This is a genomic window from Streptomyces sp. NPDC002845 (genome assembly GCF_053591955.1).
This window is the reverse complement of sequence record NZ_JBSFUU010000078.1, coordinates 1-44,559: the sequence shown is the minus strand read 5'-3', so window position 1 is coordinate 44,559 and position 44,559 is coordinate 1. Positions and strand designations below refer to the sequence as shown.

Sequence of the window (44,559 nt, the reverse complement as noted above, 5' to 3'; positions counted from 1 at the left end):
GACCGGCTGAGCCCCGGATCGTCCTGCAGCTCCCAGGGAGTAATCAGGCTACTTCTTGCCACTCCCAGAGGTTCCTCCATGCCGGAACTCCACCACGTCCCCGTTCGGCATGATGCACCCCTTGCCTTGCATTTAGTCCCGCCTTTTGTGCGGGCCCGCCACAAGCCACTCTCAACCAATTCTGTGGATATGACGGAACGTACCCGACTCACAGCGATCACGCAGTGCGCTTACGGCAGTGATGGCTGCCGTCAGCCCACGTCCAGTGGCGGCGGTTCCCCCTGGGGAGAATTCGGGGAGTATCAGCGCTACTGGAGAGCACAAAGGAGGATCGACTGCACAACACCACACGCCCCCGAAAGGCTCACCTGCGCAGATCAGCCACACATGGAGAGCGATCGCCGCAGGTCCACGCCACTCCATGGACACCAACGCACCCAGCCACTGAAACCGACCGCCCCGAACCGGCCGACCCAGGCAAATGGAAAGCGGTCCATCAGAAACCGCCTCGCCAAACCCACCAGTTCGGCGACTGCGAACAGGGCGGCCGCCAGACCTCGCTCCACCGCCTGCAACTCGACACCCTCCCCGCCCAGCACAGAACCAGCACGGGACAGGTCACCAGGGATGACGAGGAGTGCCCACAGGTCAGCACCAAACCAGCACCGGCACCACCGACAAGCTTCTCCTGGGCGGACCCGCACCATCCTGACCTGCACCTTTGCTAAATCAGCGCCCTTATGGTAGGCAGCGCCTGGAAAATTTGTGCAGCAGTCTCATGATCCCCGAAGACTAACGGCCGGGTCTGACATCACGGGCGGATACTCCCGTTCCGGCCCCCGGCACACTGCACGGCACACCCTCCACACGCGCGTGCCCCACGTTTCGCGGTCCCCCGCTCACGCGTCCCCGTACGCCTCTCCGCCGAGCTCGAACCCGGCCGTCCCCGCCGTGGCGTCGGCGAGCCATGCCCGGAAGGCCTCCACGTCGGCGTCCGGCAGGCCGATCTCGATCGTGACCGCCTCCCCGTAGTGCACGTCACGCACCTCGCGCCCGGTGGAGCGCAGATCGTTCTGCACCTTGCCCGCGCGCTGGTGGTCGACCGTCACGGTGGCCAGACGAAAACGTTTACGTGTGATCGTGCCGAGCGTGTCCAGCGCCTCCCCCACGGCACCCCCGTACGCCCTGATGAGCCCGCCCGCGCCGAGCTTCACGCCCCCGTAGTAGCGGGTGACGACGGCGACGACGTACCGCATGTCCCGCCGCATCAGCATCTGGAGCATGGGCACGCCCGCGGTGCCGCCCGGTTCGCCGTCGTCACTCGCCTTCTGGATCGCCGCGTCGGCGCCGATGACGTACGCGTAGCAGTTGTGCGTGGCGTCGGCGTGCTCCTTGCGGATGCCGGCGACGAAGTCCTGGGCCTCCCGCTCGGTGGCGGCCGGGGCGAGCGCGCACAGGAAGCGCGAGCGGTTGACCTCGGTCTCGTGGACGCCCGCGCGGGCGACGGTGCGGTACTCGTCCTGCATCACGCCAGCGTATGCGGTGCGCATCGGGCCCCGGACGGCGGGCGCCCCGGTCAGCCGCCCTTCTTGCCCCTCGGCACGATCAGGTCCGTCAGGAGGGCCGTGCCGGGGGCGAGGGACGCCCAGGTGGTGCCGTACCAGGCGAGTACGGCGATCGCGGAGGTCGGGAACTTCGTCCGCACCTCGTCCAGGGTGTTGTCGAAGCCGTCCCCGGCCAGTTCCAGCACCAGTTCCTCCAGGCCGGGGTTGTGCCCGATCAGCAGGAGCGTCCCGACCTCGTCGGACACCTCCCGCACGACCTCCAGCAGCTCCGCCACATCGGCCGCGTACACCCGCGGATCGTGCCGTACGGCGGGCGGGGTGCCCCACTGCGCGGCGGCCAGTTCCCAGGTCTGCCGGGCGCGTACGGCCGTGGAGCACAGGGCCAGGTCGGGCAGGCAGTCGGCCGAGGCGAGGGCCCGTCCGGCGGCGGGGGCGTCGCGGCGGCCGCGCGGTGCCAGGGGCCGGTCGTGGTCGGGCACGCCCGTGGGCCAGGCCGACTTCGCGTGGCGCAGAACGACCAGTCTGCGCAGAGGGCCGCCGCCCGTTCCGGTCGTAGGCGCGTTCACGTCACGGTTCCGATGTCGCGGGTGAGGTCGAGGCCGAGGAGGCGGTCCGCGTAGGCGTACGTCTCGAAGCGGGCGCCGTCGGGCAGGTCCCCGGCGCTCTCCACCCGCCTCAGGACGGCCAGGACGGCGGGGATGTCGAGGTCGTCCTCCCAGGCGGCGCGCAGGTCCTGGTGTACGGCTTCGGGGATGGGCCTGGACGGGCGGGTGGCCCAGGTCGCCACGGCCTTGCGCCAGCGTGCGAGGGTCTCCTCGGCTTCGGCCAGAGCCGGGGCGTCGAGGTCGACAGGGCTGTGACGGGGGTGCGCGAGGAGGGCGAGGCGCAGGGGCGTCGCGGGGCCGGCCGGGGCACTCGCCGGGGCGACCTCGACGTGGATGCCGCTCGGTGACGGTACGTCCGGTCCGGTCACGTGCAGGACCTGGCCCCCGCCGGTCGCGGTGGGCTCGGCCGGGTGGATGCCGAGGGCGTCCGCGCGTTCGCGCAGCTCCGGTGGCGGGGCCGCGACGGTGAACACCGGGGTACCGCTCAGTTCCAGGGCGCGGGCGAGCACGTCGGCGACCAGGAGCACGCGCAGGGATGTGGTGTCGGAGCCGGGGACCTGCGCCTGGACACGGGTCAGGCCCCTGCGGACCTCGATGGGCCCGCCGGTTCGGGCGTCGGTGATACGGAGCACGGGGCGAGCGTAGGCGGGTGGCCGGTCCGGCGCAGGGAGGACGGAGGGATTCCGGACACGTGGGCACACGTCGGGCGCAACGGCGCAAGGATGCGACCCCGCGGGCCAGCGCGCCGGACGAGGCGGGCACAACGGCCCGAAAGCCTGTGCCGTCAGCCGAGCGTCCCCAAGTACCGCACATGCGGCCGGTCCCCGGGACAGCTGACGTCCGCCCGCACCCCGTACACCTCGGCGATCAGCTCCTCGGTCAGTACGTCCCGCGGCGTCCCCCTCGCAACGACACGCCCCTCCCGGAGCACGACCAGCGCGTCGCAGTACAGCGCCGCGAGGTTGAGGTCGTGGAGCGCGATCACGCTGGTGACCGGGAGGCCGGTGACAAGGTTGAGCAGGTCCAGCTGGTGCTGGATGTCGAGGTGGTTGGTCGGCTCGTCTAGGAGGAGTTCGCGCGGCTCCTGGGCGAGGGCGCGGGCGATCTGCACGCGCTGACGCTCGCCGCCCGACAGGGTGTGCCAGGACTGTCCGGCCCGGTCGGCGAGACCGGTGCGCTCCAGGGCTTCGCGTACGGCCTCCTCGTCCCGTACGGAGGCGGGGGTCCACGCGCGGCGATGTGGGGTGCGGCCCAGTCGTACGACATCATGGACGGTCAACTCGACCTGGGTGTCCGCCTGTTGTTCGACCACGGCGACCCGGCGGGCGATGTCGCGGCGGTGGAGGTCCGCGAGCGGGCTGCCGTCGAGGGTCACCACGCCGGAGGCCGGGGCGAGCACCCCGGCGAGCAGCCGCAGCAGCGTCGACTTGCCGGAGCCGTTGGGGCCGAGGAGGCCGACGGTCGAGCCGGGGGACGGGGCCAGGCTGACGCCGTCCAGGATGAGGCGGCCGTCGGCGGCGCGGGAGACGCGGTCGGCGCGCAGGCCCTCGGTCGTGCGCCCGTCCCCGGCTTCCGTTCCGGCCGTAGGGCCCTTCCCGGCCGTCTCGGTCGTGCGGCCCTCCCCGGCCGTTCCGGTCATGCGGCCCTCCTCGTCCGGTACAGCACCGCCACGAACACCGGCACCCCGATCAGCGAGGTCACCACGCCCACCGGCACCTCCTGCGGATCGAGCGCCGTACGGGCCAGCGTGTCCACCCACACCAGGAACACCGCCCCGGACAGCGCGGCGACCGGCAGCAGCCGTACGTGCCCCGGCCCGACCAGCGCGCGGGCGGCGTGCGGCAGGACCAGGCCGACGAAGCCGATGGAGCCGGCGGAACTCACCAGCGCCGCCGTCAGCAGAGCGGTGACGCAGAGCAGCACCAGGCGGGTACGGGCGACGGACACGCCCAGCGAGGCGGCCGCGTCCTGCCCGAAGGCGAAGGCGTCGAGCGTACGGGCGTACCCCAGGCACACCAGCAGCGCGGCCACGAGCACCCCCGCCCCCACCCACACGTCCGTCCAGCCCGCCCCGCCGAGCGAGCCGAGCAGCCAGAACAGCACGCCGCGGGTGGTCTCGGCGTCGGCCGCGGTCATCACGATGAACGAGGTGAGCGCGGAGAAGAGCTGCATCGCGGCGACCCCGGAGAGGACCACGCGGTCGGTGGTGCCGCCGAGCGTGTGGCTGAGCAGCAGCACCAACGCGAACGAGACCAGCGCGCCCAGGAACGCGCCCGCCGACAGCGACACCGCCCCGCCGCCGATCCCCAGCACGACCACGGCGACCGCGCCCGTCGAGGCCCCGGACGAGACCCCGAGCACGAACGGATCGGCGAGCGGATTGCGCAGCAGCGACTGCATGACGGCACCGCACACGGCGAGCCCGGCACCGCACACGGCCGCCAGCAGCGTGCGCGGCAGCCTCAGCTGCCACACGATCCCGTCCCGCACGGGGCTCAAGTCCGTGCTCCCCCAGCCGAGATGGGCCGCGACCACGGACCACACGTCGCCGACGCGGATGTCGGCCGGTCCGATGGTGATCGCGACGGCGAGCGAGCCGCACAGCAGGGCCACTCCGGTCGCGCCGAGCAGAAGCCCCCGGACAGTCACCCGGCGAGCCCGAACGCGCGCAGCCCGGCGGCGACCCGCTCCACGCCCTCCACGGTGCGGATGGTCGGGTTCATGGCCTGTCCGCTGAGCAGCACGTACCGCTTGTTCTTCACGGCGGTCATGTTCTTGGTGACCGGGTCGGACTCCAGGAACGCGATCTTCTTCTCGGCGGACTCGGCGGTCTGCGACTTGCGGACCAGGTCGCCGATGACGAGGACGTCCGGGTCGCGGTCGGCGACGGTCTCCCAGTTGATCTGGGGCCACTCCTCGTGCGTGTCGTCGAAGACGTTCTGGGCGCCGAGGGTCCGGGTGATGGTGCCGGGGGCTCCGCAACAGCCCGCCATGTAGGGGGACTCGGAGTTGGCGAACCAGTACAGGAGGGTGGCGTCGGAGGCGTCGATCCCCGAAGTGGCCGTCGCTGTCCTCTTCTTGAGCGAGGCGACGAGCTTCTCGCCCCGCTCCTCCACCCCGAACACCTCGGCGAGGTCGCGGACTTCGCCGTACACGGTGTCCATGGTCAGCGGCTTCGCCCGCGAGCCGTCCCCGTCGCCGGAGTTGTCCTTGCCCTCGCAGTCGGACGGCGAGACATAGGTGGGCACGCCGAGCTTCTCGAACTGCTCGCGGGTGGCCACGCCGCCCTTGCCGAGGGTGGAGACGAAGGACGCGGCGACGAAGTCCGGCTCGGCGTCCAGGACCCGTTCGAAGGAGGGGGCGTTGTCGGCGATGCGCTCCACCTTGGCGTTCGCCTTCTCCAGGCCCTTCAGCACGGGGTCGGTCCAGGTGGCGGTGCCCGCCATCCGGTCGGCGAGGCCGAGGGAGAGCATGATCTCGGTGGTGCCCTGGTTGAGGGAGACGGCCCGCTTCGGCGGGGAGTCGACGCGTACGGTGCGGCCGCAGTTGTCGAGGGTGACCGCGGCCTCGGCGGTCGTCGTGGAACCGCTCGTTCCGCAGCCGGTGAGGAGCAGCGCTCCGCAGGCGAGCAGGGCGGCGGGACGGGCAAGGCGCGCGAACGGCACGGGAGTCGGTCCTCGTCGTCGAGGGCTCGTACGCGGAGCCCGGTCGTACGGTGCTCCCCCGCCGTCGTCCGACCGCGGGGGCCGCCAGCAGGTCTTCGGACTCGGGATCACCCGGACGTGGCGCCTTCCCGGACCGTCCTGGTCCAGTGGCCGATGCCCCGCCCGTCCCCCTCACCGCTGCGCGTCAGTTCCGGATTCGCACCGGATTCCCTGACCCACGCACGTGGGTTCGACTGGCCTCGGCAAGCTATCACGCCGGGATGCGGGAATCGCCGGGCGCCCTGCGCTGTTGCCGACCGGTGAACCCCTACTTCGGACACGGGAGACAGGACATGTACGGCGATCCGGCCACGATCCGCAGAATCCTGACGGAACTCGGCGACACCTGGGCCGTCGTCGGCCTGTCCATGAACGAGCGCCGCGCGGCGTACGGCGTCGCGGACGTCCTGCAGCGCTACGGCAAGCGCATCGTCCCGGTGCACCCCAAGGCGGAGACGGTCCATGGCGAGCAGGGCTACGCGTCCCTGTCCGACATCCCCTTCCCGGTCGACGTGGTCGACGTCTTCGTCAACAGCGCACTCGCCGGGCCGGTCGCCGACGAGGCCGCGGCCATCGGCGCCAAGGCGGTCTGGTTCCAGCTGGGTGTGATCGACGAGGAGGCGTACCAGCACACCCGCGCGGCCGGCCTGGACATGGTGATGGACCGCTGCCCGGCCATCGAGATCCCCCGCCTGGGCTGAGAGCCTGTGTCACATCCCCGGTCGGATCAGCGCACGTCGTCATGGGGTCCCCCCCCCCCGCTAGAGCGCAGCCGAGAGTGGGGGAGCGTGCGATCGCAAGGCGCCGGAAGGTCCTCGATGGGGGTGCCCCCGCGCGAGCCGAGCGAAGCCGGTTCGAGCGTGGGGGAGGAGCCACGTGGGCGTTTCGGCAACGCGGCTGGGGGTCCCCCCACGCCCTTAAGGCAGTGGGGGAGTGCGTGCCAGGCGGCGGGCGCCCGGCCGGGGACATGACACAGGCTCTGAGCTCTCACTCGTGGGGTACGACGGCGACGGGCGCCGTGGCGTGGTGCAGTACCGCGTGGGTGACCGGGCCGATGTGGGGGCCGACGGGCGCGTGGCGGATGCGGCGGCCGACGACGAGCAGAGAGGCCTCGCGGGAGGCGTCCACCAGGTGGTCGGCTGCCCTGCCGAGCCGTGACTCCTCGGCGACCTCGACGACCGGGAACTTCTGCCGCCAGGGGCGCAGGACCTCGGTCAGAGCGGCGGCGTCCCGCTGCCCCAGTTCGGCGCTCGGTTCGACGGGCATGGGAGGGCCGTACGCGAAGTGGGGTGGCAGGTTCCAGCCGTGGACGACCCGGAGGAGGGTCTCGCGCCGGACGGCCGCCTCGAACGCGAACCCGATGAGCGTGTCGTCGGGGTCGGACGTGTCGATGCCGAGGGCGACGGGGCGGAACGGTGCCGCGGCGGACGGGATTCCGGACGGGTCCTTCCCATGCTCGTCGACCGCCTGCTCCCCGGCCCGGACGAGGACGACGGGCCGCTCGGCGTGCGCGACGACGGCCTGGCCGACCGAGCCGAGCAGGAACCCGGCGATCCCGCTGAGCCCACAGGACCCCAGGGCGAGCAGTTCGGACTCCCGCGCGACCCCGGTCAGCACCTCGCTCGCCCGGCCGAAGAGCCGCTCCGCGCTCACGTCGAGGCCGGGGTGCCGGGCCCGGAGGCCGTCGGCCGTGTCCTGGGGGAACCGGTCGCCCCAGTCCTGCCGGGTCTCGGCTTCCAGGAACGGCTCGTGCCCCATGACCTCGGGCACCACTTCCAATACGTTGACGAGGCGCAACGGCAGTCCCCTCAGCTCGGCCTCGCGCGCCGCCCACTCGGCGGCGGCCACGCTCTCGGGCGAGCCGTCGAGGCCCGCGGTGACCGTGCGGGACATGATGCGCACCTCCTGTGGCAGGTGGACCGCTCTGGAATAGCGGGTACCCGTTCCAGGACCTGACAGCCCATGGCGGCCACGGCGGCGCGGGGGCGACGCTGGAAGCGGCAGATTCGTACGCCCCTTCGTACACCCTTGATGGAGGTACGGCCATGAACGCTCCCCCCAGCACCCCGATGCTCCGTTCGCTGCCCGTCGAGTACCGCGAGCGGCTGCTGAGCGTCGCCCGCGAGGTGTCGTTCCCGCAGGGAACGCGGCTCTTCGAGGAGGGCGAGCGGGCGGACAAGTTCTGGATCGTGCGCACCGGCACGGTCGACCTCGACATGCGGGTGCCGGGCCGTCGCCCGGCCGTCATCGAGACGCTGGGGCACAACGAACTCGTCGGCTGGTCCTGGCTGTTCGCACCGCGCACCTGGCATCTGGGCGCCGAGGCGGCGACGCCGGTGCGGGCGTACGAGTTCGACGCCGTGTCCGTACGCTCCATGTGCCAGGACGATCCGGCACTCGGCCTGGCCGTCGCCCAGTGGGTCGGCGACATCCTCGCCCATCGTCTGCGCTCGTCCCGCACCCGGATGCTGGACCTGTACGCCCCGCACGGCAGCGGAAGCGTCTGACCTCGGACGGGCAGCAGTGCACCAGGCGTGTCACCAGTTCGCCGAGGCGGCGGGCGTTGCCTGTGGTGGGACAGCGCCCCGTACGCAAGTCACCGAGCGGTCGCTTCGTGCACCGGGAATATCACGGAGCCGCGGCCACGAAGCGCCCCACCAGGTCTCCCCAGCCGGCCTCCAGCCGCTCCAGGGACATGCCCCGCCGGGTGACGAGGTGGTCGACGAGAGTGGTCTCCAGGTAGGCGAGCAGCGTCTGCGCGGCGACCTCGATGTCCGCGTCCAGCCGCGCCCGGCGCAGGAGCATGCAGACGTGGCTGAGGCGGAGGAGGTTCGCGGGACTGGTGTGACGGCGATCGGCCTCCGCGTGCGCGGCCAGGTACAGGTCGCGGTGGGCCCGCTCGTGCCGGATGACGGCCACCCCGAAGGCCCGCAGGCGCTCATCGGCGGGCGCGTCCGGGCCCAGCGGCGGCGGGCCGGTGAGGAACGCGGCCTGGAGCTGCCGCTCGTGGTGGTCGAGGAGCGCCAGCATCAGGCCGTGGCGGTCACCGAAGCGCCGGAAGACGGTGCCCTTGCCGACCTCGGCGGCCGCGGCGACGGCTTCCATGGTCACGTTGGCCGCCCCGCGCTCTTCGGCCAGCCGGGCGGCGACCTCCAGCAGACGGGTGCGGTTGCGCGCCGCGTCCGCGCGCAGCCGTGGCTGCTCGTCGGCGGGCGGGGTCAGCGCGAGGTCCGTCGGCCCGTACTGGCCGTACCCGGCGTCGCGTCCTCGGGGCTCGGTTGAGATCTGGAACGGCTCGGTCATGGGCCGAGCGTAGCGCTCGTCACAGACAAGTGGACCACGGTCCGAATAGGTGGTACAACTTTTATCGGACCCCGGTCCGCTTATCCCCGAACCACGGGCCCGCACTGCTTCTCGCCCCTTCTCACCGCTTCTCACCGCTTCTTGCTAGGAGTCAGCTCATGTCCGTACGCATCCTCGCGCTCGTCGGCAGCCTCCGCGCCGGTTCACACAACCGCCAGCTCGCCGAGGCCGCGGTCAAGCACGCCCCCGAGGGCGTCGCGATCGAGCTGTTCGAGGGTCTCGCCGACGTCCCGTTCTACAACGAGGACATCGACGTCGAGGGCAGCGTCCCCGCCGCCGCGGCCCGCCTGCGCGAGGCCGCCGGCCAGGCCGACGGCTTCCTGCTCTTCTCGCCCGAGTACAACGGCACCATCCCGGCCGTCCTGAAGAACGCCATCGACTGGCTGTCCCGCCCGTACGGCGTCGGCGCGCTGACCGGCAAGCCGACCGCCGTCGTCGGCACCGCGTTCGGCCAGTACGGCGGCGTATGGGCGCAGGACGAGGCCCGCAAGGCCGTGGGCATCGCCGGCGGCACGGTCCTCGATGACGCCAAGCTCTCCATCCCCGGTTCCGTGACCCGCTTCGCCGAGACGCACCCCGCCGACGACACCGAGGTCGTCGAGGGTCTGACCCAGGTGATCGGGCAGCTCACGAGCCGGTCCGGCGTCGCGGCAGCCTGACCTGCGGTATCCCCTGTCGGTTCCGGGCGGAGGCGAACGGCCTCCACCCGGAACCGTTTTTCTTCGCCGTACGGCCCTCAACGGCCCTCAGTCGTGCACGGGCCGGTCGCTGAGCCGGTGATCGGCCAGGTTCAGGGCCTCGTCCACGACCCGGCGCAGATGGCCGTCGCGCAGGGAGTAGATCACGCGCCGGCCCTCCTTGCGGGTGTTCACCAGCCCCGCCAGCCGGAGCCGGGCAAGGTGCTGGCTGACCGCGGGCCGGGCCGCCCCGCAGGCCTCCGTGAGCGTCGTGACATCGGCTTCCCCTCCGGTCAGCGCGTGCAGCAGGGCCAGCCGGGTCCGGTCGCCGAGCAGGGCGAGGAGCTCGGCGGCCAGGGCGAACTGCTCCTCGCCGGGCACGGCCGGATGTCCGCCGGACCCGCCCCCGGTACGCGGCTGCACATCGTGTGCAGGTGACAGGTGCATGCGTGCGCTCATACGCACATAATGGCGCCATGGACACCAGGGCGTCCACTCCCGCGCACCGGAAGGGGAACGACGTGAGCGACCGGCACGACGGACACGAGCACGAGCACGAACACAGGCGCGGCCACGAACACGGGCACGGGCGTGAGCACGGACACGGGCACGGGCACCGGAATGACCACGGCCACGCCCTCTCCCGCATCCGCCACCTCCTCACCCCCCACTCCCACGAGACCGCCGACAAGGTGGACCCCGCCCTGGAGTCCTCCGCGCGGGGCCTGCGGGCGTTGTGGGTCTCGCTGGCCGTGCTCGGGGTGACCGCCGTGGCGCAGGCCGTCGTGGTGGCGGTCTCGGGGTCGGTCGCGCTGCTCGGCGACACGGTGCACAACGCGGCCGACGCGCTGACGGCCGTACCCCTGGGCATCGCCTTCATCCTCGGCCGCCGTGCGGCGACGCGCCGGTTCACGTACGGCTACGGGCGGGCGGAGGACCTGGCGGGGATCGCGATCGTGCTGACGATCGCCGCGTCGGCGGCCTTCGCCGGCTGGACTGCGGTCGACCGGCTGCTCAACCCCCGCCCCATGGACCACGTTCCGGTCGTGGCCGCGGCGGCGGTCATCGGCTTCGTCGGCAACGAGTGGGTCGCCCGCTACCGCATCCGGGTCGGCCGCTCCATCGGCTCCGCCGCGCTGGTCGCGGACGGGCTCCACGCGCGGACGGACGGCTACACCTCACTGGCGGTTCTGTTGAGCGCGGGCGGCGCGGCCGTCGGCTTCCAGCTCGCCGATCCGCTGGTCGGGCTGGCGATCACGGCCGCCATCCTGCTGGTGCTGCGCGACGCCGCCCGCGAGGTGTTCCGGCGTGTGCTGGACGCCGTGGACCCGGCGCTGGTGGACCGTGCCGAGCGGGCGTTGCGCGAGGTGCCGGGCGTGCGGGACGTGGGCGAGCTGCGGCTGCGCTGGATCGGGCACCGGCTGCGGGCCGAGGTGGCCGTGGTCGTCGACGGTGAAGTGAGCGTCCGCCGGGCCCACGACATCGCCGTGGCGGCCGAACACGCCCTTCTGCACGCCGTCCCGAGGCTCACCGCGGCCCTGGTCCACGCGGACCCGGCCACGGCACCGGGCGAGACGGACCCGCACATGGCACTGGCTCACCACACCACGCGGTAGGCGGGTCGGGCCACCCCGAGCCGCTCCAGGACCACCGCGTCCGGGTCAGACCACCCCGAGCCCTTCCAGGACCACCGCGTTCGGCAGTTCCGCGAAGGCCTTCCCCGGCACCAGCAGCTTGCCCCGCCGCCGGCCGCTGCCCACCAGCACGTACGGCAGGTCGACGACGGCCGAGTCGACCAGCACGGGCCACTGATCCGGCAGACCGACGGGCGTGATGCCCCCGTACTCCATCCCCGTCTCCCCGGTCGCCGTGTCCATCGAGGCGAACGAGGCCTTCCGGGCGCCGAGTTGTCGTCGTACGACACCGTTGACGTCGACCCGGGCGGCCGACAGGACGACACACGCGGCCAGGGTCGTCCCGCCGCCCCGCTTGCCCGCGACGACCACGCAGTTGGCGGACTGTTCGAGGAGTTCCTGCCCATAGTGCTGGACGAACACCGCGGTGTCGGCCCACTCCGGGTCCGTGTCGACGTACACGATCTGGTCGGCGGGGACGCTGCCGCTCCAGTGGCGTACGGCGTCGGCGACGGGGCGGGTGAGCTCGTCGAGGCAGTCGGGAGCGGGTGTGGCCCGGTCGAAGTGTCCGATGGGTGCGTGCATGCCCGCACGCTAACAGCCCCGGCCCGGAAGGGAACTCGGCTTCTCAGCGCACGGGCGGGACCGACACCGCGAGCACCAGCTCCGTCGGGCCCTCACCCTGATTCGCGTACGAGTGCGCCGCGTTGGCCTCGAACGTCACGCTCGCGCCGGCCGGTACGCGGTGCTCCATGCCCTCGACGGTGAGGGTCAGCTCGCCCGCCGTGACGTGGATGATCTCGACGGTGCCGACGGGGTGCGGGTCGGAGGAACTGCTCTCGCCCGGCATCAGCCGCCACTCCCACATCTCCAGCGGGCCGGGGGCCTCGGTGCCCGCGAGCAGCCGGCTGTAGCTGCCCGCGTCGGTGTGCCACAGCCGTACCACCTGGTCGGCCGGGACGACCCGGACCTTCGGGCCCTGTTCGTAGTCGAGCAGGGTGGTGATACTGACGCCGAGCGCGTCGCCGATCTTGATGACCGTGCCGAGGCTGGGGTTGGTCCGGGCCTGCTCGATCTGGATGAGCATGCCGCGGCTGACTCCCGCGCGGGCGGCGAGCGCGTCCAGGGTGAAGCCGCGTTCGGTACGCCAGCGCTTGACGTTCCGCGCCAGGGACTGGGTCAGCAGGTCGAGGTCCGACACATTCCGTCCAATATTCTGAATGACACAGTTCAATGAAATGAACTATGGTGTGGTGCACCTGATCGTTCACCGCACTGTACTGCGAGGCAGCCGACCCATGACAGCACTCTTCGCCCTGGCCACGAGCCTGCTGTGGGGTCTGGCCGACTTCGGCGGCGGGCTGCTGACCCGCCGGACGCCCGCGCTCACCGTGGTGGTCGTCTCGCAGGTGATCGCGACCGTCGTGCTCGGCGCGATCGTGGTCGCGACCGGCGCCTGGAGCGAGGCGAGCGCCCAGCTGTGGTTCGCCGTGGGCGCCGGTCTCGTGGGCCCGGTCGCGATGCTCGCCTTCTACAAGGCGCTCGCCCTGGGCCCGATGGGTGTCGTCTCCCCGCTCGGCTCCCTGGGCGTGGCGGTCCCGGTCGGCGTGGGCCTGGTGCTGGGCGAGCGCCCCGGGCTGCTGCAGTTCGCGGGCATCCTGGTGGCCGTCGCCGGTGTCGTGCTGGCGGGCGGCCCGCAATTTCGGGGCGCCCCCGTGCAACGGCAGGCGGTCCTGCTCACACTGCTCGCGGCCGTCGGCTTCGGCGCGGTGATGGCCCTGATCGCCGAGGCCTCGACGACGCTTACCGGCCTCTTCCTCGCCCTGTTCGTGCAACGCGTCACGAACGTCGTGGCGGGCGGCGCGGCCCTCTGCGCCTCGGCGCGGCGCGGTTCCCCGGCCCTCCCCTCCGACGGCTTCCCGTACCGCTCCCTCCCCGCCCTCGCCTTCGTCGGACTCGCGGATGTCGCGGCCAACGGCACGTACGCGATCGCCGCCCAGCACGGTCCGGTCACCGTCGCCGCCGTCCTCGCCTCGCTCTACCCGGTCGTCACGGCCCTCGCCGCCCGTGGCCTTCTCCACGAACGCCTGCGCGGCATCCAGGCGGCGGGGGCTGGGCTGGCCCTGATGGGGACGGTGCTTCTGGCGACAGGGTAGGACGGTCCCACCGCGATGTTCCTCGCCCCCGCCGCCCCTACCCGCCCCATCCCCAGGGGCTCCGCCCCTTCGACCCCGGCTCCTAGGGGTGTCCGGGGTAGGTGGGTTCTCTGCGGGTGGGTGGGGGTTGCTGTGGATCGGCCTGAACGGCCTCGTCCTCAAACGCCGGACGGGCTGATGGAGGCCGGCCTGGGCTGAAAAGGCTTGGCGCGGAGACTGAGGGGGTTGGCGCAGAACCGGTGAGGCTTGGCGCGGAGACGGAGGGGGTTGACGCGGAACCGGTGAAGGTTGACGCGGAGACGGAGGAGGTTGGCGCGCAACCGGTGAAGGTTGACACGGAGACTGAGGGAGTTGGCGCGCAACCGGTGAAGGTTGACACGGAGACTGAGGGGGTTGACGCGCAACCGGTGAGGTGTGTGGTGTGGAGACGGTGAGGTGTGGCGAGGGGTTGGAGGAGCTTGGCGGGGGGCTGGTGAAGTGTCGTGCGGGACTGGAGCAGCTTGGCGCAGTCCGGTGAGGTGTGGCGCGGCCGGTCTGGTGTGGCAGTTGGTGAGGTGGGCGCGGGCTGATGGGTGCTGCTCCGGCCTGGAGCCGCGCCCCGTCAGGGGCGCGGGGAACTGCGCGACCAGCCACACACAACCCGCGCCCACCCCACAACCCACACCACCCGCCCCCTCCCAACACCCACCCACCCGAAGTGCCCCACCCGCTCCAGACACTCCCACCCGTCCCCGCTCCCACCCACCTGCTCACTGCCCACCCACCCCACACCCCCAGCAGGGGCCTGGGGACGGCAGCCCCCAAGCGGGGTCGAAGGGGCGGCAGCCCCTGGAGGATGGGACGGGTAGGGGCGGCGGGGGCGAGAAACGTCCTGGGAGCCGACCTAAGTCGACGGTGCCTCCGACTCGTCCAGCTCCGCCAGCGCGAGCAACTGCTCCGGCGTCACCCCGTCGGGAATCGGCACCGGCGCCGGCGTCCGCAACGGCGGCTGCCACCCCTGCGCGGCATCCCAACTGCGTACGACCCGCGCAGGCGCCCCGGCCACCACGGAGTGGTCGGGCACCACCCCTCGTACGACCGCCCCGGCGGCCACCACCACGTTCCGCCCGATCCGCGCCCCCGGCAGGATCACCGCCCCGGTCCCGATCCAGCAGCCCGCCCCGATCGAGACCGGCTCCATCCGCGGCCACTGCTTGCCGATGGGCTCGTGGGGGTCGTCGTACGAGTGGTTCGTGGACGTCACATACACGTACGGCCCGAAGTAGCAGTCACTGCCGATGGTCACCGTGGTGTCGGCGATGACATGGCTGCCCCGGCCGAGGACGACACCGTCGCCGATCCGCAGGATGGGCTCCGGGCCGAGGTCGAGATCGGGCATCAGCCCGGCGGTCAGCGTGACCTGCTCGGCGATGATGCAGTGCGCACCGAGGTGGATCCAGGACTCACCGAAGACCGTGCCGAGCGGAAAGGCGAGCCTGGTGCCTGTTCCCATGGCGCCGAACCGCAGCCTCCCCGGGCGCTCGGCCGTCACCGCCCCCGTGCGCTGCACCCAGGCCCAGCCCGCGTGGACGGCACGCTGCGCGAGGCGGCGCCGCCATGACGAGAACGTGTTCCTGCTCCTGGGCACCCGCTCACGGTACTCAGCACGGGCCGCGCCCATGAGGCCGTACGGCTGTGATCTTCGCCCCACACGAAGCGTCACCCATGCCTTACGGTGCCGTGGAACGCGTACCGACGACGAGGAGACGGCCATGGCGCAGCGGGCGCTGATCACGGGGTTCGGCGGCAAGGAACCGGAGGTGGACGCGGCGGCCTTCACCGCCCCGACCTCCGTGGTGATCGGGGAGGTCACGCTGCGCGCGGGGGCGAGCGTGTGGTACGGCGCCGTGCTGCGCGCCGACTGCGGGCCGATCGTCATCGGCGCCGGCAGCAACGTCCAGGACAACTGCACGCTCCACGTCGACCCGGGTTTCCCGATCAGCGTCGGCGAGCGCGTCTCGATCGGTCACAACGCCGTCGTCCACGGCGCGACCGTCGAGGACGACTGCCTGATCGGGATGGGCGCGACGGTCCTCAACGGCGCGGTGATCGGCGCCGGTTCCCTGGTCGCCGCCCAGGCCCTGGTCCCCCAGGGCATGCGGGTGCCTCCGGGCTCGCTCGTCGCGGGCGTTCCCGCCAAGGTCAGGCGACCGCTGACGGACGAGGAACGCGAGGGCATCTCGCTGAACGGAACGATGTACGCGGAGCTGGCCAAGGCCCACCGCGAGACACACGACTCGTAGGCGTCCCGGCCTGTCGCGGCCCACTTGGCGGAGTCGCGGATGTCACAGCACCCGCGTCCCTCAATGGCTGGATCACTGAGCGGGTCAGGCAGAGTCCGGTGCGGTTCGGGAGCGCCACGAAGGGGCGCGAGGCGGCGTCAACATGCGGCTCCGCCGCGTGGGCGCGGCCAGCCACGACGGACCCGCGGATGAAGCACCGGACTTCCAGCGGAGCGCTCAGTCGGCGACCGCCACCGGCTCCGGCTTGGTCTCGGGCGCCGGGGCGGCCGTCCCCCCGGCCTTCTTCGCCTTCCGCCTGACCACCAGGAACGATGTGAGCCCGAACAGCACCGCCAGCACCAGCCCCAGCCACGAGAAGCGCTTGAGCCAGGCCTCGGCCACCACACCCACGTAGTAGATGACCGCGGTGGTGCCGCCCGCCCAGAGGATGCCGCCGCAGACGTTGGCGATCAGGAACTTCCAGTACGGCATCCGCAGCACACCGGCGAGAGGGCCCGCGAAGATACGGAGCAGGGCGACGAAGCGGCCGAAGAAGACGGCCCACATGCCCCACTTCTCGAAGGACCGCTCGGCGGTGGCGATATGGCCTTCGCCGAAGTGTTTGGGGAACTTGCCGCCGAGCCAGGCCAGCAGCGGGCGTCCGCCCTTGCGGCCGATGGCGTAGCCGATGGAGTCACCGATGATGGCGCCCGCGATGGCACAGCCGCCGAGGATGACCGGGTTGATCTCACCGTGCTGCGAGGCGAGCAGCGCCGAGGAGACCAGGATGATCTCGCCGGGCAGCGGAATGCCCAGGCTCTCCAGGCCGATGACCACGCCCACCAGCAGATAAATGCTGAGCGGGGGCACCGTTTCGAGCCATTCCTGGACGTGCAACGCCGCTTCCTCCCATGTCCCTGGACCCTGCGTTCCCGGCGCGCCCTCCCCCAGGAGCCCGCGCCGGGGCAGCCTACCTGCTCCCCGAGACGGCAGCGGCGTCCCACAGGTTGCACTGATGCTCACTGTGCACAGTCGTACTCGGACCGGGAACCCCGGCGACCGCGCCCTCGGCGAACACCTCGGCCGGCGGCACCGGTGGCGCGGCGGACGATCGTGTGCGTCCCGCGACCCGCCCTCCTCCCATCCGCTGGCGCTCCTTCGACTCCCGGACACCGTGACGTCATCCGGGACGGGGACGCTCCTGGCGTCCCGCTCGCTCCCCCTCCTCGCATCAACCCGCTCACTCCCCCTCCTCGTATCAACCCCGCTCGCGCCTCCCCGACCGCGCGGGCGCGATGCAGAAGGACGACGTGCCCTGTGTCCACGCTCCAGCCCGACGCGCTCGCGCGCACGCCGCTCACTCCCCCCGCCTCCTCCGCCTCCTCCGTTTCCCCGAGCGCGGTCCGCCGCGTCCGTCAAGCGCTGTGCCTGCTTCCCCTCCTGCTGATCGGGATCTGGGCGGCGGTCAACTGGCCCGTGATGTACGAGGGTGCCGCCCGGCTGACCTCGGCCGATCCCGGGTGGCTGTTGATCGGGCTCGTCTTCACCTGCCTGTGCTGCGCCGCCGCCTCGTGCACCCGGCAGGGTGCCATCGCGGAACGCCTCCCGGCGGGGCTGCTGTTCGCGTCGCAGTTCGCCGCCGGTGCCGCGAATCACGTGCTTCCGGCCGGTATCGGCGCCCATGCCGTCACGCTGCGCTTCCTGCGGGGCCGCGGCATACCGCTGGCGCGGGCCACCTCCTCCCTCGCCCTGTACTCGCTGGTCAAGCCGATCGTGGGCGTGCTGCTGATCCTCGTGCTGCTGGTGGCCTCCCCCGGAACCGTGCGGGCGGACGAACTGGCCCCGCGGGCAACGACGTTGACCCTGATCATCGGGGCGGTGGCCATGGGGCTCGCCGCCGTGGCACTGCTCCTGACGTTCGTACGTCCGCTGCGGCGCCTGGTCCTCGGGTTCCTGCGCACCGCGCTGACCGACGCGCGGCATCTGCACACCCGGCCCGGCCGGGTGCTCCTGCTGTGGGGCGGAGCGGCCGCCTTTCCGCTGCTCCAGGCGAGCGTGCTGGCCTCGGTCGGGGCCTCGCTGGGCCTGCCGTTGTCGTGGCCTCACGTGGTCCTCGCGTACCTCACGGCCAGCGCCGCGGTGGGGGCCGTACCCACGCCGGGCGGGATCGGTTCGGTGGACGCGGCGCTGGTGATCACGCTCTCGGCGTTCGGCGCGCCGGTCGCCCTGGCCACCGCGACCGTCATCGGCTACCGCGTCCTGAACGTCTGGCTGCCGTTGCTCCCGGGCGCGCTCGTCCTCTCGGCCCTGGTGCGCGCCAAGGTGCTGTGATCCCGGGAGCCGTTGACGGCGCCTCAGCCGTTGGGGCGCAGCGTCCAGACGACGGTCATCTCGCCGGTCACGGCGCCGTCGGCGCGCTGGATGGCGATGGAGACGGGGAACTCGGGCCGCTGACCGGCGTCGAGTTCGGCGACGACCTCGGCGGCGGGACGGCCGAGTGTTGCGGTGGCCGTGACGGGGCCCACGGCGAGCTTCCGGTACGCGATCTCGGCGCTGACGGCGAGCGGTACGGCGCGGGAGAGCTGCTCCCCGAACGCGGCGAGCACGATCGCCCCGCTGGCCGACTCACCGAGGGTGAACATCACTCCGGCGTGCGGCCCGCCGACGTGGTTGTGGTAGTCGCTCTGGTCGGGCAGCACCACCACGGCCTTCTCCGGCGTGGTTTCAAGGAACTCCAGCTTCAGGGTCCTGACCGTCGGCACTGTGGCGGCGAGCATCTCGCCGATCGACATCTGGTCTTCGCTCATGCACGGATGTTACCCACGAGTAGACAGCGTTGGCCAGGGCCGACGGGTGAGTGCCGGATCACCGTCCCCGGCTGACCGGTACATGCCTGACGAAGGGCGGTGACCGAAACGTGTCATGGGCGGCACTAGGGTTACTGCCCATGTGGCCAGGACAGCAGCAGCCGCCCGGGGGCGAGCAGAATCCGCAGGACCAGAACCCGTACCAGCAGCCGGGGTACCAACAGCCGAATCCCTATCAGCAGGGCGGGTACCAGCAGCCGAACCCGTACCAGCAGCCGCAGTGGGGCACGCCCGCGCCCATGGGCGCCCCTCAGCCGCCGAGCGGCGGAGGCGGTGGGAACAGGACGAAGCTCACCGCGATCATCGCGGCCACGGCCGTCGTCGTCGCGGCCGGTGTCACCGGCTTCCTCGTCCTCGGCGGGGACTCGGACGACGAGGCGGGCGGCGGCGAGGCCTCCAAGTCGCCCACGGCGTCGGTCGAGACGTCGTCGAGCCCGAGCGCCACCACGGACGACAACCCGCGCAACAACGAGCAGGAGAAGGCGACCATCGACGGCTGGAAGGTCGTCGTCAACCCCCGGTTCGGCACCAAGTTCGACGTGCCCGCCGACTGGGAGCTCGACAGCACCGACACGAGCGTCGGCTTCGAGTGGGAGGAGAAGGACGGCGAGTTGGACCGGACCACGGTCACCGCCCCCGCCTACCTCAAGTCCAAGTGGTGCTCCAGCGACGACGACAAGGACGGCCGCCAGGAGGACACCGCGCTGGCCACCGCCGGAACACGTGGCGAGAACGGTGCCAAGAACGCGGACGAGGCGGCCGAGACCCGGGTCCCCTGGTGGATCTTCGGCGGCTACACGCAGCCGGACAAGAAGAGCGTCAAGTTCGACAAGCCGAAGGCGTACACCACGACTTCGGGCCTTGAGGGAAGCGTGGCCACGGCGCACTCGGAGAACACTCCGCAGAACGGGAAGTGCGACAGCGAAGGAAAGGCGATCACCTTCGCGTTCAAGAACGGCGCTGGCGACTTCGTCACCTGGAACCTGTACGGCGCCAAGGGCGTCGACGACGAAATCCCGGAGGAGACGGTCCAGAAGATCCTGAGCACCGTGCGCCTCACCGAGGAAGCGCCCACGGACTCGTAGCGGGCACGTTCCTGGCCTGAAACCCGTTTCCCGGTCTGAAACCCGTTTGGCAAGGCCGGCCTCACCGCAGTGATTGTCGCGAGGTGATCTCCACCGCCGACTTCCGCCGCCCCGCCTGGGCCGGCCGCAACTACACCCTGCTGACCGCCGCCGCGTTCGTCACGAACCTGGGCAGCCACGGCGCCCTGATCGCGGCGGCGTTCGCGGTCCTGGAGTCCGGCGGTGACGTGGGCCTGGTGGCGATGGCGCGGACGCTGCCGCTGCCGCTGGTGCTGTTCCTGCTGATCGGCGGCGCGGTCGCGGACCGGCTGCCCCGGCACCGGGTGATGGTCTCGGCCAACACCCTCAACTGCCTGTCCCAGGCGTCCTTCGCGGCACTCGTCCTCACCGGGGACCCCCAGCTCTGGCAGATGATGCTGCTGTCCGCGCTCGGCGGTACAGGGCCGGCGTTCTTCAGCCCGGCCGCCGAGGGCATGCTGATGTCCTCCGTCAGCGGGGAGCAGGCGAGCCGTGCCTTCGCGCTGTTCCGGATGGCGCTGACGGGGGCGGCCCTGAGCGGCACGGCCCTGAGCGGGGCGATGGTCGCCGCGATCGGCCCCGGCTGGGTGCTCGCCGTGGACGCGGCGGCCTTCGCCGTCGCCGGGGCGCTGCGCGTCTTCCTCGACGTGAGCCACATCCCGGAGGGCGCACCGGGCGGCGGCATGCTCGCCGATCTCCGGGAGGGCTGGCGGGAGTTCACCGGCCGGACCTGGCTGTGGGCGATCGTCGTCCAGTTCTCCCTCGTCAACGCCGTCGTCGTCGCCGACGACGCGGTCTACGGCCCCCAGGTCGCCCGGGACCATCTCGGCGGGGCGGCCCCGTGAGGCCTGGCGCTCGGTCTGTACAGCGCCGGCAACGCCGTCGGCGCGCTGCTGATGATGCGCTGGAAACCGCGCCGGATGCTCCTCGTGGGCACCCTCTGCGTCTTCCCCTTCGCCCTCCCGTCCGCCGCCCTCGCCGTACCGACACCCCTCGTCGTCCTGTGCGTGGCCATGTTCGTGAGCGGACTGTCGATCGAGGTGTTCGGCGTCGCCTGGAGACCACGCTGCACCAGGAGATACCCGAGGAGAAGCTGTCCCGCGTCACGGCGTACGACATGTTCGGCTCCTTCGCGATGATCCTGCTGGCCACCTCGCTGGCGGCCCGGCGGAGGCGGCCTTCGGGCGTACGGAGGCGCTGTGGGGCTGCGCGGCACTGACCGTGGCGGCCACGGCGGCGGTGCTGTGCGTACGGGACGTACGGAATCTGACCCGGCGTAGCAAGCCGGTGGCCCACGGTGCGCCGGACGCGGAGCCCGGTTCAGCCGATGCTGAAGGCGCCGTCGGGCGGCTCGGGTGAGGGGACGGCGTCCTCGTCGTGCACGGGGGCGGCGGCGCCGGTGAAGTCCCGTAGGGCGGAACCGTGTTCGACCCGCGCGGGGAAGGCGTCGGCGGCTGTGCGGCGGGCCAGGGGCGCGGTGTCGAGCGGGTGGTGGGCGGCGAGGAGGACGGCGTTGCCGAAGCGCCGGCCGCGCAGCACGCCCGGCTCGGCGATCAGCACGAGCTCCTCGAACACCGTGGCGAACGTGGCCAGTTGTGACCGCAGGAAGGCGAAGGGCGCGGCGTCGGCGAGATTCGCCAGATAGACCCCGTCCGCCCTCAGCACCCGCTCGGCGGCACGCGCGTACGCCATGGTCGTCAGGTGCGCCGGGACCCGCGAGCCGCCGAAGACGTCGGCGACGATGACGTCGGCCGAGTCCGCGGGAGCCGCCTCCAGCCAGGAGCGGGCGTCGGCGGCGTGCAGGGCGACACCGGCGCCGTCCGGGAGCGGCAGCTGCTCGACGACCAGCTCCAGCAGGGCACGGTCGGCCTCGACGACATCCTGCCGGGAGCCGGGCCGGGTCGCCGCCAGATACCGGGGCAGGGTGAGCGCACCACCCCCGAGGTGCAGCGCGTCCAGCGCCCGCCCCGGCTCGGCGACCGTGTCCAGCACATGGCCGAGCCGGCGCGCGTACTCGAACTCCAGATGCGTCGGCTCGTCCAGGTCCACATACGACTGGGGCGCCCCGTCGACCGTGAGCAGCCAGGCCCGCTTCCGGTCGACGTCGGGCATGAGCTTGGCAGTCCCCTGGTCGGTGACCCGGGTGACGGGTATGGGCTCGTTCACGGTTCCATTGTGCCGTTGTGCGGCGCCCCCGAGGGGCGTGGGGGACTGCGCGACCAGCCACAACGGTCCCGCAGTCCCCCACGCACGGCACGTCCCTCACTCCACGGCGGTGACGGTCCCCGCCCCGACGGTCCGCCCACCCTCACGGATGGCGAAACCGAGTCCCGGCTCCAGAGGAACCTCACGCCCCAGCTCGACGGTCATGGAGACCGTGTCACCGGGCCGGGCCACGGCCACCTCGCCCAGGTCGACGTCACCGACCACATCCGCGGTACGGATGTAGAACTGCGGCCGGTAACCCGTCGACACCGGGGTCGTACGACCGCCCTCGCGCGCCGACAGCACGTACACCCGCGCCGAGAACCGGCGACGCGGCACGACACTGCCCGGCGCGGCCACGACATGCCCGCGTCGGACGGAGTCCCTCGGCACCCCGCGCAGCAGCAGCGCCACGTTGTCCCCGGCCTGCGCCTCCTGCATGGGCTTACCGAAGGTCTCCAGGCCGGTGACCACGGTCTCCACGTCGGCGCCGAGCACTTCGACGCGGTCGCCCACATGGATCGTTCCGCGCTCGACGGCGCCCGTGACCACCGTCCCCCGGCCGGTGATCGTCAGCACGTTCTCGACGGGCAGCAGGAACGGCGCGTCGAGGTACCGCTCGGGCATGGGCACATACGTGTCCACCGCGTCGAGCAGCGCCTCGACGGACGCCGTCCAACGGGGGTCCCCCTCAAGGGCCTTGAGCCCGGAGACCCGTACGACCGGTACGGAGTCGCCGCCGTACCCGTGCGCGGTGAGCAGTTCCCGGACCTCCAGCTCCACGAGGTCGATGAGCTCCTCGTCGCCCGCGTCGGCCTTGTTGAGGGCGACGACGATGTGGTTCACGCCCACCTGGCGGGCGAGCAGCACGTGTTCGGCGGTCTGCGGCATGATCCCGTCGAGCGCGGAGACGACGAGGATCGCCCCGTCGAGCTGCGCGGCCCCCGTGACCATGTTCTTGACGTAGTCGGCGTGGCCCGGCATGTCGACGTGCGCGTAGTGCCGGGTGTCGGTCTCGTACTCGACGTGCGCGATGTTGATGGTGATGCCGCGCGCGGCCTCCTCCGGCGCACGGTCGATACGGTCGAACGGTACGAAGGTGGAGGCGCCCTGCTCGGCGAGGACCTTGGTGATGGCGGCGGTCAGGGTGGTCTTGCCGTGGTCGACATGGCCCATCGTGCCGATGTTGAGATGCGGTTTCGTGCGGACGTAAGCCGTCTTGGACATGGCGGTACCTCGAAGCCTGTTCAGTGGTACTGAAGTGAAGTACTTCAGCGACGGCCCCGGCGTCGGAAACGGCCGGGACTTCGGACCCCGAGGTCTTGCCGACCCTCCCCCTGCGGGGTCCGCCGGAATGTCCGGGAAGGGTCAGCTTCGGGCGCCGTCGGCAGCGGCCGGAGTCAGCGGGACGGCAGCCTTCGGGGCATCCGCGAGTGCGGATGCTGCGAGGTGGAAGGCGTGCCGGAACATGACGTCGATCATCGCCGACGCGTTTGCCCACGTCGAATGGTTTTTCGTGGTACGGGAGCCGGGTGGGGCTCAGGCGCCGAGCGGTTCGTCAGGGGCCGGTGATCCTTGCTTCAGGGGCCGATGTTCTTCAGGGCTTCCCGCACCGACAGCGGCGACAGCCGGGCGCGCTCCCGGGCCACGAACTCCCGTACGGCGTCCGGCTCCGTCTTCGCGTACTCGCGCAGACACCAGCCGATCGCCTTGCGGATGAAGAAGTTGGGGTGCCCGGACTGACGTACGCAGTAGGCGAAGAGCCGTTCCGCGTCGGTCGCCTGCTTGTAGCGCAGTTGGTGGAGCAGGGCCGTGCGCGCCGCCCACAGGTCGTCGTCCTCGATCCACGCGTCCATATCGGCCTTCAGCCCCGGATCGGCGGCGACAAGGCCTCCCACCACGTGGGCGGCGAGGGCGTCGACCGTGTCCCACCAAGGGACCGTGGTGGCGAGATGGCGCGCCACGGGCAGGAAGCCGGACGAGAGATGCTTCACATGACGGCGCAGGTAGTCGACGGCGAAGTAGTGGTACTCCCGTTCCGGGAGTTGCCAGCAGCGCAGTGCCACGGCCGTGCAGTCGGCCTCGTCCGGGCGGGGCGTGTCCGCCACGACGGTCCGGGACAGGGACCGGCGAAGAGGCGTGGTCAGGCCCAGGAAGGGCGCGACGTCCTTCATGTACGCGCGTATCACGACGGCCCGCTCCGGGTCGGCCGCAGCGGCGTACGTGGCCGTGAGCCGGGTCAGGAGGGTGTCCGCGAGGACGCTGTCCGGCACCGCGATCGGCACACCTGCCGTTCCCGAAGCTGTGACGTCCATGAGACGAACCATACGGCGAACACACACACGGGTCGGTTACTGTCGCCGAATGCTCGATGCCACCACCCGCTCTGGGGGCACCGCAACGGCCCTTCCCCAGGCCGCCGCCACGGAGTTCGCCATCGTGACGGCCACTTCCGCTGTCACAGCCACTTCCGCTGTCGCCGCCGCGCCCATGGGCCGCGCCGGCCGCTGCGCCAGAGTGCTGTTCTCGCCCTGGTCCCGGTTCTCGCTGCTCGTGGCGCTGCTCGCGGGGGCCGCGTCGAGCGTGCTGCTGTTCGAGCCGCAGCGCCTGCTGGCCGACGGCTGGCCGCCACAGCTCGGGGGTGCGGCGGCGGCCGTGGTGTTCGCGGTGGCGTACGGGCTGTGCACGGTCGCGTTCGTGCCCCGGCCGCTCCTCAACCTCGCCGCGGGCGCCCTCTTCGGCTCCGAGCTGGGGCTGGGCTCGGCGCTCGCGGGCACGGTCCTCGGGGCCGGCATCGCGTTCGGGCTTGGCCGGATGCTCGGCCAGGACGCGCTGCGCCCGCTGCTGCGCGGCCGCTGGCTGCGGGCGGCCGACGGTCAGCTCAGCCGCCACGGGTTCCGTTCGATGCTGGCGGCCCGGCTGTTCCCCGGGGTGCCCTTCTGGGCCGCCAACTACTGCGCGTCCGTCTCCCGCATGGGCTACCTGCCCTTCCTCCTCGCGACAGCCCTCGGCTCCATCCCGAACACCGCCGCGTACGCCGTCGCCGGTGCCCGCGCCTCGACGCCGACCTCGCCCGCCTTCCTGATAGCGATGGCCTGCATCGCCGTACCGGCTCTGGTCGGCGCGGTGGTGGCCTGGCGGAAGCGGCACCACCTGCGGGGCCACTGACGAGCCTGGCGCACGAGGGCGGCGGCCCGGATCACTCGTGTTCGCGGCAGAACTCGCGGACCCGCACCTCCTCCGGTGGCAGGGAGCCCTTCCAGCTGGCGTACGTGTCGATCAGGATCAGGGTCCTGACCAGCTCCGCTTGGTGGCGGTACAGCTCAAGGACGACGGTCCCGCCCCAGGAGAGACCTGCGACGTGGGCGGGGCCGAGCCGCAGCGCCTCGATCACGGCGGCGAGGCAATGGGTGCAGTCCGCGAGACCGAACCCGGGCGACACGTCCGAGGAACGGCCCGACCCGGTTCGTCCCAGGCCACGACCGTGAAGTCGTCGGCCAGAGCCGCGAGCTGCGGCTGCCACGTACGGCTGTCGACAGCCGCGCCATGCGCGAGGACCAGGCGCGGCCCGTGGCCCACACGCTCGTAGGCGACCTCGACTCCGCTCACCCGCACCGTCGGCATGACACCGGTAAGCGCCCCGCGGCGGAGCCGCTGATGTCACCGCCCCGCGCCCCTTTGGGGCACCGCCGAACCGCACCGGACTTCGCAGGCCCCGCTCAGGCGCGGCTGATCACGGTGTCGCGGCGGCGAGCACCGTGGCCACCGGATGCTCACGGGCACCGCACCAGACGACCGAAACCCCGAGCCCCGGCCCGCACCGCCAGGACCGGCCCGCTCAAGCCCCCTTGTACACGTCCAGCCGCCCGCACATCCCGAACTTCCCGTACGCCAACGGCTGCTCGGCCCGTACAAGCGCGTCGGCGAGGTGGGACGCGTCGCCGCGCTCCAGTCGGTCGAGTTGTTCGTCCGTGACCGCGGCGGCTGCCTGGGCGCCCTGCTTCCACCGCTCCCGCCATGCGGCGAGCCGGGGCCGTACGAGCGCGGCGGCGGCCCGGTGGAAGGCGGCCAGGGGTTCGGGGCCGTCGGCGTCGCGCAGGGTGCGGTAGCCCTGCAGGGCGAGGTCGCGCCGGGCCCGGGCGACCCGTGCCTGCTCCTCCTCGGGGGCGTCGGCCGGGATGACGGTGGCGGCGGCGTAGGTCTCCGGGTCGGTCAGGTACTCCGGCGGCAGGGTCAGCACCGCGTCGCCCGCTTCCGGGAGCCCGCTGTTCTGCATGAGGACGGTGATGCGCAGGTCGTCCTCGTTGACGAGCCGGTGGATGGTGCCGGGCGTGAACCAGGCGACCGTGCCCGGTGCGAGCGGCGTGACCTCGTACCCGGACGCCGTGAGTGTCTGCACGGCCCCGCGCCCGCCGGTGACGACGTACGCCTCCGAACAGGTCAGGTGCATATGGGGAGTTCCGCCGCAGACGCCGTCCGCGGCGGGCCAGTCGTAGACGGACAGGTGGGAGACGGCGACGCCTCCGGGGAGGCCGCCGAAGCCCTGCCCGTGCCGGACCGTGTCTTGCGGGCTCACCACGTCTGCGCCTCCAGATACTTGGTGATCTCCTCCCGTTCCCAGGCCCCGTCGGCCACGACGACCCGGTAGCGGCGGGTGAGGGTGTCGCCGGGGGCGAGTTCCAGCTCGTCGTAGAAGGCCCAGGAGGGGGCGACGGCGGCGAAGGGCTCGTTGCGGACGAACCAGTGGGCCGGGTGGTTGCCCTCGGCTCCGGCGTGGTCGTTCTCCGGGGCGTGCGCGAAGACGAGGGTGGCGTGCCCGTCGACGCCGTCGTGCTCCGCCGAGTAGGCGAGCCATGGCGCCTGCTTGCCCATCAGGTCGGGCCCTTCGGCGTCGGGCCCGACGATCCGACCGTCCCGGAAGCCACGGGGGCCGCGCCAGAACAGGCCCGTGTAGCCCGCCATCTCGCGCCCCGCCGTGGTCGGGCTGCCGAACAGCAGCGGCTCGTCACGGCGGTTGGTGACGGCGCTCGTCCAGGTCAGCGCCCATGAGCCCGCCGCCGGGTCCACGTCGTGCACCTCGATCCGGCGCTCCTCGTCGGCCCACAGTTCGCCCGTGTACGGGTGCCAGGTGAGCCGCTCGGCGATCACGGCACGGCCGCCGTCCGAGGCGACCTCGTCGAAGCCGACGTGCGCCATGGACCCGACGCGCTCCGGCAGTTCGAGGTAGCCCTCGCCGTGGACGTAGCAGTTGCCGCCCCACAGGTTCTGGCCCGACAGGTGCGAGGCCGTCATCTGTAGGCCCTTGTGCCAGCGGTGGTCGTTGGGCCGGTAGTCCGTGACGACGGCGCCCGCCAGGGTCCTGATCGGGTGCAGATACGGCTTGGGTGCCTCCCAGGCCGCCTCGGGCCGGTAGACGTAGCTGAGCAGTTCGACGCCGGTGGTGGGTTCGGTGACCGTGATGCGGTCGCCGTGGGCGTGGACGAGGCGCGGGCCGTCGTGGAACGTCATGCGGGGATCTCCTCACTCTCGGCGGACGCAGTCGCCTCGGTCACCACGGGTGCCCAGCCGGGCGCGCCCCCGTGCAGCGCGGTGTAGTAGGGGTCGCCGGGCCCGATCTCCCCGGCCCGTACGGTCGTGTCGGTGAACGCCGACTTGTACAGCGCGGTGATCAGCTCCAGGCTCGTACGCCCGTCCGCACCGCTGCTGCGCGGCCGCTCCCCTGCGCGCATGCTCGCGACCAGCTCCCGCAGCTGGGCCAGGTGCGAGCTCGGCACATCCGCGCCGAAGTCCTGCCAGGCCGCCGCGTCCGCTTCGAGGACGTCCGGGGCAGGCGTGATGCGCCAGTTGCCGTTGCTGTGGCCGTACAGATGGGTCAGTTCGACGGTGGCGCGCTCGCAGTCGATGCGGATGCGGCTGACCTCGTCCGGGCTGAGGACGCTGTTGACGATGGTGGCCATGGCGCCGCTCTCGAAGCGGACGAGGGCGGTCGAGACGTCCTCGGTCTCCACGTCGTGGACCAGGCGCCCGGCCATGGCCCGCACCTCGCTCCACGGGCCGAGGAGGTCGAGCAGGAGGTCCATCTGGTGGATGCCGTGTCCCATGGCGGGCCCGCCGCCCTCGCTCTGCCAGCGGCCGCGCCAGGGCACGGCGTAGTAGGCGGCGTCGCGGTACCAGGTGGTCTGGCAGTGCGCCACGAGCGGGCGCCCCATGGCCTGCGCCGCGATCAGACGCCGTACGTGCTGCGCGCCCGAGCCGAAACGGTGCTGGAAGACGATCGAGGCATACGGGCCGCCGTCGGTGCCCTCCTCCGCCTCGACGGCGTCGAAGTCCGCGAGCGTGGGGACGGGCGGCTTCTCGCACCACACCCAGGCGCCGGCCCGGAGCGCGGCCACGGTCTGCTCGCGGTGCAGGGTCGGCGGGGTGCAGATGGAGACGAGGTCGGGCCGCTGCTCCGCCAGCATCCGGTTCAGGTCCGTGTACGCGTGCGGGATGCCCTCGTCCGCGCAGAACGCCTTGACCGCGTCGGCGTCGATGTCGACCGCGGCGACGACCTCGGTCTCGCCCTCCTCGGCGAGTTCGGCGAGCGCGGGCAGATGGGAGCCGCGGCCGATGGCGCCGGTGCCGATGATCGCGGCTCTGATCCGGCGGCCGGCGAGCGGGGCGGGACCGTGCTCGGTGGGGTCGGGACTCGTTGCGTTGCGGGGTGTGGGCATGGACGTGATCAGCACTCCAGTCGGACGTGACGTCAGACGTTTTCCAAAGACGTTTTCCAACGCCTGATGGCTCCGGAAGCCCGGTGGCAGCAAGCGCTTTCCCTCCGCTCCGCAACGTATGTGCGGACATGCTGACCGGTCAACACCCCCGGCGGCGGGGTTCCAGCACGTGGCGCCCGCTTCCGCTTCTCCCGGCACCCGTCGCCCGCGGGTGCCCGCGAAGCCCCTGTGACAGCCCTGTCCCCGAGGGACGCTAGGCTTCCCCAGGCACCCGTGATCACGCGACCCGCGGCACGGTATACCCCCGTCTCCCTGTCGGCCCTCACACGATCAGCGCTTGGACTACAAAACCTCATGTCTTGGTTTGAATCCCTCATCCTCGGACTCGTCCAGGGGCTGACCGAGTTTCTCCCCATTTCCTCCAGCGCGCACCTGCGCCTGACGGCCGCGTTCTCCGGCTGGGAGGACCCGGGGGCGGCCTTCACCGCGATCACCCAGATCGGTACGGAGGCCGCCGTGCTGATCTACTTCCGCAAGGACATCGCGAACATCGTCTCGGCGTGGTCCCGCTCGCTCTTCAACAAGGAGCTGCGCGGGGACCACGACGCGCAGATGGGCTGGCTGGTGATCGTCGGCTCGATCCCGATCGGCGTGCTCGGCGTGACGCTCAAGGACCAGATCGAGGGACCGTTCCGTGACCTGCGGATCACCGCGACCACGCTGATCGTCATGGGTATCGTGCTCGGCATCGCCGACCGCCTGGCCGCGCGCGACGAGGCCGGCGGCAAGCACCGGGCGCCCAAGCAGCGCAAGACCCTGAAGGACCTGGGCGTCAAGGACGGCCTGATCTACGGCGTCTGCCAGGCCATGGCCCTCGTCCCGGGCGTCTCCCGCTCCGGCGCGACCATCAGCGGCGGCCTCCTCATGGGCTACACCCGCGAGTCCGCGGCCCGCTACTCCTTCCTCCTCGCCATCCCCGCGGTCCTCGCCTCCGGCCTCTACGAACTCAAGGACGCGGCCGAGGGCGGTCACGTCTCCTGGGGCCCCACCGCCTTCGCGACGGTCATCGCGTTCCTGGTCGGATACGCGGTCATCGCGTGGTTCATGAAGTTCATCACGACCAAGAGCTTCATGCCGTTCGTCTGGTACCGGATCGTGCTCGGCATCGTGATCGTCGTACTGGTGTCGACGGGCACGTTGAGCCCGCACGCGGGCGAGTCGGGCTGAGCCCGGTCCGTCTCCGCACGCCGTCCCATGGCCCTGGCCCAGCAGTTCGCCCGCGTCACCCCGGAGTACCTGGCACGGTGCCGCGAGTCCGCACTCGACTCACCTGACGCGACCCCGGGCCGGGGCCCTCCGCCCGCTGATCTCCTCGACGCGGACTGGGGATTGTGGGCCCTCATGCGGTACTGCCGCACCAGCGAGCCTCCGGGACCTGGCCGAGCTGCTCGACCGGACGACGTCGCCCACCCCCAGCGGCGAGGTCGCCTTCCTCGATCACCTCGATGTGTACGACGGGTTCGGCGAGCCGCCCGCACTGCACGAGCCCGACGCCGTCGGCGACATCGCACGCGCCCTCCGGGGCGTGGACATCGACCGCGTCCTCGCGGGCCTGCCCCGCTCCGACGAGGAGGCGGCCTCGGCATGCGGTCTGCGCGGCTTGCAAGGCGACGTACACGGCCGGCTGCGCGAACACTTCGTCGCCGCGAGGGAGTTCTTCAGTGTGGCCGTGTGGCCGCAGAGCGGGGACGATGCGTTCTCGCCTGGATCGACTGACACAGCCGACGGCCCCGAACTCCCGCGCGTGACCAACCACATACGTTACGAGTAGCCGGGCGGTAGCGCAGTGTCAGTTCTTGCGCCTACGCTTGTCCGCATGTCCCCCGATTCCATGACCCCTGGTTCCGTACGGTCAGCCGCCGACTTAAACGAGCAGATCCGAGCGCTGTGGATACGCGCGGGCGGGTCCTTGTCGGCGCAGGAGCGCGCGGAGTACGAGCTGTTGGTCGTGGAGTGGGCCGCGGCGATCCGCGGTGAGGTCATCGAGGCGGCATGAGGGCAGCGGGGTTGAGAGCCGCGCGGGAGCAGTGCCCCGAGCGGCCCGGCGGTCTCGTCATCTTCCTCAACGGCACGTCCAGTTCGGGAAAGTCGAGCATCGCCGCCGAGCTGCTGCGGACACTCGACGAGCCGTACTTCCACATGCCGGTCGACGCGTTCCACGCGATGCGTACGCGCCAGGAGATCGCCCCCGAGCGACTCCCCGCCGTCCTGCACCACACCTGGCGCGGCTACCACCGGGCCGTCGCCGGCATGGCCGCCGCCGGCAACAACGTCGTCGTGGACCACGTGCTGAGCGAGGAATGGCGCCTCCAGGACTGCCTCGACCTCTTCGTCCCCGAGAAGGTCGTCTTCGTCGGCGTGCACTGCCCCACGGGCGAACTGGAGCGCCGAGAGCGCGAGCGCGGAAACCGGCCGCCGGGGCTGGCCGCACGGCAGTCGGAGCAGGTCCACGCACACGGGATCTACGACGTCGAGTGCGACACCAGCCGCGCCGATCCGGGCCAATGCGCCCGCCTCATCAAGGAGTTCCTGCCCCTCAGGCCCACGCCCACCGCGTTTCGGCGTCTGCTCGACAAGCGTCCGCAGGCCGACTGAGTCTCCACGGCGCCCACACGCGGGAGTCGGTTCCAGGCGGTGGGGGCGGGCCGATCCGCACCTGTTGCCGCCGCTCACGGTGCGTCTCGTCGCCGACCATGGGTGGCGGGTGGCGCGGCAAGGACCGGCTTCAGGAACTGCGCTCGGTGAAGGGGCCGTTGCCGGTGAAGGTGAGCTCGGCGAAGTGTTCGCCGATGCGGCGATGGGTGGCGGCGTCCGGGTGCAGGGCGTCGGGCAGCGGGAGTTCGGCGGCGTCGGCCTCGCCGTAGAGGTCGCGGCCGTCGAGGTGGTGCAGGTGCGGGTCATCGGCAGCGCGCTGCTGAACGATCCGGGCGAGTTCTTCCCGGATGACACCCAGCGTCAGCTTCCCGTGCGCGCGCTCCGCCGGATCGCCCATGGCGACGAACCGCAGGCGCCCGGTGCCGAGTCCGCCGAGGTCCGGCGCGCTCGGGCCGGGCGTGTCCTCGTGGATGGGGCACAGGATGGGCGAGACGACCAGCAGGGGTGCCGTGGGGTGGCCTTCGCGGACGGTGTCGAGGAAGCCGTGGACGGCCGGGGTGAAGGCACGCAGCCGCATCAGGTCCAGGTTGACCAGGTTGATGCCGATCTTGACGCTGATCAGGTCGGCGGGGGTGTCCCGCAGGGCACGGGCGGTGAACGGGTCGAGCAGGGCGCTGCCGCCCAGGCCCAGGTTGATCAGTTCCACGCCGCCGAGGGAGGCGGCGAGTGCGGGCCAGGTGGTGGTGGGGCTCGCGGCGTCGGAGCCATGGCTGATCGAACTGCCGTGGTGCAGCCACACCTTGCGGCCCCGGTCCGGTGCGGGCTCGACGGGCGCGTCGGTGCGCAGGGCGACGAGTTCGGTGGTCTCGCTGTACGGCAGCCAGATCTCGACGTCCTTCACGCGGTCGGGCAGGCCGGTGAAGCGGAGGGTGCCGACCTGGCCGGGCCGGCTCTCGGCGGTCCCGGTGGTCATGTCGATGGTGAGGGTGTTGCCGCCGCTCACGGTGGCCTGGTCGGTCAGGCAGCCGTCCACCAGCAGGTCGTACGCGCCGTCCGGGCGGGGCGGTGCGCCGACGTAGACCCGTTTGGTGGGGAGCGTGTCCAGTTCGACGGCGGTGGCCCGGGTGCGGAAGACCAGCCGTACGCCGGAGGGCTGGGACTCCGCCATGGCGAGCTGTCCGTCGGCGCACTGGGCGCGGGCCCGGGCGGGCAGCCGGTGCGGCAGCACACCGTGCGCGGTGCGCTCCAGGTCGAGGGCGCCGCGCAGGAGGTCCGCGGTGACGGGCGTGGTGATCCAGGTGTGCTCGGTGTGCATGGCCTCGGCTTGTCGATCGGGGTTACGGATGGCTCGAAGGACGCCGATGCGGGTCAGGGCGAGGGCCAGTTCCGCAGGAGGGCGTCGAGGGCGTCCAGGACCCGTGCCCAGGTTTCCTTCGTGTCGGGGGAGCTGTGGCTGAACCCTCCCCCCATCTCCAGGCTGACGTAGCCGTGGAAGACGCTGCCCAGCAGGCGGACCGCGTGCGTCTGGTCCGGCTCCGTCAGGTCGTAACCGCGCAGGATCGCCCGCGTCATGTGCGCGTGTCTGACACCTGCGCTGGCGGCCGCCGTCTCCGGGTCGAGTCTGAGCTGGGCCGCCGTGTAGCGGCCGGGATGTTCCCGGGCGTAGTCGCGGTAGACGTCGGCGAAGGCGGTCAGGGCGTCCTTGCCGGCCCGCCCGGCCAGGGCGTCGGCGGCCCGGTCGGCGAGTTCCTCCAGGGCGAGGAGGGCGATCCTGGTCCTGAGGTCCTGGGAGTTCTTCAGGTGCGAGTACAGACTCGCGACCTTGACATCGAACCGCCGGGCCAGCTCCGAGACGGTCACCTGGTCGAAGCCGACCTCGTCGGCCAGCTCCGCTCCGGCTTGGACCAGGCGTTCCGTGGTCAGTCCTGCGCGTGCCATGCCCTTCCTCCCATTCGCCGGACTCGATTATGCGTTTGCCTAATAGCTTTAGGCAAATTAGCCTGCGCTTATGGAGCCACTGACCGAGCAAGAGATCCGGGCCGCGTTCGTGAACTGCACCAAGGGCGAGGCGAAGCGCCTCTCCGTCCCGCGTGACCTCGCCGACCGTCCCTGGGACGACCTGGACTACCTCGGCTGGCGAGATCCCCAGGCGCCCGACCGCGCCTACCTCGTCACCGAACTGGACGGCCGCCCGAGGGCCCTCGCCCTGCGCTGCCCCGGCCCCACCTCCTGGCAGACCCGGCGCAGCATGTGCTCCATGTGCCTGACCGCCCACACCGGCGGCGTCTCCCTGATGGTCGCGCCGAAGGCGGGGAAGGCCGGACAGCAGGGCAACTCGGTGGGCGCCTACCTGTGCAGCGACCTCGCCTGCTCGCTCTATGTACGGGGCAAGAAGGACGCGGGCGTCGGCGCACGCCTCCACGAGACGATCACCCTGGAGGAGAAGATCCGGCGGACCGTGGCGAACGTGGCCGCGTTCATCGCCAAGGTGACCGCATGACCCCGGCAGCCGCTGTTCCACGTCCGCGTCGAACACCCCGGACGCCACGACGCCGACACGGACGCCGCCCGAATCACCTCACCCTCGCAGATGCGCCACCACGTCGTCGTCCAGCGGATACGGCCTCTCCCCCGGCAACAGTACCGACGCCCGGTCGAGTTCTCCCGCCCGCACGAGCCCGTGGATCTCGGTGGCCAGCGGCGTCACATCGTCGATGCCCACGATCCACTCATCGGCGTACCGGGCGGCCGCCTCCCCCGAGAGCCCCAGCTGCAAGGACCTGTACGGCAGCGGACTCAGCCTCAGATCACGCTCCGGGTCCCACTGCACCCGCGCGGGCGCCCGCCTCAACTGCCGCCGCCAGGCGGCCCGGTCCGCGTGCAGCCCGGAAACGTAGTGCGACAGGCAGGAGCTCCGCAGCGCCCACTCGAAGCCCTCGCGGCTGATCTCGACGGCCAGCACGGTCTCCTGCCCTTCCTTCGTACCCCAGCCGCAGCGGTACATCATCCAGAGGAACGACGGCTTGATCCAGGTCATCCGTTCCCGCTTACACATCGACGGGAAGCGGCCGTCGCGCGCGGCCGGGCCGCCGATCTCGCGAGGGTAGGCCTGATAGACGGTGAGCGTGGACGGCGTATGGCGGGCGCGGACACGGAACTTCGGCTCGTTCGGGAGATCGTTCACGGAGACCAGATTCGACGGTCACGACACGCCGGGGCCACCGAATATCCCTCTGCACGCCCCTTGGCGCGTCCCGTGCCCAGCCTCAACACTGAGCCGATGACGCAGCGTGTGGAGCTCGCGACCGTGATGGACCGGCTGGCCGTGGACGGGCTGATCACCGAGTACGCGGTGGCTGTCGACGACGGTGACTGGGAGGCGTACCGGGGACTCTTCGCACCGGACGGGCGGGCGGACTACCGCTCGGCCGGCGGCATCGAGGGGGACGTCGTCAAGGTCGCCGAATGGCTCGGCAGGAGCATGGATCTGTTCGCCGTGCGGCAGCATCTGATCGTGAACCGGCGGGTGCGGTTCGGGCTCCTGGAACAGGACACCGGCGACACCGCCCACGTGCAGGCGGACTACGTCAATCCCATGCGCTTGGCCGCCCCGGACAGCGGCTCCACGGCACCCGACTTCGTGTGCGGCGGCCGCTACGCCTTCGCCCTGCTGCGCACGCCCGACGGCTGGCGGCTCCGCGAGGTCGTGGTCCAGGAGAAGTGGCGCCGGGCCCCGTAACCGCACGCCCCGAGGCCCTCTGTCGGTGATCGTCTCCGGCGCGCACACTGGAGGTGAGCACCACCGGGGAGGGAGGCTCCGTATGAAGACACCGGACAGCGTGCTCGCCTCCCCGTGGGGCCGCCGCACGGCTGCCGTACTGGCCGGGGCCCTGCCCGTGCTCGCGTTCCCGGAGCCGTCCCTGTGGTGGTTCGCGTATGTCGCCCTGGTCCCCTGGATGCTGCTGATCCGCTCGGCCCCGACGGCCAGGCGGGCGGTCTACGACGGCTGGCTCGGGGGCTTCGGCTTCATGCTGGCCATGCACCACTGGCTGCTGCCGAACCTGCATGTGTTCACGTTCGTCCTCGCCGCGCTGCTCGGTGTGCTGTGGGCCCCTTGGGGCTGGCTGGTCCGCCGCTTCCTGGGCGGTGCGCCCTCGCCGGGGCTGATCGCCGCCGCGCTCCTCGTCCTGCCGTCCGGCTGGCTGACGGTCGAGCTCGTCCGTTCCTGGCAGGGGCTGGGCGGCCCCTGGGGTCTGCTCGGGGCCAGTCAGTGGCAGGTGGAGCCCGCGCTGCGGCTCGCCTCGGTCGGCGGGGTCTGGCTGCTCAGCTTCCTGGTGGTGGCCGTCAACGTCGCGGTGACCGTGCTCGTCGGTGTACGGCGGTCCCGTGTCCCCGCGGTCGCCGGACTCGTCGCCACGGCCACCGCCACCTCGGCCGCCTGGGTGTGGTCGCCGCGCCCCGATGTGGACGGGAGCGTCCGTGTCGCCGTCGTCCAGCCCGGCGTCGTCCACGGCCCCGACGCGCGGTTCGCCCGCGAGGAGGCCCTCACGCGGCAGCTCGCCGGCCAGGGCCAGGACCTGGACCTGATCGTCTGGGGCGAGAGCAGCGTCGGCGCCGACCTGGCCGAGCGGCCCGACCTCGCGGACCGGATCGCCGCGCTGTCCCGCGAGACGGGGACCGACATCGTCGTCAACGTCGACGCCCGCCGCTCCGACCGCCCCGGCATCTACAAGAGCTCGGTGGTCGTCGGACCGCAGGGCCCGACCGGTGAGCGCTACGACAAGATGCGGCTGGTGCCCTTCGGCGAGTACGTCCCGGCGCGTTCCGTACTCGGCTGGGCCACCTCCGTCGGCGAGGCGGCCGGTGAGGACCGCAGGCGCGGCAGCGGTCAGGTGGTGCTGGACGTCGGGGGCGGGCTGCGGGCCGGGCCCTTGGTCTGCTTCGAGACCGCGTTCCCGGACATGAGCCGCCGTCTCGTCGAGGACGGCGCCCAGTTGCTGCTCGCGCAGTCGGCGACCTCGACGTTCCAGCAGAGCTGGGCCCCGGAGCAGCACGCCTCGCTGGCCGCGCTGCGGGCCGCCGAGACCGGCCGCCCGATGGTGCACGCGACCCTCACCGGCGTCTCCGCGGTCTACGGCCCGAGCGGGGAGCGGATCGGCGACCGGCTCCGCACGAGCGCCGGCGCGGCGGCGGTGTACGAGATTCCGCTGGCCTCCGGCGTCACGCCGTACGTCCGGTTCGGTGACTGGCCGGTGTACGCCGCGCTGCTGGTGCTGGCCTCCCTGGGCGGCGCCGAGGCCGTACGGTCGATCAGGCCGCGCCGGAGCCCGACGGCCCCTCCACCGCACGTACCACCCGCTCGCAGAGTTCGTGAGTCGCCAGCGCGTCCCGGGCGCTGAGCACCTTTCCCGCGCGGACGGCGTCGAGGAAGGCCAGCACTGCCTGCTCGACACCGCGCTGCCGGGCGACCGGCACCCAGTCCCCGCGGCGCCGTATCGACGGCTGGCCCTTGTGGTCGATGACCTCGGCGAGGTTGACCACCTGGCGTTTGGTGTCCTGCCCCGACACCTCCAGGATCTCCTCCCCCGAACCGCTCAGCCGGTTCATCACTCCGAGCGCTGTGAAGCCGTCGCCCGACAGCTGGAGCACGACGTGGTGCAGCAGCCCGTCCTCGGCGCGGGCGCGCACGGTCACGTCGTCGACCGGCCCCGGCAGCAGGAAGCGCAGGGTGTCGACGACGTGGATGAAGTCGTCGAGGATCATCCGGCGCGGCAGCTCCGGCAGCCCGATGCGGTTCTTCTGCATCAGGATCAGCTCGCGTGGATGGTCCGCGCACTGCGCGTACCCCGGCGCGTACCGTCGGTTGAAGCCGACGGCGAGGCTGGTGTTCCGCTCCTCGGCGAGCCGCACGAGCCGCTCCGAGTCGGCGAGTTCGTACGCGAGCGGCTTGTCCACGTACGTCGGCACGCCCGCCTGGAGCAGCCGCTCCACGATCTCCGGGTGCGCCTCGGTGGGCGCGTGCACGAAGGCCGCGTCGAGGTCCGCGGCGAGCAGCGCGTCGAGGTCCGCGTGCCGCTGTGACCGAGGCAGGTGCAGACCGTCCGCGACCCGGGCGAGCGTGGCGGGGGTGCGGGTCTGCACGTGCAGTTCGACCCCGGGCAGGGTGCCGAGCACCGGCAGGTAGGCCTTGCGCGCGATGTCGCCGAGTCCGATGCAGCCGACCTTCACAGGGTTCTCCTAGGGCTTGCCGACACGTGCCTCGTCGGAAGCATACGGCTGCTGCGGCGGGCGCCAGTCGGCGATTTCGTCGAAGCTCCGCAGGAAAAGCGCCGGTCCGGCCTTGGACACACCGGCGATCACCGCGTTGCGTACGGCCATGCCGGCCCGGTTGCGCATCAGGTTGAGCCGGGCGACGCCCACCGCCTTGCGGGCGATCTCCGTCGTACGGGGCAGACGTGCCGCCGTGTAGGCGGTGAGGTCGTCTGCGTGGTGGGCGAGCACGATCGCGTCCTCGATGGCCTGGTTGCCGCCCTGCCCGAGGTTCGGCGGCATGGCGTGCGCGGCGTCCCCGAGCAGCGCGACCCGGCCCCGGTGGAAGGCGGGCAGCGGGTCGGCGATGTGGTGGACGTCGTGGCGCAGGACGTCCTCGGGGCGCGCGGCGGCGAGGACCGCGGGAATCGGGTCGTGCCAGTCGCCGAACAGCCGCAGGAGCTCGGCCTTCTCGTCGTCGGCCGCGCGCCCGCCCGCGGGGGTCATGGCGGCGGCGTACGCGTAGACCCGGCCGTCCTTCAGCGGATGCGTGCCCCAGATACGGCCCCTCCCCCACGTCTCGTGCGAGGAGAAGCTCAGCCCCGGCACCGGGATGACGACACGCCAGGTGGTGAAGCCGGCGTAGGCGAGGCCGGGGTGGTCGGGGAAGAGCGTGGCGCGTACGGCGGAGTGGATGCCGTCGGCGGCGACGACCAGGTCGGCTTCGAGTTCGCCGTCCGGGGTGGCGACCCGGGCGGGGCGTCCGGCGGCACCGGGGTCGCTCAGTGTCGCGGCGGCCGATACGCGGACGGCGGCGTCGGGGAGGAGTGCGGCCAGCCGGTCGATGAGGTCGGCCCGGTGGAGGAGTACGAGCGGTCCCCCGAAGCGTTCCTCCGCCGCGGCGGCACTGGAGCGTGAGAGCCAGCGGCCGCCGGGGGTGCGCAGTCCGCCGTCGCCCTGCCAGGCGGCGAGGGCGCGGATCTCGTCGCCGAGCCCGATGACGTCGAGGGCGCGCAGGGAGTTGGGGGCCAGGGAGATCGCGGCGCCGACGGGTTCGAGGGAGCGGGCCCGCTCCAGGACGGTGACGCGCAGTCCGCGCCGGTGCAGCGCGACCGCCGCGGTGAGGCCTCCGATGCCTCCCCCGATGACGACGGCGTGGGGCGTCCTGGACGTCTTGTGCCCGTGTGTCATGGCTCCTCCTGGTCGGCCCATGGAACTCGTCCACCCGGCGGACACTACACCTGTAGTGTCCGCCGGACTCGACCGTACTACAGATGTAGTTCTGCGGGTAGATTGATCCCATGTCCGTACACCCCGCCCTCGGCCGGTCCCGCGCCGACCTCATCGCCGACACCGCCCTCGCCCTGCTCGCCGAGCGCGGGATGCGCGGCCTCACGCACCGGGCCGTCGACGAGGCGGCCGGGCTGCCGCAGGGCTCGACCTCGAACCACGCGCGCACCCGGCAAGCGCTGCTGGAGACGGCGATCCGGCGGCAGGCGGATCAGGAGGCGCGGGTGCTCACGCCGGACGAGATGCCGGACCCTCGAGGCGGCCCCGACGCGCTCGTGGACGGGCTCGCGACGGCCCTGCACCGGTACCTCACCCACCACCGCGAGCTGCTCGTCTCCCGCTACGAACTCGCCCTGGAGGCCACCCGGCGGCCCGAGCTGCGGGAGTTCTACGACGCGGCCGGGAAACAGTTCCGGGATCCGCTGACCGCGCTGGTCACGGCCGCGGGGTCGGCCGACCCGGCCCGGCATGTGCTGTCGCTGGTGGCGTGGTGCGACGGGATGATGTTCTCCTGCGTGGCCGGGTCGTACCACTCGGCCGTACCGGACCTCGACGAACTGCGCGCCGGATTCCGGGAGTTGCTCGACGGGATGCTGACCGGCCCGCACTCCGGGAAATGAGTGGGAGCCCGCCGCCCGCTCGGCGAGAATGCACCCCATGCCGATCAAGCGCACCGAGCCCGCCGTGAACGCCGACGAGCGGTCCACGCTGGAGGCATTCCTCGACTACCACCGCCAGACCCTGGAGATGAAGTGCGAGGGACTCACCGACGCCCAGCTCCGCACCGCCACGGTCCCGCCCTCCGAGCTCTCCCTCCTCGGCCTCGTCCGGCACATGGCGGACGTGGAGCGGAGCTGGTTCCGCAAGGTCCTGGTGAACGACGATCCCGGCCCCATCTACTACAGCGAGGCTGACCGGGACGGCGAGTTCCACCTCACCGAGCAGGACACCTGGGCGGAGGCGTACGCGACCTGGCAGGGCGAGATCGCCATCGCGCGGAGCAACGCGGCGCGCTTCGCGCTGGGAGACGTCAGCGAGGGCAGGAGCAGATTCACCGAGGAAGCCATCAGCCTCCGCTGGATCTACACCCACATGATCGAGGAGTACGCGCGCCACAACGGCCACGCCGACCTGATCCGGGAGCGCATCGACGGCGCCACCGGGGAGTGAGCGCCCGCCCCGCCGTGGCATGAGCCGACCGGCTCACCCGAGCGACCAGCCTCACCAGGGAGCGGGCACCCGGCGTCACAGGCGGACACGGACATCACCCGTGTGGGGCATCCCTTGGCCAGTCTCCTCCCCAAAGCAGGCCGGACACAGCAGAGTTGCGCGGGTGCATCGAACGACCACCACCGCAACGCTCCTGGTCACCATGGCTGTCTCGGCCCTCTCGGGCTGTGTGACCGTGCAGCACCCGCCCTCAGCGCCCGGCTCACCGGGCGTCCCGTCCCCGCCGTCCGAGCCCCGCCCGGACGGCGTCGCCGAGACGCAGGTCGTGCAGGCCCCGGCGCGGGAGGCCCTGGAGCTGATCGGCCCGCCACGGCGATCCCCGTCGAGCGCGCCCCCGGCTCCCCGGGCCGCCGCCCCCACCCCCGCTGCCACCCCCGCGGCCGCTCCGGAGCAGCAGCCCACCGTGCCGCGGCCCCGCACCGAACGGCCCGCCGCCCCGAAGCAGCACCACCCGAAGCCCCGCCACCCGGAGCCACACCGCCCCGAGCTGTCCCAGCCCCACGTCACGGTTCCGCCCGTCCCGGAGGCCCTGCCCGAGAACACCGACGTCTGCGCACTCGGCAGGAAGTACGGCGGCTGGGGCAAGGACACCCCGCAGGCGGTCATCTGCAAGGACATGTACGGGCGTTGAGGTGGACGCGGACGTGTGGGGAGGCGGCCCCACGCCGGAGCCGAGTCCCGTGACCGAGCGACGCCAAGCGCTCCGCTGGAAGTCCGGTGCATCGCCTGCGGGTTCGTCGTGGCTGGTCGCTCCCCCAAGTTCTCGGCTTCGCTCGAACCCGGGGGGACCCCCATCGCGGCGGAGCCGCATATGTCACAGCCCCGCGCCCCTTTGGGGTGCTGCCGAACCACACTGGACTTCGCTGGACCTGCTCAGGGCCGCTGTCTCGGCGGCCCAGGCGTCTCCCCTCCCGCGGAGCCCTCCTCGTCGAGCTGGAGTTCCAGGCGTCCGATGGCCACCCGGATGCCCTCGCCGTAGCTGTCGTCCCCCAGGGCACCGACCGCGCCGCGGGCCCGGGTCAGCTGGGTGCGGGCGGCTTCGCGGCGGCCGAGCTTCACATAGTCGGCGGCGAGGTTGAGGTGCAGCGAGGGGTTGGCAGCTGTTCGCCGAGGAGTGCGCATGAGGTCGTTTTAGCTCGATCATGTGATGGTCCGGTCGCAGGCTTGCGGTGCCCTGGGCCGACTGGGTTAGCGTGATCATGCGATCTGGGACGCCGGGTACGGCGCCAGCGTGCGGGGCCCCTGCTCCACCGGAGTGATGGTTCAGGGCCTCCCCGTCGCCTCCGGCCGTATCCACATGGCCAGGTCGTAAGGGAACTGGCCTCCCGGGATCGGACCACGCACGGGATGCGTGTCGCCGCCCCGGGGTTGAGTACGCCGGGGACCAGTTCACCCAAGACCGTTCGGGGCGTGCGGCTGATCGAGCTCACTCCCGCTCAGTCTTCAGGAACGGTAGAAGGCGCGGACCGCGAGCGAGTGGTGGTGCTCGGCCACCCGCCCGTCGGTGAGTTCGTCGGCTGCCGACAAGGCTCAGGCGGCTCCGTACGCCGCCGGGCGGGCGGCGTACGGAGGCGGCCCCGGGCAGCGTACGGCGGAGCGACCCCGGGCTCAGCCCAGGTTCGGGATCGTCCAGTCGATCGGCTCGTGCCCCTGCCGGGCCACCGCCTCGTTGATCTGCGTGAACGGACGGGAACCGAAGAACTTCTTGGCGGACAGCGGCGAGGGGTGCGCGCCCTTCACCACCACGTGCCGCTCCTGGTCGATCAGCGGGAGCTTCTTCTGCGCGTAGTTGCCCCACAGCACGAACACCGCCGGGTCGGGCCGCTCGGCCACCGCGCGGATCACCGCGTCCGTGAACCTCTCCCAGCCCTTGCCCTTGTGGGAGTTGGCCTCGCCGGCGCGGACGGTCAGCACCGCGTTGAGCAGCAGCACGCCCTGCTCGGCCCACGGCATCAGATAGCCGTTGTCCGGGATCGGCATGCCCAGCTCCGCCTGCATCTCCTTGTAGATGTTGCGCAGCGAGGGCGGCGTCTTCACACCGGGCCGCACCGAGAAGCACAGCCCGTGGCCCTGCCCCTCGCCGTGGTACGGGTCCTGACCGAGGATCAGCACTTTGACCCGCTCGTACGGCGTGGCGTCCAGCGCGGCGAAGACCTCCTCACGCGGAGGGTAGACGGGACCCTTGGCCCGCTCCTCCTCGACGAATTCGGTGAGCTCCTTGAAGTAGGGCCTCTGGAGCTCCTCGCCCAGGACGCCGCGCCAGGACTCGGGCAGCATGGCGATGTCGGTCACGTCAACTTCCTCCGGTGTGCGGTCACTTCACGACCGCTGAGCGCGCGGTCATGCACGGCCGCGCGGGGCACGGCCGCCTTCGGACCACGAACTTACCGGCGCCCACTGACAATCGGGCCCGTCACCCGGAACTACCAGCTGGTCTTCCGGTACAGCTCCCACACCACCATGATCGTCGCCGGGTCCAGGACCCGCTCGCCGCCACCGATCTCCTCGCTCATGGCCACGTACTGCTTGCCCTGCCACAGCGGCAGCAGCCGGGCGTCCTCGACGAGGATCGCCTGCGCCTGCTCGAACTCCTTGCCCACGGCCCCTCGGTCGCTCTCCCGGCGCGACTCGGGCAGCAGCTGCTCGGTGATCTCCAGGGTCTCGTACGGCGTACCGAGCGCGTTCTGCTCGCCGACGAAGGGGGCCACGAAGTTGTCGGCGTCGGGGAAGTCGGGGAACCAGCCACGCCCGAACACCGGGTACTCGCCCTTCTGGTAGCCCTCCACGTACTCGTTCCACGGGCGGCTCTTCAGCGTGACGGTGAACAGGCCGGAGTCCTCCAGCTGCCGCTTCAGCTCCTCGAAGGCGGGCTCGGTCGAGGAGCCGTAGCGGTCGGTCGTATACCAGAGAGTGAGCGGAACGGGGTCGGTGATGCCCGCGTCCTGGAGGATCTGCCGGGCCTTGTCCGCGCTGGGGGAGCCGAAGTTGTCGAAGTAGTCCGTGGTGTGCCCGACCAGGCCCTTCGGGATCATGGAGTACAGCGGCTCGACGGTGTCCTTGTAGACCGTGTGGGCGAGCGCGGGGCGGTCGACGACCTGGGCGACCGCCTTGCGGACCGCCGGCTTCTTGGCCCACGGGTCCTGGGGGTTGAACACCAGGTAGCTGATCTCGGTGGTGGCGTTCTCGACGAGTTCGAGGCCCTCTTTGTTCCGGTTGCTCTGCAGGTCGACGATGTCCGTGGCGGCGAGGCCCCGGTAGGTGACGTCGATGTCCTTCTTCTTGAGGGCGTCGACCATCGTGGGCGAATCCTGGTAGTAGCGGATGGTGACCGCGTTGTTCCTGTGGTCCGCGAAACCCTTGTAGTTGCCGTTGCGGACGAGTTCGGCCTTGTTTCCCTCGTCGTAGGAGCGGAGGGTGTAGGGGCCGGAGCCGAGGACGCCACCGTCCTCGCGCAGCTTGTCGGCCGGGTACTTGTCGGGGGCGACGATCGACATGGCGGGCGTGGCCAGCACGAACGGGAAGGTGGCATCGGGCTTGTTGAGGTGGAAGACGACCTCGCGGTCGTCCTTGGCCTGCACCCGGGAGAGGCTGCCCAGCAGGCCCGCGGGGCCGCCGGGCACGTTGATCTCCAGGATCCGGTCGATCGAGTGCTTGACGGCGTTCGCGTCGAGGCCGCTCCCGTCGGAGAACTTCAGGCCCTCCCGCAGGACGCAGGAGTACACGGTGTTCGAGGTGTCCGTGAACTCGCAGCTCTCGGCCGCGTCGGGCTCGGGCACGGTCGCGCCGGCGGGGTAGTTCAGCAGGGTCTGGTAGACGTTGCGGAACAGCTCCCAGGAGTTGTCCCAGGAGGCCGCCGGGTCCAGGGCGCTGGGGGAACTGGTGGTGCCGACGACGATGGGGTCTTCGTCGTCGGAGGAATCCGAGGAGAGGACACCGCATCCGGTGACCAGGGATATGGATGTGACAGCCGCCAGCTGACGCAGAAATCTCTCGCGGTTGAACACGCGCACGCTCCTCGATCGGACGTACCACAAGGGTTGGCAGACCTTACCGCAGTGCTCGGGTCGGCCGAATCTCTGTCTCACCGTGCGTGCGGCCGGACATCCTGTGACCGGGCCGTCAGGCCCCTGTGAAGCCCTTGTGGAAGCCCTCGTGGCGGACGCCGGTACCGGTCGGCAGAGTCGCTGCCGACCCGGACCGGCGGCGCCCCTCCACGTGACCCCACCCCCCCGGGGTGGGAGGTTCCGCCGGCGGTAAACACCCGCTGCCCCCGGACCCCCAG

General features: G+C 71.7%; 47 protein-coding genes, 2 pseudogenes and 1 riboswitch. Of the genes and pseudogenes, 20 read left to right on the top strand and 29 right to left on the bottom strand.

Features of this window, described 5'->3' with window-relative positions:
• Window positions 1-899 precede the first annotated feature (899 nt).
• The 6 genes from ACWD3C_RS38235 to ACWD3C_RS38210 all read right to left on the bottom strand — a co-directional run bounded on the left by ACWD3C_RS38235 (window position 900) and on the right by ACWD3C_RS38210 (window position 5,835).
• Window positions 900-1,526 (bottom strand): YigZ family protein, encoded by a 627-nt coding sequence (locus ACWD3C_RS38235; RefSeq protein ID WP_451151514.1) that lies wholly within the window; start codon window positions 1,524-1,526, stop codon window positions 900-902.
• 50 nt (window positions 1,527-1,576) lie between these two features.
• Window positions 1,577-2,131: a SixA phosphatase family protein gene (locus ACWD3C_RS38230; protein WP_451151512.1), complete on the bottom strand. Its 555-nt coding sequence runs from the start codon at window positions 2,129-2,131 to the stop codon at window positions 1,577-1,579.
• Entirely contained in the window at window positions 2,128-2,802 is a 675-nt protein-coding gene (locus tag ACWD3C_RS38225; protein WP_451151510.1) for a hypothetical protein, read from the bottom strand. The genes ACWD3C_RS38230 and ACWD3C_RS38225 overlap by 4 nt, the downstream gene beginning before the upstream one ends.
• A 152-nt stretch (window positions 2,803-2,954) precedes the next feature.
• Window positions 2,955-3,809 (bottom strand): ABC transporter ATP-binding protein, encoded by an 855-nt coding sequence (locus ACWD3C_RS38220; RefSeq protein WP_451151508.1) that lies wholly within the window; start codon window positions 3,807-3,809, stop codon window positions 2,955-2,957.
• Window positions 3,806-4,819, bottom strand: a complete 1,014-nt coding sequence (locus ACWD3C_RS38215) for a FecCD family ABC transporter permease (protein WP_451151506.1) — start codon at window positions 4,817-4,819, stop codon at window positions 3,806-3,808. The genes ACWD3C_RS38220 and ACWD3C_RS38215 overlap by 4 nt, the downstream gene beginning before the upstream one ends.
• Entirely contained in the window at window positions 4,816-5,835 is a 1,020-nt protein-coding gene (locus ACWD3C_RS38210) for an ABC transporter substrate-binding protein (protein ID WP_451151504.1), read from the bottom strand. The genes ACWD3C_RS38215 and ACWD3C_RS38210 overlap by 4 nt, the downstream gene beginning before the upstream one ends.
• Window positions 5,836-5,904: 69 nt before the next feature.
• Window positions 5,905-6,088: riboswitch (cobalamin riboswitch) on the bottom strand.
• A gap of 79 nt (window positions 6,089-6,167) precedes the next feature.
• Between ACWD3C_RS38210 and ACWD3C_RS38205 the strand changes: the two genes are divergently transcribed.
• The gene (locus ACWD3C_RS38205; protein WP_451151502.1) at window positions 6,168-6,575 is read left to right on the top strand and encodes a CoA-binding protein; all 408 of its coding nucleotides are present in this window, start codon (window positions 6,168-6,170) and stop codon (window positions 6,573-6,575) included.
• Between the two features lie 286 nt (window positions 6,576-6,861).
• Here ACWD3C_RS38205 and ACWD3C_RS38200 read toward each other — a convergent pair whose 3' ends face one another.
• Window positions 6,862-7,767: a universal stress protein gene (locus ACWD3C_RS38200; RefSeq protein WP_451151500.1), complete on the bottom strand. Its 906-nt coding sequence runs from the start codon at window positions 7,765-7,767 to the stop codon at window positions 6,862-6,864.
• 152 nt (window positions 7,768-7,919) lie between these two features.
• Between ACWD3C_RS38200 and ACWD3C_RS38195 the strand changes: the two genes are divergently transcribed.
• Window positions 7,920-8,381 carry a cyclic nucleotide-binding domain-containing protein gene (locus tag ACWD3C_RS38195; RefSeq protein ID WP_451151498.1) on the top strand — a complete coding sequence of 154 codons (462 nt, stop codon included), beginning with the start codon at window positions 7,920-7,922 and terminating at the stop codon, window positions 8,379-8,381.
• A gap of 121 nt (window positions 8,382-8,502) precedes the next feature.
• On the opposite strand, the gene ACWD3C_RS38190 is transcribed toward ACWD3C_RS38195, so the two are convergent.
• Complete coding sequence (locus tag ACWD3C_RS38190; protein ID WP_451151496.1) at window positions 8,503-9,177, bottom strand: TetR/AcrR family transcriptional regulator; 675 nt, start codon at window positions 9,175-9,177, stop codon at window positions 8,503-8,505.
• Between the two features lie 158 nt (window positions 9,178-9,335).
• Here ACWD3C_RS38190 and ACWD3C_RS38185 point away from each other — a divergent pair, with 158 nt between their 5' ends.
• A complete protein-coding gene (locus ACWD3C_RS38185; RefSeq protein ID WP_451151494.1) occupies window positions 9,336-9,896 on the top strand; it encodes an NAD(P)H-dependent oxidoreductase in 561 nt (186 codons plus the stop codon).
• Window positions 9,897-9,983: 87 nt separating this feature from the next.
• Here the strand turns inward: ACWD3C_RS38185 and ACWD3C_RS38180 are convergent, their stop codons facing one another.
• Window positions 9,984-10,373: an ArsR/SmtB family transcription factor gene (locus ACWD3C_RS38180; protein ID WP_451151492.1), complete on the bottom strand. Its 390-nt coding sequence runs from the start codon at window positions 10,371-10,373 to the stop codon at window positions 9,984-9,986.
• A gap of 62 nt (window positions 10,374-10,435) precedes the next feature.
• Between ACWD3C_RS38180 and ACWD3C_RS38175 the strand changes: the two genes are divergently transcribed.
• Complete coding sequence (locus ACWD3C_RS38175) at window positions 10,436-11,530, top strand: cation diffusion facilitator family transporter (protein WP_451151520.1); 1,095 nt, start codon at window positions 10,436-10,438, stop codon at window positions 11,528-11,530.
• A gap of 45 nt (window positions 11,531-11,575) precedes the next feature.
• On the opposite strand, the gene ACWD3C_RS38170 is transcribed toward ACWD3C_RS38175, so the two are convergent.
• Together ACWD3C_RS38170 and ACWD3C_RS38165 are read right to left on the bottom strand one after the other, a co-directional pair.
• On the bottom strand, window positions 11,576-12,133 hold the full coding sequence (locus ACWD3C_RS38170; RefSeq protein WP_451151490.1) for a YbaK/EbsC family protein: 558 nt from the start codon (window positions 12,131-12,133) through the stop codon (window positions 11,576-11,578).
• A gap of 43 nt (window positions 12,134-12,176) precedes the next feature.
• The gene (locus ACWD3C_RS38165; protein ID WP_451151488.1) at window positions 12,177-12,749 is read right to left on the bottom strand and encodes a helix-turn-helix domain-containing protein; all 573 of its coding nucleotides are present in this window, start codon (window positions 12,747-12,749) and stop codon (window positions 12,177-12,179) included.
• Between the two features lie 97 nt (window positions 12,750-12,846).
• Here ACWD3C_RS38165 and ACWD3C_RS38160 point away from each other — a divergent pair, with 97 nt between their 5' ends.
• Window positions 12,847-13,704, top strand: coding sequence for an EamA family transporter (locus ACWD3C_RS38160; protein ID WP_451151486.1), 858 nt, complete (start codon window positions 12,847-12,849; stop codon window positions 13,702-13,704).
• 883 nt (window positions 13,705-14,587) lie between these two features.
• On the opposite strand, the gene ACWD3C_RS38155 is transcribed toward ACWD3C_RS38160, so the two are convergent.
• Window positions 14,588-15,364 (bottom strand): acyltransferase, encoded by a 777-nt coding sequence (locus tag ACWD3C_RS38155; protein ID WP_451151518.1) that lies wholly within the window; start codon window positions 15,362-15,364, stop codon window positions 14,588-14,590.
• Between the two features lie 91 nt (window positions 15,365-15,455).
• Here ACWD3C_RS38155 and ACWD3C_RS38150 point away from each other — a divergent pair, with 91 nt between their 5' ends.
• Window positions 15,456-15,986 (top strand): gamma carbonic anhydrase family protein, encoded by a 531-nt coding sequence (locus tag ACWD3C_RS38150; RefSeq protein WP_451151484.1) that lies wholly within the window; start codon window positions 15,456-15,458, stop codon window positions 15,984-15,986.
• 216 nt (window positions 15,987-16,202) lie between these two features.
• Here ACWD3C_RS38150 and ACWD3C_RS38145 read toward each other — a convergent pair whose 3' ends face one another.
• Entirely contained in the window at window positions 16,203-16,862 is a 660-nt protein-coding gene (locus ACWD3C_RS38145) for a DedA family protein (RefSeq protein ID WP_451151482.1), read from the bottom strand.
• Window positions 16,863-17,282: 420 nt separating this feature from the next.
• On the opposite strand from ACWD3C_RS38145, the gene ACWD3C_RS38140 reads away from it, so the two are divergent.
• Window positions 17,283-18,296 carry a lysylphosphatidylglycerol synthase transmembrane domain-containing protein gene (locus ACWD3C_RS38140; RefSeq protein ID WP_451151480.1) on the top strand — a complete coding sequence of 338 codons (1,014 nt, stop codon included), beginning with the start codon at window positions 17,283-17,285 and terminating at the stop codon, window positions 18,294-18,296.
• A gap of 23 nt (window positions 18,297-18,319) precedes the next feature.
• Here the strand turns inward: ACWD3C_RS38140 and ACWD3C_RS38135 are convergent, their stop codons facing one another.
• On the bottom strand, window positions 18,320-18,757 hold the full coding sequence (locus tag ACWD3C_RS38135; RefSeq protein WP_451151516.1) for a DUF4442 domain-containing protein: 438 nt from the start codon (window positions 18,755-18,757) through the stop codon (window positions 18,320-18,322).
• Window positions 18,758-18,912: 155 nt separating this feature from the next.
• Between ACWD3C_RS38135 and ACWD3C_RS38130 the strand changes: the two genes are divergently transcribed.
• Window positions 18,913-19,917, top strand: a complete 1,005-nt coding sequence (locus tag ACWD3C_RS38130; RefSeq protein WP_451151478.1) for a hypothetical protein — start codon at window positions 18,913-18,915, stop codon at window positions 19,915-19,917.
• Window positions 19,918-20,000: 83 nt separating this feature from the next.
• Window positions 20,001-21,294 (top strand): annotated as a pseudogene (locus ACWD3C_RS38125) (MFS transporter).
• Here ACWD3C_RS38125 and ACWD3C_RS38120 read toward each other — a convergent pair.
• The 3 genes from ACWD3C_RS38120 to ACWD3C_RS38110 all read right to left on the bottom strand — a co-directional run bounded on the left by ACWD3C_RS38120 (window position 21,256) and on the right by ACWD3C_RS38110 (window position 24,455).
• On the bottom strand, window positions 21,256-22,101 hold the full coding sequence (locus ACWD3C_RS38120; protein ID WP_451151476.1) for a spermidine synthase: 846 nt from the start codon (window positions 22,099-22,101) through the stop codon (window positions 21,256-21,258). The pseudogene ACWD3C_RS38125 and the gene ACWD3C_RS38120 overlap by 39 nt on opposite strands.
• 96 nt (window positions 22,102-22,197) lie before the next feature.
• Window positions 22,198-23,367 carry an elongation factor Tu gene (tuf, locus tag ACWD3C_RS38115; protein ID WP_451151474.1) on the bottom strand — a complete coding sequence of 390 codons (1,170 nt, stop codon included), beginning with the start codon at window positions 23,365-23,367 and terminating at the stop codon, window positions 22,198-22,200.
• A 353-nt stretch (window positions 23,368-23,720) separates the two neighbouring features.
• Window positions 23,721-24,455: a DNA alkylation repair protein gene (locus ACWD3C_RS38110; RefSeq protein ID WP_451151472.1), complete on the bottom strand. Its 735-nt coding sequence runs from the start codon at window positions 24,453-24,455 to the stop codon at window positions 23,721-23,723.
• Window positions 24,456-24,504: 49 nt separating this feature from the next.
• Here ACWD3C_RS38110 and ACWD3C_RS38105 point away from each other — a divergent pair, with 49 nt between their 5' ends.
• Window positions 24,505-25,308, top strand: coding sequence for a TVP38/TMEM64 family protein (locus tag ACWD3C_RS38105; RefSeq protein ID WP_451151470.1), 804 nt, complete (start codon window positions 24,505-24,507; stop codon window positions 25,306-25,308).
• A 31-nt stretch (window positions 25,309-25,339) separates the two neighbouring features.
• Here ACWD3C_RS38105 and ACWD3C_RS38100 read toward each other — a convergent pair whose 3' ends face one another.
• The 4 genes from ACWD3C_RS38100 to ACWD3C_RS38085 form a co-directional block, all read right to left on the bottom strand.
• Entirely contained in the window at window positions 25,340-25,582 is a 243-nt protein-coding gene (locus tag ACWD3C_RS38100) for an alpha/beta fold hydrolase (RefSeq protein WP_451151468.1), read from the bottom strand.
• Between the two features lie 396 nt (window positions 25,583-25,978).
• The gene (locus ACWD3C_RS38095) at window positions 25,979-26,719 is read right to left on the bottom strand and encodes a cupin domain-containing protein (protein WP_451151466.1); all 741 of its coding nucleotides are present in this window, start codon (window positions 26,717-26,719) and stop codon (window positions 25,979-25,981) included.
• A complete protein-coding gene (locus ACWD3C_RS38090) occupies window positions 26,713-27,648 on the bottom strand; it encodes a DUF6807 domain-containing protein (protein ID WP_451151464.1) in 936 nt (311 codons plus the stop codon). Before ACWD3C_RS38090 ends, ACWD3C_RS38095 begins: the two co-directional genes overlap by 7 nt.
• Complete coding sequence (locus ACWD3C_RS38085; RefSeq protein ID WP_451151462.1) at window positions 27,645-28,853, bottom strand: Gfo/Idh/MocA family protein; 1,209 nt, start codon at window positions 28,851-28,853, stop codon at window positions 27,645-27,647. Before ACWD3C_RS38085 ends, ACWD3C_RS38090 begins: the two co-directional genes overlap by 4 nt.
• 354 nt (window positions 28,854-29,207) lie before the next feature.
• Between ACWD3C_RS38085 and ACWD3C_RS38080 the strand changes: the two genes are divergently transcribed.
• From ACWD3C_RS38080 to ACWD3C_RS38065, 4 genes are all read left to right on the top strand, one after another.
• Complete coding sequence (locus ACWD3C_RS38080) at window positions 29,208-30,080, top strand: undecaprenyl-diphosphate phosphatase (RefSeq protein ID WP_451151460.1); 873 nt, start codon at window positions 29,208-29,210, stop codon at window positions 30,078-30,080.
• 280 nt (window positions 30,081-30,360) lie between these two features.
• Window positions 30,361-30,684 (top strand): hypothetical protein, encoded by a 324-nt coding sequence (locus ACWD3C_RS38075; RefSeq protein ID WP_451151458.1) that lies wholly within the window; start codon window positions 30,361-30,363, stop codon window positions 30,682-30,684.
• 45 nt (window positions 30,685-30,729) lie between these two features.
• Window positions 30,730-30,909 carry a hypothetical protein gene (locus ACWD3C_RS38070; RefSeq protein ID WP_451151456.1) on the top strand — a complete coding sequence of 60 codons (180 nt, stop codon included), beginning with the start codon at window positions 30,730-30,732 and terminating at the stop codon, window positions 30,907-30,909.
• Window positions 30,906-31,508: a chloramphenicol phosphotransferase CPT family protein gene (locus ACWD3C_RS38065; protein WP_451151454.1), complete on the top strand. Its 603-nt coding sequence runs from the start codon at window positions 30,906-30,908 to the stop codon at window positions 31,506-31,508. Before ACWD3C_RS38070 ends, ACWD3C_RS38065 begins: the two co-directional genes overlap by 4 nt.
• Before the next feature lie 130 nt (window positions 31,509-31,638).
• Here the strand turns inward: ACWD3C_RS38065 and ACWD3C_RS38060 are convergent, their stop codons facing one another.
• Both ACWD3C_RS38060 and ACWD3C_RS38055 read right to left on the bottom strand, forming a co-directional pair.
• Window positions 31,639-32,823 (bottom strand): GDSL-type esterase/lipase family protein, encoded by a 1,185-nt coding sequence (locus tag ACWD3C_RS38060; RefSeq protein ID WP_451151452.1) that lies wholly within the window; start codon window positions 32,821-32,823, stop codon window positions 31,639-31,641.
• 53 nt (window positions 32,824-32,876) lie between these two features.
• A complete protein-coding gene (locus ACWD3C_RS38055; protein ID WP_451151450.1) occupies window positions 32,877-33,446 on the bottom strand; it encodes a TetR/AcrR family transcriptional regulator in 570 nt (189 codons plus the stop codon).
• 70 nt (window positions 33,447-33,516) lie between these two features.
• Here ACWD3C_RS38055 and ACWD3C_RS38050 point away from each other — a divergent pair, with 70 nt between their 5' ends.
• Window positions 33,517-34,008 (top strand): FBP domain-containing protein, encoded by a 492-nt coding sequence (locus tag ACWD3C_RS38050; RefSeq protein WP_451151448.1) that lies wholly within the window; start codon window positions 33,517-33,519, stop codon window positions 34,006-34,008.
• A gap of 78 nt (window positions 34,009-34,086) precedes the next feature.
• Here the strand turns inward: ACWD3C_RS38050 and ACWD3C_RS38045 are convergent, their stop codons facing one another.
• Window positions 34,087-34,692: a DUF4291 domain-containing protein gene (locus tag ACWD3C_RS38045; protein ID WP_451151446.1), complete on the bottom strand. Its 606-nt coding sequence runs from the start codon at window positions 34,690-34,692 to the stop codon at window positions 34,087-34,089.
• Window positions 34,693-34,788: 96 nt separating this feature from the next.
• On the opposite strand from ACWD3C_RS38045, the gene ACWD3C_RS38040 reads away from it, so the two are divergent.
• A complete protein-coding gene (locus tag ACWD3C_RS38040; RefSeq protein ID WP_451151444.1) occupies window positions 34,789-35,247 on the top strand; it encodes a nuclear transport factor 2 family protein in 459 nt (152 codons plus the stop codon).
• 82 nt (window positions 35,248-35,329) lie between these two features.
• Window positions 35,330-36,907 (top strand): apolipoprotein N-acyltransferase, encoded by a 1,578-nt coding sequence (gene lnt, locus ACWD3C_RS38035; protein ID WP_451151442.1) that lies wholly within the window; start codon window positions 35,330-35,332, stop codon window positions 36,905-36,907.
• Here lnt and ACWD3C_RS38030 read toward each other — a convergent pair.
• Window positions 36,819-37,736 carry a Gfo/Idh/MocA family protein gene (locus ACWD3C_RS38030; protein WP_451151440.1) on the bottom strand — a complete coding sequence of 306 codons (918 nt, stop codon included), beginning with the start codon at window positions 37,734-37,736 and terminating at the stop codon, window positions 36,819-36,821. The two genes, lnt and ACWD3C_RS38030, sit on opposite strands and share 89 nt — an antisense overlap.
• Before the next feature lie 9 nt (window positions 37,737-37,745).
• Window positions 37,746-38,948 carry an FAD-dependent monooxygenase gene (locus ACWD3C_RS38025; protein WP_451151438.1) on the bottom strand — a complete coding sequence of 401 codons (1,203 nt, stop codon included), beginning with the start codon at window positions 38,946-38,948 and terminating at the stop codon, window positions 37,746-37,748.
• A 110-nt stretch (window positions 38,949-39,058) separates the two neighbouring features.
• Between ACWD3C_RS38025 and ACWD3C_RS38020 the strand changes: the two genes are divergently transcribed.
• The 3 genes from ACWD3C_RS38020 to ACWD3C_RS38010 all read left to right on the top strand — a co-directional run bounded on the left by ACWD3C_RS38020 (window position 39,059) and on the right by ACWD3C_RS38010 (window position 40,908).
• A complete protein-coding gene (locus ACWD3C_RS38020; RefSeq protein WP_451151436.1) occupies window positions 39,059-39,667 on the top strand; it encodes a TetR/AcrR family transcriptional regulator in 609 nt (202 codons plus the stop codon).
• Window positions 39,668-39,704: 37 nt separating this feature from the next.
• Window positions 39,705-40,217 carry a DinB family protein gene (locus tag ACWD3C_RS38015; protein ID WP_451151434.1) on the top strand — a complete coding sequence of 171 codons (513 nt, stop codon included), beginning with the start codon at window positions 39,705-39,707 and terminating at the stop codon, window positions 40,215-40,217.
• A gap of 163 nt (window positions 40,218-40,380) precedes the next feature.
• Window positions 40,381-40,908, top strand: coding sequence for a hypothetical protein (locus ACWD3C_RS38010; RefSeq protein WP_451151432.1), 528 nt, complete (start codon window positions 40,381-40,383; stop codon window positions 40,906-40,908).
• A gap of 242 nt (window positions 40,909-41,150) precedes the next feature.
• Here ACWD3C_RS38010 and ACWD3C_RS38005 read toward each other — a convergent pair.
• The 3 genes and pseudogenes from ACWD3C_RS38005 to ACWD3C_RS37995 all read right to left on the bottom strand — a co-directional run.
• A pseudogene (locus ACWD3C_RS38005) lies at window positions 41,151-41,369 on the bottom strand (hypothetical protein); the annotation flags it as partial.
• Between the two features lie 516 nt (window positions 41,370-41,885).
• Window positions 41,886-42,569 (bottom strand): uracil-DNA glycosylase, encoded by a 684-nt coding sequence (locus tag ACWD3C_RS38000; protein ID WP_451151430.1) that lies wholly within the window; start codon window positions 42,567-42,569, stop codon window positions 41,886-41,888.
• Between the two features lie 131 nt (window positions 42,570-42,700).
• Entirely contained in the window at window positions 42,701-44,281 is a 1,581-nt protein-coding gene (locus ACWD3C_RS37995; protein WP_451151428.1) for an ABC transporter substrate-binding protein, read from the bottom strand.
• Window positions 44,282-44,559: the final 278 nt, after the last annotated feature.

Bases quoted from the DNA above. Each gene is read 5' to 3' on its own strand.
- ACWD3C_RS38150 (WP_451151484.1), top strand. From the start codon at position 15,456: ATGGCGCAGCGGGCGCTGATCACGGGGTTCGGCGGCAAGGAACCGGAG.
- ACWD3C_RS38080 (WP_451151460.1), top strand. From the start codon at position 29,208: ATGTCTTGGTTTGAATCCCTCATCCTCGGACTCGTCCAGGGGCTGACC.
- ACWD3C_RS38170 (WP_451151490.1), bottom strand. From the start codon at position 12,133: ATGCACGCACCCATCGGACACTTCGACCGGGCCACACCCGCTCCCGAC.
- ACWD3C_RS38085 (WP_451151462.1), bottom strand. From the start codon at position 28,853: ATGCCCACACCCCGCAACGCAACGAGTCCCGACCCCACCGAGCACGGT.
- ACWD3C_RS38015 (WP_451151434.1), top strand. From the start codon at position 39,705: ATGCCGATCAAGCGCACCGAGCCCGCCGTGAACGCCGACGAGCGGTCC.
- ACWD3C_RS38105 (WP_451151470.1), top strand. From the start codon at position 24,505: ATGCTCGATGCCACCACCCGCTCTGGGGGCACCGCAACGGCCCTTCCC.
- ACWD3C_RS38110 (WP_451151472.1), bottom strand. From the start codon at position 24,455: ATGGACGTCACAGCTTCGGGAACGGCAGGTGTGCCGATCGCGGTGCCG.
- ACWD3C_RS38200 (WP_451151500.1), bottom strand. From the start codon at position 7,767: ATGTCCCGCACGGTCACCGCGGGCCTCGACGGCTCGCCCGAGAGCGTG.
- ACWD3C_RS38180 (WP_451151492.1), bottom strand. From the start codon at position 10,373: ATGAGCGCACGCATGCACCTGTCACCTGCACACGATGTGCAGCCGCGT.
- ACWD3C_RS38060 (WP_451151452.1), bottom strand. From the start codon at position 32,823: ATGCACACCGAGCACACCTGGATCACCACGCCCGTCACCGCGGACCTC.
- ACWD3C_RS38025 (WP_451151438.1), bottom strand. From the start codon at position 38,948: ATGACACACGGGCACAAGACGTCCAGGACGCCCCACGCCGTCGTCATC.
- ACWD3C_RS38160 (WP_451151486.1), top strand. From the start codon at position 12,847: ATGACAGCACTCTTCGCCCTGGCCACGAGCCTGCTGTGGGGTCTGGCC.
- ACWD3C_RS38070 (WP_451151456.1), top strand. From the start codon at position 30,730: ATGTCCCCCGATTCCATGACCCCTGGTTCCGTACGGTCAGCCGCCGAC.
- ACWD3C_RS38135 (WP_451151516.1), bottom strand. From the start codon at position 18,757: ATGTCGATCGGCGAGATGCTCGCCGCCACAGTGCCGACGGTCAGGACC.
- ACWD3C_RS38050 (WP_451151448.1), top strand. From the start codon at position 33,517: ATGGAGCCACTGACCGAGCAAGAGATCCGGGCCGCGTTCGTGAACTGC.
- tuf (WP_451151474.1), bottom strand. From the start codon at position 23,367: ATGTCCAAGACGGCTTACGTCCGCACGAAACCGCATCTCAACATCGGC.
- ACWD3C_RS38195 (WP_451151498.1), top strand. From the start codon at position 7,920: ATGAACGCTCCCCCCAGCACCCCGATGCTCCGTTCGCTGCCCGTCGAG.
- ACWD3C_RS38065 (WP_451151454.1), top strand. From the start codon at position 30,906: ATGAGGGCAGCGGGGTTGAGAGCCGCGCGGGAGCAGTGCCCCGAGCGG.
- ACWD3C_RS38190 (WP_451151496.1), bottom strand. From the start codon at position 9,177: ATGACCGAGCCGTTCCAGATCTCAACCGAGCCCCGAGGACGCGACGCC.
- ACWD3C_RS38185 (WP_451151494.1), top strand. From the start codon at position 9,336: ATGTCCGTACGCATCCTCGCGCTCGTCGGCAGCCTCCGCGCCGGTTCA.
- ACWD3C_RS38155 (WP_451151518.1), bottom strand. From the start codon at position 15,364: ATGGGCGCGGCCCGTGCTGAGTACCGTGAGCGGGTGCCCAGGAGCAGG.
- ACWD3C_RS38040 (WP_451151444.1), top strand. From the start codon at position 34,789: ATGACGCAGCGTGTGGAGCTCGCGACCGTGATGGACCGGCTGGCCGTG.
- ACWD3C_RS38130 (WP_451151478.1), top strand. From the start codon at position 18,913: ATGTGGCCAGGACAGCAGCAGCCGCCCGGGGGCGAGCAGAATCCGCAG.
- ACWD3C_RS38090 (WP_451151464.1), bottom strand. From the start codon at position 27,648: ATGACGTTCCACGACGGCCCGCGCCTCGTCCACGCCCACGGCGACCGC.
- ACWD3C_RS38020 (WP_451151436.1), top strand. From the start codon at position 39,059: ATGTCCGTACACCCCGCCCTCGGCCGGTCCCGCGCCGACCTCATCGCC.
- ACWD3C_RS38205 (WP_451151502.1), top strand. From the start codon at position 6,168: ATGTACGGCGATCCGGCCACGATCCGCAGAATCCTGACGGAACTCGGC.
- ACWD3C_RS38220 (WP_451151508.1), bottom strand. From the start codon at position 3,809: ATGACCGGAACGGCCGGGGAGGGCCGCACGACCGAGACGGCCGGGAAG.
- ACWD3C_RS38235 (WP_451151514.1), bottom strand. From the start codon at position 1,526: ATGCAGGACGAGTACCGCACCGTCGCCCGCGCGGGCGTCCACGAGACC.
- ACWD3C_RS38055 (WP_451151450.1), bottom strand. From the start codon at position 33,446: ATGGCACGCGCAGGACTGACCACGGAACGCCTGGTCCAAGCCGGAGCG.
- lnt (WP_451151442.1), top strand. From the start codon at position 35,330: ATGAAGACACCGGACAGCGTGCTCGCCTCCCCGTGGGGCCGCCGCACG.